Origin of the sequence: Paenibacillus sp. UNC496MF (assembly GCF_900113915.1) — a bacterium.
GTDB classification, from domain to species: Bacteria; Bacillota; Bacilli; order Paenibacillales; family Paenibacillaceae; genus Paenibacillus_Z; species Paenibacillus_Z artemisiicola.
In genome coordinates, this window is record NZ_FORE01000017.1 from 114,788 (window position 1) to 172,458 (window position 57,671).

A 57,671-nucleotide genomic window follows, 5' to 3' on the forward strand; every position below is an offset into this window, starting at 1 on the left:
CGTTCAGATAGCCCGCGCCGTCGCCGCTGAACAGCGTGAGCCAGATGACCGTCATCGCCACGCCGGCCGTCATGGACGGCGAATACAACACGAGCGCCAGCACGGTCCGCGGCTTCCGCGAGACCTGCGACAGCAGCCACGCCAGCCAGAAGGACAGCAGGTAGCCGCCGGGGCCGACGAGCAGGGCAAACTTGATCGTATTCGGCAGGACGTACATCATGAATTCGCTGTCCTGGGTCAAGAGATTCACGTAGTTTTGCAGGCCGATGAACGAAGGCCGCTGCACCGTGTTGAAGTACGTGAAGGAGAGCACGATCGCCGCCCCGACCGGAACGATGATGAAGAGCGTGAACAGAATCAGGAACGGGCCGAGGAACAGATAGGCCGACAGCTCCTCCCGCGCCGAGCGCTTCATCGTTTTCTTCGCGGCCGGCCGGGCGCCGGCGTCGGCGCTTGCCCGGGCAAGGGTGGATTGGCTCACTGGTCATCCCGCCTTTCCGCGCCGGGGAGCTCCGGAACCTGAAGCTTCTTCACCCAGGCGCCGTTCTTCATGTACCCGAATTCCTCGAGCTTTTTCGCGAGCTCGCGATTGGTCAAGATCGTCGCGTCCTCGATGGCGCGCCGCGGATTGACGCCATTGAACACGATTTTGTTCCAGGCGTCGCTGAGCTGCCGCTCGAGCATGTAATCGCCCGGAATATGCGGCGTATCCTTCAGCCACTTCCACTGTTCCCGCACGACCTTGATATCGTCGGCCGGCCAGGCCATCTCCCGGAAGGCGTCCAGGTTTGCCGTGTTCCACATGAAGGTCGGCCCGTAGACCGTCTGCATCCGGTTGCCGAACTGCTCCTGCGTCGCGGCGGAGGTCCACCATTTCAGCAGTTCCCACGCTTGCTGCTGCTTCGGGCTGTTCTTGAAGATCATCGACGTCTGCGCCGTTCCCGCCGCCCATCGCTCCACCGTGCCGTCTTCGTTCTTCACGCCGGGCATCGGCGCGATTTTCCACAAGCCGCTGATTTCCGGGGCCGCCGACGTCAGCTGGATGTACGTCGTGAAATTCGAGATGCCGATCGGCAAGCTGCCGTCGCGGAAGTGGTTATAAAAGTTCGGCACGTTGAGCGGCAGATTGTAGACGGTGAACAGGTCGGTCATTTCCTTGATGCCCGCGATCGCCTGCTCGCCGTCTATGGCCGTCTTGCCGCCGTCCTCCGAGAACAGTTCGCCGCCGTGCTGGAAGATGAACGGCGACGTCAGCCAGATCTGCTTGTTGCCGCCGGTCTGCGCGAGCGGATCGTAGAAGTTCAAGCCGTACCGCTGCAGCTCCGGGAGCAGCTTCTTCACGTCGTCCATCGTGTCCGGCACCGGCAAATGAAGGGCGTCCATGATGTCCTTGCGATAGAACAGCACCCAGAAATCCTGGGTTTCCGGCAGCGCGTACGTCCCGCCGTCGAACTGGTACGGCGGCATCGTCCCCGGGGAGAACCGCTTCATGACGTCCTCGAAGTCCGGGAACCGCCGCAGATCGGTCAGCGTCCCGCGCACCGCGAGGTTGAACGGGGTCGTCGTGTTGATCGAGAGCGCGGCATCCGGCGAATTGCCCGCGGCGTTCGCGAGGATGAGCTTGGTCTCGTCGGGCATGAGCGAAAACGACACCTTGATGCCCGTCCGCTTCGTGAAGTCTTCGTTCGCCAGCTGCTGCATCGCCATCACGTATTGGCGCGGACGGTTGACCCAGACTTGCAGCGCGTCGTTTCCGTTGTCGTTGATTTTGCCGTAATCCTTCGTGAAAGAGCCGAAGAACACGGAGAGGTACGATTTCGCCCGGTCGAAGAAGCTTGCCTTCGCGGACGGAAGCGCCTTGCCGGAGTAGACGTAGAACCGGTCGAGCGTCAGCGGCTGGTTCGGCAGCTTCGCCAGCGTCTTGCCGAGCAGCTGCATGATGGAATTGGAGCCTCCGGACAGCTGGTCGGTCTTGTACGGAATTTCGTTCGGATCCTTGGCGAGCGCGCGCAGAACGCGCGCGGAGATGACGAGCGATTTCGACGCGTCCGTCGTCTTGCCGACGAGCGCCATCAGCTCGGCGTTGCGCTTCTCGAGCAGGTCGGCGTACCGCGACAGCCGCTCGGACGCGTCCGGGATTTGGTCCGTCAGGTCCCAGTCCCGGTTCGCGTCCTGCCCGTTGCCCGTCGCCATCTTCAGCTCGATGACGAAGTCGTTGACGCCCTGCATCGCATCCTGAATCGCGCGGATCGTCTCGCGGAACGGCGCATCATCGGCGGTCAGCGTCAGCGTGTGCTCGCCCTTCGTCAGACGGAACCGGTACGGCTCGCCGTCCTTGCCCGACGCCGCCCGGTTGGTCCAGCCGTCCGCGTACGGAAACGCGACCTCGAGCGCTTCCCGGAACGGCACGGCGCCATCGAGGCGGAGCGAACGGTACACGGGCATGTCGGTGCCCGAGTCGCTCGTGATCGGGTCCTGCTTATACTTGAACGCGAGACGGTAATCGCCGTCCTCCGGCACCCGGAACGTCCACGTCACGCTTTGCCCGCCGACCTGCCAGGAGTCGCCGCCGAGCGCGTTCAGGCGCAGCCGCTTGCTGCTGAACGGCACCGCGGACGGGTTGCCGTCCGCCTGGGCGCGAATGAACGGCTCGTTCTTCATCGCGATGTCCTCCGCTTCCACCGCGCCCAGGTACGCGGGCGCCTCGTTCCCGGACGCGCCGCGGTAATCGGCGTAGGCCGGAAGCGGCGGCGCGCTTTCGACGGCGATATTTCCGAGCAGCGCCGGCTCGCTGACGAACGGCAGCGCCACGACGTTGTCGCCCGCGCGAAACCGGAACAGCAGCGGCAGGTCGTCCGCCGACGCCGGCGCTTGCACGTCCCGCGAGCGCCAGCCCGGCAGCATGACCTGATCCGGCAGCACGTCGTTGCCGAGCAAATCCTGCGCGAACGGATAGGCGCCGTTTTTCCAAAACTTCGGCAGCTCGAACTGCCGCGCCTGAAAGTAAGGGTAAGCTCCGTTGATCCGAATGCCGCGCTGGATGTCGATCACCTTGTCCGACAGCGGATAATAATCCAATCTCACCTGATAAAGCCCTTCCTGCGGCACCCGGACATGAAACGCGACCTCGGACGTCCCCTCGTCCCACCGAAAGACCGGCTCGCCGTAGCCTTTGCTGTCCGCCGCGGACGTCAGCGGCGCCTTGCTTCCGCCGACGGTGAACGCCTCCGGCGCCACCTCCGCGCGGAATCCGGCGACTTCGCGCACGCCGTCCGCGCGCCACCGCTTCAGAACGTCCGCGTAATCGTCGCCGACGATCGGCCTGGCGCCTTCCTCCTGCCGCCGCGCCCCGTCCTGCCCGCCAGGCTGCGCGGTCTGGGGGCCGCTCTTCGAGGGACCGCCGAACAGGGCATCGAGCACGTCCGAGTTGTCGGTGTCCGCTTGTCCGCCCGCGCCGTTCCCGTTTCCATCGTCCGCGTAAGCCTTGGACGGGAACGCCGGCGCGCCGGGCGAGGCGGCGACGCCGGACAGCGTCGCCGCGATCAACATGACGGCTGCAAGCCTTCTTTTCATGTGCGTGCTCCTTTACTGCCAAATGATAGGCTCCTTCCTCGCGCGTCGCGCGAAAGAAAGGAGCCGGCCCCGCGGTTACTTCGTCGCCGCGTCGATTTGCGTTTTGTTCTTGTCGAAGATCGCCGTCGCTTTTTGCTGAATGTCCTTCGCGACGTCTTCCGGCTTCACTTTGAGCGTCACGAGGTCCTTCTTCGTATCGTACGGGTTCAGCACTTTATCGATGATCTCCGCGTCGCCCGGCAGCCACTTGTAGCCGTCGACGAAGCCGTCGCCGATCATGGAGATGACGTCCTTGATGCCCGGCGCCGTGAACGTCGTCTTCAGGTACGCGTCCCAAACGTCGCGGTCGTTGACCAGCGGCATCGTCTGGATCGGCTTCTCGATTTCGTTGATGCGCTGCATCCAGCCGTCCTTCGAGAACGTCAGCCATTTGATGAATTCGTAGGCTTCCTTCGGATGCTTCGTGTTCGCCGCCATGCCGACGTAGTCCGTCACGATCGGCACGCGCTGGCCCTTGTCGGCCGGCAGCGGCAGGAAGTCCCACTTGAATTTCGCGTTCTTCGCGAGATCGGCGAACGCCCAGTTGGCGTCGATCTTCATGCCGACCTTGCCGGCCACGAAGCCGCTCTTGTCCTTGCCGTACCACTTGTCCTGCTCCGCGCGCTCGTACAGGTCCACCGACGTTTTGTCGTTGTACACGATGTTGTTGATCCAATGGATCGCGTCGGAGAACGCCGGATTGTCGAAGTTGAACTTCGTGCCGTCGTAGGTCAGCCAGCCGAGCGACGGGTCGAACTGCGGCACGAACGCTTCGCGGGCGCCGACGATGTTCTCCACGCCGAACTGGTGGTCGCTTACCTTCGTCAGCTTCTTCGCGATGTCTTCGAACTCTTTCGTCGTCCAGTTTTTCTTCGGCAGCGGCACGTTTTCTTTGTTGAACAGGTCCTCGTTGACGAGCACGCCCGTCATGAACATTTGATGCGGCAGCATGTACTGTTTGCCGTTGTACTGCCCCGTCTCGCTCAAGTTGCTGAAAATCTTGTCCGGGCTGTAGTCCGGATCCGCGTCCAGGTACGGCTTCATGTCCGCGAGCCAGCCGTTCGCCACGTCCGCCGGCCCGTTGAACACGAAGAACACGTCCGGAAGCTTGCCCGCCGCGGCCGCCGCGCCCAGCTTCTCGTCCCACGGCCAGGTGACGGATTTGTCGATTTCGATTTTGATGTTCGGATGGGATTTCATGAAGGCGTCGATCTTCTTCTGCTCGACGACGGGATCGCTCCACGTCGCGAACTTCAGCGTGACGGGCTCGCCCGAAGCGCCGCCGCCCGCTTCCGCGTTCGTACCGGCATTGCCCGCCGCGCCGGCGTTCGCATTGCCGGCGTCGTCGCCTGCGCCTGCGGCATTGGCGCCGTTCGCGGCGTTCCCGCCCGCATTCGCGGCGTTCCCGCTCGAATTCGCCCCGTTCCCTCCCGTATTCGCGGCATCGCCGCCGTTCGCGTTGCCGCCGCAGCCGGCCAACAAGCCTGCCAGCAGAACGGTCGTGAGTACCGTGCCAACCGATTTTTTCATCGCCGTTTCCCCCTGTTATCGCGGGCATTCGCTGCCCGGTAATGGTTAATTCGCCTGCCGGCATGCCGGCAGCCAAAATGTAAGCGTAATCATTCTTGGCAATAACGGGCCCTCGCCGATCGCGCCGGCGCCCGTTCGTCCCTCACGGACCGCGATTTAATTCGAAACCGTCTTCGTCAGCCGTACGCCGCACGACTCCCGAACGACAAGCTCGGTGTCGAGCATGATTTTCTTGGGCTCGTCCAGACCGTCGTGCAGCGCTTGGAAAATCGTGTGCGTCACGATGGAGCCCCATTCGCGCATCGGATGCTTGATCGTCGTCAACGCGGGACGGACGTACGACGACAGCCGAAGATCGTCGAAGCCTACGATCGCGACGTCTTCCGGCACCTTGTAGCCGGCCTCCGTCAGCGCTTGCATGCAGCCGATCGCCATCTCGTCGTTGGCGGAGAAAATCGCTTCCGGCACCTTGCCGCTCATGATCAACGACCGGGTCGCTTGATACCCGCCTTGCTCGGTGAAATGCCCTTGGGCCGTGTACGCGATCCGGAACGGCAGCCCCGCGTCCTCGAGCGCGCTCTTATAGCCTTCGAACCGCTTCTGGTTGTTGTAGGAGTTGACGCCTCCGCTCAGGTAGCCGATCGTCCGGTAGCCGAGCCCGGCCAGATGCTTGGTCGCGTTATACGCGCCTTGCACGTTGTTAATCAAGACCTGGTGCACGTGATCCGCCTTCAATTCCCGGTCCATCACCGCGATCGGAAAGGAGCTGGAGGCCATCTGCACGAGCAGCTCGTCCGGAATCGTCGGACCGAAAATGACGGCGGCGTCGAACAGCTTCTCCTGAAGGAAGCGGCTCGACGAATCGTTGCCGGTGCTGCAAGCGATAAGATCGTAGCCGTTCGATTCGACGACCTCCTGGAGCCCTTCGATGACCGAGCTGAAGAACGGACCGCCGAAGCCCGTCACGAACAGCGCGATCGTCTCGGTCTTCCGGCGCTTGAGGTTCCGTGCCGTCGCGTTCGGGCGGTAATTGAGCGCGTCGACGACGGACAGCACCTTCTGTCTCGTTTGCTCGCTGACCCGCGGGTCGTTGTTCAGCACGTACGATACCGTCGAGACGGAGACGCCGGCTTGTTTCGCGACATCTTTGATCGTAGCCATGGATGCCCCCTCTCGAGCCTCTTGATTCTCTATCTTGTTTTTGAAACGTTTCAAATTACAATATTTACTATAGCCCAACGATAAAGCGATTACAATACCGAATTTGGGTAAATTTTCTTTAATTTCCGGAGGAATTCAGGAAGGATTGGTGACGAAAGATAGTCCTTATCGAAACGATTCAAAAATGTAAGCAGCCTCATTTTGCCCGTCATGCGACCTCCTCGGATGTCACATCGGGGGGCTGAACGATTAGGGGAAGATGACGATTGCCCTTGTTACGAACTAGGCGATCTGCTGAGGACTTCTTGCGGAGCTCGAGCTAGCGAGAAACCCGGGGTAAACTGCGGAGGCGGTCCGTCTTTGCGCGAGTCCGGCCGTTAGGCGAGAAGCATTCGGCCCGTCCCACCTCCCAACGAGCCTTCCGTTTCGCCGTCGTGCGAGCCGTACGTCGCGATTCATGCCGTTTCGAGGCAAGCGATGCGACTTCGCGGCGCGCTGCTCCTGATTTTCTGCCGCTTGTCATATGGCCGCGCGCCCGCAGACGATCGGTCTCGGCCGCAACGCCGTCTCCCTGCGCCGGCGAAAGCGTCCCGAAACACGGCAAAGCCGCCGAAGAAGCTTCGGCAGCTTTGGCTGAATTATATAACGGCGCATGTCGCCGGACTGCGGCAGACAAGAAGCCGTGCGCGTCTTAGTAAGGCAGCTCGACCGACACTTCGCGGCGGGCTTCCGCCGAGCGGAGCACCCCGTCGATGATCGCCTGCTGGATGAGGATCTGGTCGCCCGGGATCGGTGCCGGACGGCCGTCGCGCAGCGCTTCGGCGAAATCGTGCACCTTTTGGTCGAACAGGTTCATTTTATGCTCGATGATCGGAATCGGCGTCGACGTGTGGGCGCCGAACTCGTCGTGGTACAGCGTGATGGAGCCGACCGAGCCGTCCCATACGCCCGACCACGGGCCGATGCCCGCCGGCGTCACCTTCAGGCCGGCGTCCGTGCCGAGGAACATCGTCGCGCCGAGCGTGTCCATGTGCATCGCCCAGGAGATTTTGAACTGCAGCACGAGGTCGTTCTCGAAGCGGACCATTGCCACGCCGAAGTCTTCGACCTCGAACTTGCTCGCTTCCGGATGGTACAGCGCGTTGGAGCCGAAGTGGTTCGACGTGAACGCCGAGACCGTCAGCGGGCGCGGGTAGCCCAGCGTGTTCAGCGCCATGTCGAGCGAGTAGCAGCCGATGTCGGCCATCGCGCCGGCGCCGGCGAGCGTCTTGCTGATGAACGTTCCGCCCGGCATGCCGCGGCGGCGTCCGCCGCCCGTCTCGACGTAGTACACGTTGCCGAGGCGTCCGGATTGCACGATTTTTTGCAGCAGCTTCATGTTCGGGTCGTAGCGCGGCTGGAAGCCCAGCGTCAGCATTTTGCCGCTTTCCTTCGCCGCTTGCGTCATCTCGATGCCTTCCTGAAGCGTGACGGACATCGGCTTCTCGAGCAGCACGTTCTTGCCCGCGCGCAGCGAGTCGACCGTCGTAATATGGTGGGAGACGTTCGGCGTGCAGATGCTGACGCCGTCCAGCTCCATGCGGAGCAGCTCGGTGTGGGTGTCGAACGCCGCCGCTTCCGTCAGCTCGTTCGCTTGGGCGAAGGCCGACGCCTTGCCCGGAATGACGTCCGCGACGCCGACGATGTCGACGTAAGGCAGCTTTTTGTACGCGGAGACGTGGGCTCTCGCGATGCCCCCGGTTCCGATGATCCCGATACGCAGGTTTTTGCTCATGATCCGATCCTTCTTTCTAGGAATGAGTAGTATGATCACTAACAGGCCATTTTCGCGATACACCTTGACCATAGCATATCGACGAAGCGAAGTTTACTTCAAATTGATGTCAACGGCGTGCGAATTTGCGACAGGCGCCGGCGAGCGCCGGCGGGCCGGCGGCGTTACGGCCGGACCGAGGTGCCGTCCGGCGTGCGGGCGAGCGTCCAGGCCGGCAGACGGTTGTCGCACGGATAGTCGGCCGCCTTCTTCTCGTCGATGTCGACGCCGAGGCCGGGTGCTTCGTTCACGTACGCGTAGCCGTTCCGCAGCACGGGACAGCCCGGGAACACGTCCCGGATCCGGTCGGAGAAGCCGTACCATTCCTGGACGCCGAAATTGATCGAGCTGACGTCGAGATGCAGGTTGGCCGCATGGCCGACCGGCGAGACGTCGCCCGGGCCGTGCCAAGCGGTGCGCACGCTGAACGCCTCGCACAGGGACGCGAGCTTCTTCGCGGGCGTCAAGCCGCCGATCGCGCTGATATGGCAGCGGATGAAGTCGATGAGCCGGTTCGCGATCAGCGGCGTCCATTCGCGCGGATGCGTGAACAGCTCGCCCATGGCGATCGACGTCGCCGTCTGGGCGCGCAGCGTCTCGAACCAGTCAAGCTGCTCCGGCGCGAGCGGGTCTTCCAGGAAGAACAGCCGGTACGGCTCCAGCTCCCGGGCCAGCCGGACCGCTTCGATCGGCACGAGCCGCTCGTGGATGTCGTGCAGCAGCTCGACTTCCTCGCCGACCGCGCCGCGGATGTGCGCGAACAGGCGCGGAACGCTCCGCATATACGCCTTCGGGTCGAAATACGCGCCCGGCAGCGGCTGCTCCGGCTGGTGCAGCTTATGGTCCCGTCCGCCGTAGCCGCCCATCTGGCAGCGGATGTAACGGATGCCCTGCTCCATGTACTTGCGCACGTTCTCTTCCACTTCGCGCTCGTCCCGGCCGTCGGCGTGGCGGTAGATTGCCGCGCCTTCGCGGCATTTGCCCCCGAGCAGCTGGTACACCGGCAGTCCGGCGAGCTTTCCTTTGATGTCCCACAAGGCCATGTCGACCCCGGACAGCGCGTTGTTCAGGACCGGGCCGTTGCGCCAGTACGAGCTGACCATCGCGGTCTGCCAAATGTCCTCGATGCGCTGCGGATCCTTGCCGATCAGGAACGGCTTCAGGTATTCCTCGATCGCCGTCGCGACCGCCAAGTACCGCTGCGTAAACGTCGCGCAGCCCAGCCCGTACAGCCCGGGCTCGGACGTTTCGATCTTCACCACGACGAGATTGATGCCCTCCGGCGCCGTCAAAATGGTCTTGACGTCGCGAATCGTCACGTTCGCCATCGTCTATCCCTCTCCTTCATGCGCTAAATGGTGCTGCCTCACGCGTTCCATCCCGGACTGCCGCCGCGTTCCGGCATGCCGGGCAAAATCAGTCCGCCGTCGACGCGGATCGCGGCGCCGGTGACGTAGCCCGCTTCCTCCGAAGCGAGCCAGGCGACGGCTTCGGCGACGTCCGCCGGCCGTCCCATGCGGCCGAGCGGGATCTTGCCGCCGAGCTCGGCGTAGCCCGGTTCCCAGCGCGGATCGTCGCGCACCGCGGTCGCGCCCGGCGCGACGCAGTTGACGCGGATGCCGCGGGGGGCGAGATCGAGCGCGACCGACTGCGAGGCGCGCGTCAGCGCCGCCTTCAGGCCGCCGTAGACCGCGTCGCCCGGGTAGGCGCGTTCGGCCCGCGACGACGTGACGTTGACGATCGCGCCCCGGGCGCCGCGCGCCGTCATCCCCTTCGCGACCGCGTGCATCAGCACCATCGGCGCGCGGAAATTGATCGCGTAGACCCGGTCCATCTCCGCGGGGTCGAGCTCGGTTATCGGCTTGAACCGCACCAAGCCCGCGTTGTTCACCAGCACGTCGATGCCGGCGAGCATCTCCTCCGCAAACGCGGCGAGCCGGGCCGGCATGTCCGGCTCCGCCAAGTCGCCCTGAAACACATGGCAGGCCCGGCCGTATTCCCGCCGGATGCGCTCGGCCGTCTCCTCCGCCTCCGCCGGCTCCGCGTAATGGCCGATGGCGAGATCGTAGCCGCGGGAAGCCAGCAGCAGCGCGACGCCTCTGCCGATGCCCATGCTCGCCCCCGTGACCAGCGCCGTCCGTTTTCGTTCCGATTGCCCCATGCCCATCCTCCTGTTCGACGTCGAACGCGCCGGGCTTGTCCCGCCCGGCCGCTGAAAGCCCTTACAGTTTTGGATTGCCGCCCTCGACTTCCCGTCGTCCGAGCCGCCCTCTTGCCGTTATCGCACGCTGCCGCCTTCGGACGACATTCCTCGCCTCCCTGTTATTCATTCGCATTCCGTCATGCATTTCCTGCACGCCAGGGAGAAAAGAACCGCCGGCAGCGCCAAGCTTCGTCCCGCTCCATGAACAAACGTCCCTTTGCGCATGGCAAAGGGACGTTGCGATGGGCGACGACGCAGCCGCCGGCGCCGCGATGAGAAATGAACGCCGCGCGATAAGCCGCCTTCCGGCTAGCCCCAACCGGGGATGCCGCTGTTTTGCAAGCCGGCGTTCGGGAAACCGCCGCCGAACGCGCCTGTTCCCGCTCCCGGCATGCCGCTTCCGAACGCGCCTCCCGGGGCGCCGGGGAAGCCGCCTCCGCCGAACCCTTGACCCGGGAACCCGCCGCCGAACGAACCGCCCGGAACCCCCGTCCCCGGAAAGCCGCCTCCGAAGCCGGCGCCCGGGGCGCCGGGGAAGCCCCCTCCGCCGAAGCCTTGACCCGGGAACCCGCCGCCGAACGCGCCGCCCGGGGCTCCCATTCCCGGAAACCCGCCTCCGAAGCCGGCGCCCGGGGCGCCGTGGAAGCCCCCTCCGCCGAAGCCTTGACCCGGCATGCCGCCGAACGGGCCGCCCGGAACTCCGGCTCCCGGGACCCCGCCGCCGAACGCGCCGAAGCCCTGGCCCGGAAACCCGCCGAAGCCGCCTCCTTGGCCCCCGCCTGGGAATCCCCCTCCCGGAAAGCCGACGCCGAGCATGCCGCCGCCCTGCCCTTGGAAGCCGCCGCCCGGGCCGCCGCCGGGAAATCCCCCGCCGAAGCCGCCGGGAAATCCCCCGCCGAACGCGCCGAAGCCCTGCCCTTGGCCCCCGCCGAAGCCGCCTCCTTGGCCCCCGCCCGGAAATCCGCCGCCGGGGAAGCCGCCCCCCGGCATGCCGCCGAACATGCCGCCCTTCGGAAAGCCGCCCAGCATGGACCCGAACATCCCGCCCTTCGGATAGCCGCTTAGCATGCTGCCCAGAAGTCCGCCTTTGGAGCCGCCGCCGAGCATGCTGCCGAGCAGTCCGCCTTTGCCGCCCCCTCCCAGCATGCCGCCCAACAAACCGCCGCCCCCCAGCATGCTTCCGAGCGCGCCTCCGCCCGGAAACCCGCCTCCGAGCAAGCCGCGTTGAATCGCGCGCACATGAGGCGGCAACGTATCGAATGTCATATGCTTGTTCCTCCGATAGCAAAATGTCTACTCCGATATCCTATGCCCGACCCCCGCGAACCGCGACACTCGCCCAGTGCGCAAACGACGCCGGCCGTCCGGCCGGGATGACCGGGAGCGCCGCCGAAAAGGTTGTTCTGCCCGGCCAAGCTTATTCAACCCAACCGCCATTTAATCCCGGTTTGGACGCGGCCGGAACTCCGGCGCCCGTCCGGTTCGTTCTTTCAATGAAACGCCCGCGCCGGAAGGACCTCCCGGGTCTTCGGCACTTTAGAGCCGCCCCGCTTGCATCCGCCATGGCCGCGCGAAGGATATTACAACTTATTTACAACTTGGAGACGGATTGCTGTACATTTTCCTCTATCATCGAGAGAACAAAGAATAGCGGCGAGGTATCCGAATGAAAAAACTCATCATCATCGAAGACGACCCGGCGATTTCCGATCTGATCCGGCTGAATCTGGAATTCGCCGGTTACGAGTGCCGGCAGGCGTACAGCGGGCAAGAGGCGCAGCGCGCGCTCGCGGAGTTTGCGCCCGATCTGGCGCTGCTGGATATCGCGCTCCCCGACATGGAGGGGTACGAGCTGCTCGACCGGTTCAAGCGCGGCGAAGTGCCGGTCATTTTCCTGACGGCCCGGAATGCCTTGGCCGATCGGGTGAAAGGCCTGAGAATGGGAGCCGACGACTACATCGTCAAGCCGTTCGAAGCGATGGAGCTGCTCGCCAGAATCGAGGCGGTGCTTCGCCGGTACGGCAGGACAAGCGACCGGACGGACATCGGGGGACTCGAAATCCACCTGGCGGAGCGCACGGTCAAGCGGGACGGCGTCCCCGTCGAATTGACGATGAAGGAATACGAGCTGTTCCGGCTCCTTCTCAACAACCGCAACAAAGCCCTGTCCCGGGACAAGATCCTGGAGCTCGTCTGGGGCTACGAGTATCTCGGCGAGACGAGGACCGTCGACATTCATATCCAGAAGATCCGCAAGAAGCTGGGCTGGGAAGACCGGATCAAAACCGTCTACAAATTCGGTTACCGGCTCGAGGTTGCCCCATGAAGCTCTGGCAAAAAGCGTTCTGGTGCACCTTCCTCCTGTTCGAGCTGCTGTACAACGCCTCTTCCTTCTACTTGATCCGGCATAATTTCAACCGGAACCTGGTCAGGGAAGTCGACCGCGGGCTGGCGGACCAGCAGCTGATCGCCGCGCAGATCGAGACGGACTGGTCGTATATCGCCAATTTGAATCGGCTTCTGCATGGCGCCGAAGAGGACCCCGGCGGCTTTCTGAACCGCAACGCGCCGAAGTACCTGAAGTCCTTCGATCCCGGCAGCGTATCCATCGAGGTCAAGGACGACCGGGGTCGAACGGTTTTTACCGATTTCCCCGACGCGATCGCCGGCCCGAGACCCGAGCTGGCCATCGGGCATCCCGCCGACCGCAACTACATCATCCGGAACATCGGCCCGAAGAGCGTCTTGTTCGTCTCCGTGGCCCTCGACTTGGGCGCCCGCGGCTTCAAGCTCACGTACCGGCTGGATTTAACGAGCCTTTACGCGGATAAGCACGCGCAGATCCGCAATTTCATCCGGCTCAACCTCGTCATCGCCGTCGTGCTGGCCGCCGGCCTGTACGGCCTCATCTGGTTCCTCACCCGCTCCGTCCGCCTGCTCGGCGAATCCGCGCGGACGATCGCTTCGGGCAGGTACGCGCATCGCGTCACCGTGCTGTCCAAGGACGAGATCGGCCTGCTCGCGGAACAGTTCAACACCATGGCCGCGGCGGTCGAGGAGAACGTCCGCGCGCTGGAGACGGCCGCCGAGAACAAGCAGCGGTTCATCCACTACTTGACGCATGAATTGAAGACGCCGCTCACGTCGATCATCGGCTACGCCGACCTGCTCCGGACGACGACGTTCAACGAGGACGTGTTTTACCGGTCCTTGAACTATATTTATGGCGAGGGCAAACGGCTGGAGAGCCTCGCCTTCAAGCTCATGGACCTGATCCTCGTCGAAAATCGACGGCCCGGCCTGAACGTCGGGGAGATCCGGCCGCTGTTCGAAGAGACGGCGCAATTGATGAAGCCGCAATTGGACAAGGCCCGGGTGAACCTGTCCCTGTCCGCGGAAGCCGCGAGCCTGCCGATGGAACGCGATTTGCTCCATATCCTGTGCACGAACCTGATCGACAACGCCGTGAAAGCCTCGCGGGCCGGAAGCGGCATCGGGTTGCGCGGGTACCGGGCGGAAGGCGGCCGCTACGTCATCGAAGTGCGAGACGAGGGAGTCGGGATCCCCGAACCGGATATCGATAACGTCTTCGAGCCGTTTTATACGGCGGACCGGGCCCGTTCGCGGACGAGCCGCGGCGCCGGATTGGGCCTGGCGATCTGTTCCGAAATCGTCCGGCTGCACGAAGGCGGGCTGACCATCCGGAGCCGCCCGGGCGAGGGCACCGTCGTCCGCGTCAGCTTGCCCGGAGCATACAACTAATTTACAACTTGCCGATCCTGCTGAAATATCGCGCATCTATACTGAGGGTGCGAGTCGGAACTGCGCAGTCCGCTACGCAAATCCCCTATCCGGAGGTAATCCTATGAAACTTCTCGAAGCAGTCAGAAGCAACCGAATCGCCGGCACGCTCCTGGCGTCGGCGCTGGTCATCGGCAGCTTGGGCGCCATTACCGCCTTCGCGGCAAGCGGCGGCGACGCGATTCCGAAGAACACGGTCATGACGGCGTCCGCGCCGGCCGACGCGCCGGCAGCGGCGGACGCCGCCCAAGGTACGATCCAATACGGGAAGACCGTGTATTCGACGACCAACGGCAGCCAGAACTTTACCATGGAGCACTGGTACGATCCGCAAACGAAGGATTACCGGTCGGACGTGCAGGAGTATTCGGCCGATCATCGGCTTCTCAGCTATCGCAGCACCTACTTCCTGAACGGCCGCAGCGAGCTGGTCGCGATTCAGCGGAACCAAAACGGCGATCCCGTCGGCGGCAAGCTGCTCAAGCGGGCCGACGATGCGAAGCCGTTCGAGCCGCTCGATCAAAAGAGCCTGGATTTCAGCGCCGTCAAGCAAACGTACCAAGCTTCCTATTGGACGTCGGTCGGCACCGAAACGAAAGACGGGAAAACGCTGAACAAGCTCATGAACAGCTATCAATCCACGCTCGACGACGGCACGCAGGCCAATATGCAATACATCGCGTACCTCGATCCGCAATCCGGCTTCCCGGTCAAGGAAGAGCTGTACGAGGACTCCACCGGAACGTACAAGCTCTTCAGCATCGATACGGAAGAATACCGGTACGTCCCGGCCGACGATTCCATCTTCAATACCGGCGGCGTAACGCTCGCTCCGGTCAAGACGTCCGACGAGATGTACGCCAAGTAATCGTTCTTCGCGCTCGGCGCCGCGCGCAAGTTCCGCATGATTTAGGTTCCTGAAGCGGACAAAAGCGAATCGCCCCCACCGTTCGGTGGGGGCGATTCGCCGTTCGCGGCCGGCTCTTCCTCCGGGCGCTTCCATCGCGGTCAATCGCGCGCGATTTTCCGGTACAGCTTGTTCTCCCAGCCCGCCTCGTCGGCCGGATGGCCGTGCCCGAGCCAGACGTCCATCGTGCCGCGGGAACGGTTATTCCAGTACGGATACGGAATGGCCGTCAGCGGGCGGCCGTTCTCGTCCGCCGTCCGGACGAGGACGGCGCCGCCCAAGAACGCGGGATCATGCTCCGTTTCGAAGACGGGGACGTCCGGCAGCCAGCGGTTCAGGCGCGTGTCCTTGTCCAACGCTTCGCGCGCGTAGCGCACCGTTTCGCCCTGGTACCTTTCGTTGTCCGTCGACTCCAGGCAGTACAGCATCGGTCCCCGGCGGATGGCCGCGCGGTTCGCGTGCGTCGTCACCTTCGGGTGCGCCTCGATCAAGTCCACGGACAGCTCGAGGTCGAAGCGGACGACGTCGTCCGCGCCCCACGTCCGATCGAGGACGGCATAGCCGTTCGCCAGCTCATGGGCGGCCGCCTGGCCGTTGACGGTAAGCGCGTACCGCCCGCACCATTCGGGAATCCGGATGCGCACGGCAAAGCGCGCCTCCCGTTCCGGCATGACCGCGATGCCGACGGATCCCGTCCACGGGTAGCCGGTCTGCTGCTTCAGCCGGACCGGCACGTCCCCGATCGCGAATTCGCCCTCGCTCGCGACGAACAGATTGACGTACGCGCCCTTGCCGTCGTACGCGTAGATGTACGAAGCGATTTCCGGCAGCAGCTTCAGGATCATCGGCGGGCAGCACGGGCATGGATGCCACTCCCACCGGTTGTGCCCGCCGTCGCTGACGAGCGGATTCTCGTAGAAATATTTGTGCCCGTCCAAGGACCGCCCGGCCAGCACGATATTGTAGAGAATCGTCTCCAGCTTGTCGATGTAACGGCTCTCCCCCGTCGCGAGGAACAGGTTCCAGCTGAAGAAGCCCATGCCGGCGGCCGCGCACGTCTCCAGGTAGCCGTTGTCGGGCAGCTCGTACGCGCCGCCGAATTTCTCGTCGTGATGAATCGCGCCGACGCCGCCGGTAATATGCGACTTGCGATAGGCGATGTCGTCCCACAGCGTCTTGGCCGTCCCGAGATACGCCGCTTCGCCTGTCGACAGGTACAGTGCGGTGAGCCCCGCATACAGCAGCGTCGCGCGCACCGCGTGCCCGACCGCTTCGTCCTGCTCCAACACCGGCTTGTGGTCCTGGGCATATTCGCCGTCGTGGGAGACCCTGCCTTCATGGTTGCCCCGGTTATGAATCCAGAACGAAGCCAGCGCCAAGTAATCGGCCGCCTCGAACGGCAGCTTCAGCTTCGCCGCGAGCCCGGGCTCGTCGAGCGCCAACTGGTGCAGCTTCAGCACCGCTTCCTCCGGCAGCGAATGCGCCGGCACGATATTGCGCTTCGGCGGAGGTCCCATCAGGCCGCTCATGTGGTTGGCGAACTTCACGGCGACGGCGAGCAGCGACGTCTTGCCCGTCGCGCGGTAATGATGGACGCCGGCTTCGATCAGGCACCCCGCGTTGTACACGTCGTGCTGCCAGCGCAGGTTGCCGCCGTTGTCGGCCCAGCGTTGGTCCGGACGGTCGAGCAGCGTATACGTGTTCAGATAGCCGTCGCCGACGGCGTCCTGCGCGCGGGCGATCTTGGCGATGATCCCGTCGAGGCGCAGGTCGAGCGCTTCGTCCCCCCGCGCGGCGAGCAGATCCGAGATCCCGCGGATCGTCTCGTAGACGAGGCCGTCGAACCACGGCTCGCCGCTGTGGTAGCCGCCGCTCCCTTCGGCCGCGAAATCGAAATTGCGCAGCGCGCCGTCGTGCTCGAACTTGTTCAGCACGTCGTGCGCGGTGACGCGCTGCAGAACCTCCAGCTTCGGAGCCCAGAACGCATCGTCGATGCGGACGGAGGCGACCGGGAGATTCAAGACCGCCTGATGCTTGTATGTCGTCGGGCGCATATGCGCCCGCGTCGTATGGCTGAACAACGGAAACACTCCTTTACAGTCGTTAATCGGCTTGCCGGCGTTACGCGCCGGCAAGCCAGTCCCGCAGCGCGTCGGCGACCGAATCGGCCGCATGCGTCGCGGCGTCCCGCACCGGCTCGGGCGCGTGGGACATCGCCACGCTGCGGGCGCATGCCCGGAACATGGCCAAATCGTTGAACGAGTCGCCGATGCACGCGGCATCCGCCCGGCCGATGCCGAGCCGCGCCATGAGCGCCTCCGCGGCCGTGCCCTTGTCGACGCGGCCGGGCATGACGTCGATCCCGTCCGGGTCGGAAAACGACGCCGTGATCCGGTCGCCGAATCGCGCCCGGAGCTGCTCGAGCAGCTCCCGCAGCGCCGGGACCTTGCCGTAGATGGAGAACTTCGTGATCGGCAGCCCGTCCGCGATCTCCTCCGCAAGCCGCGCGCGTTCGCGCAGCGGGGTCAGGAACCGCTTCCCGACCTGCTCCGCCCGCGGCGTCAAATCCGTCACGTAATTGCCGTCGGCGCCGCAGACGACGGGGACGAATGCCTCCCGGTCCGTGAAGGCCCGGACGGCCGAGGCGAGCTCGGCGTCGTACCGGTTCGAACGCAGCGTCTCGCCGTCCGGGCCGACGAGGTCGGCGCCGTTCTGGCAGATCGCGTAGCAGGGCACTTCGAGCAGCTCCATGACCTGCCGGATCTCCGCGTGCATGCGGCCGGAAGCGAGACCGACGGCGACGCCGCTTCGGTGGGCCTCCCGGATCGCCTCGATATCCTCGGCATGGATTTCCTTCCGGCTGTTCATCAACGTCCCGTCGATGTCCGATAGAAACAGTTTCTTCATCGCGCGTACCGCTCTCCTCTCGCTCGTTCGCGTCCGCTATCCCTCGGCGGCGCAGCAAACCTGCCTATCGCTCGCCGACGGCGACCCTCCGGCCGCTCTCGAACGAACGGACCGCGGCGTCGGCGACGAGCAGCGCCCGGTAGCCGGCCATGGCGCCGACCGGCGGCGCTTCGCCGGCGCGCAGCGCCGCGAGCACCGCGTCGGCGTGCTTGTCGAACGTCCGGTGGAATTCCCGGTCGGCGTCGTTGAAGTAACCGGCTTCCCAGCTTTCGCCGATTTCGCTGCCCGCGGCGTGATACGTGTATTTCTTCACCGTGTCGTGAATGACGGAGCGCCCGCGCGTCCCGTCGATCTCGACGCGGTGCGTGTCCGGGTACGCGTAGGACGAATCGTACGTGCCGATGAGGCTGCCGACCGCCCCGCTCCGGAACCGCAGCGCGAGCGACATCGTGCGGTAGCCGCCGCCCGTCATGTCCGTCATCTCCGCCATGACCGATTCGATCGGGCCGCACAAATATTCCAGCATGTCGATGCCGTGGCACTGCGTCTCGATCAGGTTGGCGTGCGGGTGGCCGGGCCCGCCCTCGCCGCCGAACCGCCAGGAGGCGAAGGTGACGTCGCCCAGCCGCCCGCCCAGGATCGCGGCTTTGGCCAGCTCCGCCGGCTTGGCGTAGCGGTGGTTGAAGTTGATCGCGAAGAAGACGCCCCGCTTGGCGGCTTCGTTCATCAGTTCGTCGGCTTCGCGAAGGTCGAAGACCAGCGGCTTCTCGACGAGCAGCGGGAATCCGGCCCGGATCACCTGCAGCGTCGCGTCGAAGTGCCCTTGGTTCGGCAGGCAAAGACTGACCAGATCCGGCGTTTCCCGTTCGAGCATGTCCGCGATCGACGTATAGGCCCGCGTGCCGAACAGATCGGCCTTCGCCCGCGTCCGCGCCTCGTCCCGCCCGACGATCGCGCAGAAATCCACGTCCGGCCGCGACGACCAGATCCGCGCGTGCTGCATCCCCCAGCTGCCCGCCGACCGGAAGCCCGCGGGCGATCCGATCGCCTCGGCGGATCCGCCGGCGCCGATCAGCGCGACCTTCAGCTTGTTCGCGGCGCTCACTGCTCGATCAGCACCTTTCCGGTGTCGCCTTGGAAGAACAGCTCGTAGGCTTCCTGAATCCGGTCGAGGCCGAACCGGTGCGTGATGATTTGGGACAGGTAGGGCAGGTTCGCGAGAATCAAGCGGTGATTCTCTTCCAGCTCGCCGTATTGGAAATATTCGCTGCCGAGCACGGTGCGTTCGGTTGCGATCAGGTCGCCCGAGACGTTCAGGTTCAGCTCCTGGCCGTGGCCGACGCAGACGAGCACGCCCCGCTGGTTCAGCGCGTGCAGCGCCGTGTGCCGGCCGGCCGTCTTGCCGCTCGTGTCGACCGCGGCGTCGATGCCGCCGAAGCCCGCCGCGCGGATGGCTTCGATCGCCTGCTCCTCGGCCAGGTTGATCGGAATGGCGCCCATGCGCTGCGCCAGCTCGAGGCGGTACGGGACGAAGTCCATGACGAACACCGGCGTTTCGGCGCCGAGCAGCAGCTTCGCCATCGCGAGCACGCCGAGGCCGATCGGGCCGGCGCCGCCGATCAGCACGGATTGAATATCCGGATGCACGAGCTTGGCGCGCTTGATCGCATGGCCGCCCGTGCCCATGATGTCGAGCAGCATCGTCGCTTCGCCGAACGGGATGGACGGATCGAACGGGAAGAACACGTTCTCGTTCACGACCATGTACGGGCCGTAGCCGCCGTCGTGGGAGAAGCCGTAATCCGCCCGCTTGTTCAGGCATTGGTTCGTGAAACCGAGCTTGCAGCTGCGGCATTCCCCGCAGAAATCCATCAGGAACACGACGCCGTGCGTGCCGGGCGCCGTGCTGGCGCCTTCGCCGGCCGCGACGACGATGCCGGCGGCTTCATGGCCGGGCGTCGTCGCGCTGCCGTCGTAAAATTGCCCGCGGTCCGAGCCGCACAGCGCGTTGGCCTTCACCTGCAGGAGCAGCTGGCCCGGGCCCGGAGCCGGAACCGGCTTCTCTCCGTATGCGATTTTCCCTTGCCCGACGAACAGCGGGATCGCCATCGTCCGCGGCGTATTGACTGCTTGACTCATGTTCATCATCCTCCGTTAGCGGCGAATTGCGGGTCCGGGATGTCGCGGCGGAAGAACCGCATTCCCGGCGAGCCGAGTATTGAACGTTAACATTAACGATAATGTAAACGTAACATTCCTCTTTTTCCCTGTCAATAGTTTTTGAGATTCATAGGGTCGCAGGACAGAAACCGCTTTCAAAAGCGCGGGTAAAAGGGACGCGCCCGCGAGAATTCGAAAAGCTGCCGCTCCTCGCCGCTTCGAGCCAATCGCCGCCGGCTTCATGGCGCCGGATTCGGCCGTTTTCGTCCGCTCATGCCGGCCGACGCCTTTAGCGTTCAATCGCGATTTCCCCGGTCGCTCGGCTTCCGACGGACGCCTCGTCCAGCCGATTTCGTTCCCGTCCGCCGGGCGCAAAGCCGCCGGGCGCAAAGCCGCCGTCCCGCAGCCGCCGCGCCGCCTTATTTCGTGCTCTCCCGCAGGATCAGCGTCGTGTCGATGACCTCGCGGAACCGTTCGCGAGAATCGGGATGGTTGATTTTGTGCAGCACGATATCCACGGCCCGCTTGGACATTTTCCCCTTGGAGTTGCTGACCGACGAGAGTTGGAACGGAATGAACAGGCGCGACTGGATGTTGTCGAAGCCGACGACGGCGAAGTCTTCGGGCACGCGGAATCCGTACTTCTGCAGCACGTACGCCGCCTCCCAGGCGATGACGTCGTTGAACGCGAACAGGCCCGTGAAGTCGGCCTTCCGCTCGATCAGCCCTTTGACGATCTGCCGCGTATCGCCCGCGGACGCCCCGACCTCGATGATCAGCTCCCCGGAGACCGGCACGCCGGCTTCGCGATGCGCGCGCCGGTAGCCGTCCAGCCGCTCCCGCGCGCTCGAGATGCGGTCCGGCCCGTTCAGGAACAGCACCCGCTTATGGCCGTTATCGAGCAGATGCTTGGTCGCCAAATAGCCGCCCTTCTCGTCGTCGCAGATGACGTAGTCGAAATCCGGCTCCTCCTCGAACCGCCTTCCGATGAGGACGAACGGCACGCCGTTCTTCTTCAGGATGCGGATCGTCTCGGCGCTGCGCTGGGAAGGGCAGATGATGATGCCGTCGACGTTCTTGCCGATGGCCGTATAGATCGCCCGTTCCTCCATCTCGTGCTCGTCCTCCGTATTGATGACGAAGATGGTGTAGTTGTGCTTCCGGGCGGATTTCTCGATATCCTTGACCATGATGCCGAAATGCGGATTCGCCACGTCGCTGACGATGACCGCGATCGTCTTCGTCAGCCCGGACCGGAGGGAGCCGGCGAGGGCGTTCCCGACATAGCCCATTTCCTTGGCCAGGTCCTTGATCGTCTTCCGGGTGGAGAGCGCGATGTCTTCTTTGTCCTTCAGCGCCCGGGAGATCGTGTTGACCGAAAGCCCCGCTTTCTGCGCAAGATCCCGGAGCGTAACCTTCTTGCCTTCCATGCTCTCTCCCCTTCTGCCGCGAATGCCCGCACGTCGTTTCCAGATTAATCAAAAGCATAGCATCCCGCTATTTTGACGTCAATCGAACGAAACCGGCGGTGACGCGCGAGCGAACCTCCAGACGCAACGCATGATGGCCGGCGGGAATATCCCCCGGGATAAGGCGATCGCGTCGCCGACGCCGTCCGGCTGGGCAATCGTGCCCGTAAGCGAAATGAGTCGATTGGATCAAGAAGTCCGTGTTTCTCTCCTCTTTTCGGAGTTTGAACGTTATGTAGAGATGGCAAAAAGAGGATATTCGGATGATTGTATCATTCTTTCGGGCTTATGATAATAGATTCAAGGCTGTTATACCGGAATGCGGATGAAGAAAACGAAACAGGAAGGGGTAATCCGATGAAGCGTCGATTCATACCGTTCGTTTTGGCATTCATGTTGCCACTGTTAGTCATGCTCCCTTTCAAGACGGCCGCCGATGCAAACGACAAAGCAACCAAATCGCTCCTGAACGCGTTTAACGGAACCATCCTCGATTTTGATGCAAGCCGCATCGCATGGAAAGAAAAAGATAAAGTCCTCTGGTTGTTTAACCGCAAGGACGGCACGCAAGTAAAAGTATTCGATGGCACCGGTTCGACGAATATCATCCGTCAAGCGAAGCTGTCGGCGCAAGGCGTGGTGTACAACCTGAGTACCGATCCCAGAAGCGGCGTATGGCCTAGGGTGAGTCCGGTCTACTATTGGACATCCGGGCAGGCTTCGCGGATCGCAACCGACGAAAATCTGCTCGATATCCGGGGAAACGGGAATTTTGCGCTGCTCAGCCGGCATAACGTGGATCTAACGACGGGACAGACCCGCGAGCTCGGCTATGACAGAGTCGAGTTCTCGGCCGATGGTACCATGCTGTACACGTCTCCGATTGCGCCCGTTAACGCGTTTGCGCTCTTTCGGTCTCTTCCCGACGGTACGGTGACGCAGCTGGCGACGCCCTCCAACAAGGTCGTGTCGTTCGACTCGAATTTCGGCTTTTACGGGCCGTTAACGGACGGAAAAAACATCGTCTACCGGGAACTCGTCGAGAGCAACAATTATGCCAAGCAAGTATGGGCGCTTCGTTTGCGCAGCGCGGATAATACGGTGACGACCTTGTCGGTAAACCCTCGTTTGGCTTATACGGCCAATACTTATTACCGGATCAACAACGGATGGATTGCTTATATCGAATACGATAAAGCAATAAGCCGCCAAGTCGTGAATGTCCGGTCGCCGGAAGGCATCGTTAAACGGGTCTTCGAAAGTCCTTATTGGTGGTCGTGGACGCGCGCTCCCCTCGCCATCGACGAGCTGGGACCCGATGGTACGGTCGCGTTCACGTTCAACGACAAAACGTACCTTTATTACATGAAAGAAGAGAAGACGGTAAGCATTCAAAGAAGCCCGTCGAAGTTCCAATACCGCGAGCACGTCTTCGACGGGCCCGGAGATTCGCCATACCGGGCCGGCGTTTGGTATTTGCAGTCTGCCGATTCGTTGTACGCGGTGCGAATCTAACTGCCGGCGAACCGCGATCCAAGCAAACAAAAAGGCCGGAGCAGATACATGACTCCGGCCTTCGCGCGTTAATCTGCCGGTAATTTCCCTCAAGTCATGAAGCATATAGATCCGGCTGCGCGAAGCTCCGCCGCGCCGCTCTTCCGGGCGCTCGCCGCTCGTCCGCGTGGCGGCCTCCCGCACGCATTTCGCCAAGGCGGCTTACTCGCCCGTAAACCGCGGCGGACGTTTCGCCCGGAAGGCCTCCAGCGCCTCGAGCCGGTCCTTCGTGCCGATCAGCGCCGCGTACGCTTCGTCCTCGATCGCCATCGCCGCCCCCGGATTCGCCTCCAAGCCCCGGTCGATCGCGGCTTTCGCCCGCATCACCGCCAGCGGCGCGCTGGCGAGCAGCTCGGCCGCCAGCTCGAGGCACCGCTCCCGGAGCTCCTTCCCGTCCTCCGCCACTCCGTTCACGATTCCCCACGCCAACGCTTGCTCGGCGGAGATCTTCCGCGCCGTCAGGATGAGCTCCTTCGCCCGCGCCGGTCCGATCAGCCGCGCCAGCCGGTGCGTGCCGCCGGCCCCGGGAATGATGCCGAGGCTCGTCTCGGTCAGCCCCAGCAGGACGTCCCGGACGGCGATGCGAAAATCGCAGCTGAGCGCCAGCTCCAGCCCCCCGCCGAACGCGAGCCCGCCCATGGCGGCGATCGTCGGCTGCGGCAGCCGGGCCAGCGCGCCGAAGACGGACTTGATCCGGGCGACGCCGCGGAGGATCGCCTCCCGCTCCGTCAGCGCGAGCCGCTCCTTCAAGTCCGCGCCGGCGCAGAACGCCCGCCCCGCGCCTTCGACGATGACGACGCGAATCTCGCGCGGACGCCGGCCGGCCGCGCCGACGATCGCGTCCAGCTCCTCCAGCATGGCCGCGTTCAGCGCGTTCAATCGTTCCGGACGGTTCAGGACGATCCGCCCGACATGGCCCTGCTCCTCCCACAGCACCGGTTTCGCCGTCATCGGCCCCGCTCCCCGCTCATACCGGATACACCGGATGCTTCCGGTCCGCGAACGCGACGCGCTTCGACGCGTACGCCGCGAACCGCTTGATCAGTTCCTTGCGCAAGCCGTGCGGCGGGACGATGCCGTCGATCACCATGTCCGACGCCAGCTGGTACAGGTCGATGTCGCGGCCGTATTCCTCGCGCTTGCGTTCGACGAAGGCCGCCCGCTCCGCTTCCGGCAGCTCGGCGATTTTGCCCGCGTATACCGCGTTCACCGCCGCCTCCGGCCCCATCACCGCGATTTGCGCCGACGGCAGCGCGAGGCAGCAGTCGGGCTCGAACGCCGGGCCCGCCATCGCGTACAGCCCCGCGCCGTAGGCTTTGCGGACGATGACGGATATCTTCGGCACCGTCGCCTCCGAGACGGCGGCGATCATTTTCGCGCCGTGGCGGATGATGCCCGCCTGCTCCACCGCCGTGCCGACCATGAACCCGGGCACGTCCGCGAGGAACAGCAGCGGGATCGAGAACGCATCGCACAGGCTGACGAATTTGGCGGCCTTGTCGGCGGAGTCTCGGAACAGGATGCCGCCCTTCGTCCGCGGCTGGTTCGCGACGATGCCGACCGGCTTGCCCCCGAGCCGCGCCAGCCCGGTAACGAGCTCGCGGGCGAACAGCCGCTTGATCTCGAAGAACGAACCCTCGTCGATCAAGCCGTCGAGGAATTCGTACATGTCGAACGGCGTATACTGGTCGCCGGGAATCAGCTCGCCGAGCGATCGTTCGCTGTCGGCCGGCGGCCGCGGTTCGCGCTCCGGCGGCTTCTCCTCGTAATTCGCGGGGAAGTACGCCATGTACGCCCGCGCCAGGGCGATCGCCTCCTCCTCGCTCTTGGCGAGCACGTCGCCGCAGCCGGAGACGGCGCAGTGCATGCGCGCGCCGCCGAGCGCTTCGAGCGTCGCCTTCTCGCCCGTCACCATCTCCACGATGCGCGGGGAGCCGAGGTACATCGACGCGTTGCCCTCCACCATGATGACGACGTCGCAGAACGCCGGAATGTACGCGCCGCCCGCGGCGGACGGCCCGAACAGCAGGCAGACCTGCGGGATTTTGCCCGACAGCTTCGCTTCGTTGTAGAAGATCCGCCCCGCCCCGCGCCGGCCGGGATACATGAGCGCCTGGTCGGTGATGCGCGCGCCGGCCGAATCGACGAGATAGAGCAGGGGCACCCGCAGCTTGTCGGCGGTCTCCTGCATGCGGATGATTTTCTCGACGGTCCGCGCGCCCCACGACCCCGCCTTGACGGTGGAATCGTTGGCGACGACGCAGGCCGTCCGCCCGTGAATCCGGCCGATGGCCGTCACGACGCCGTCCGCGGGCAGACCGTCTTCCGCGCCGCTCGCGAAGAGCGCGTCTTCGAGCTCGACGTCGTCGTCGAACAGCAGGCGCAGCCGGTCCCGGACGAACAGCTTGCCCTGCTCCGCGTTCTTCGCGTGGTATTTTCCGGCGCCGCCCCGCTTGATCGCGGCGGTCTCCTCCCGCAGCCGGCCGAGGCCGTTATCGCGTTCGCGCTCCATCCGCCGCCCTCCTCCCGTCAGTCTTTGCAGCCGAGCTGCGCCGCGATGACCAGCCGCTGGATCTCCGAGGTGCCTTCCCCGATCTCGAGCAGCTTCGCGTCGCGCATGTAGCGTTCGACCTCGAATTCCTTCATGTAGCCGTAGCCGCCGTGGATTTGCACCGCTTGATCGCATGCCTTCATGCACGTCTCCGTGGCGAACAGCTTGGCGATCGCGGCTTCCTTCTTGAAGCTCTTGCCCCGGTCCTTCAGCCAGGCGGCCTTATACACCATGGTGCGGGCCACCTCCGCGTGCATCGCCATGTCCGCGAGCTTGAACTGGATCGCCTGAAACGAAGACAGGACGCGCCCGAACTGCTTGCGCTGCTTGGCGTACCGCAGCGACCGGTCGAGCGCCGCCCGGGCGATGCCGACCGCCATGGCCGCGATTCCGATCCGGCCGCCGTCGAGCACGGCGAGAAACTGCTTGTAGCCGCGGCCTTCCGCGCCGAGCAGGCGGTCCTCCGGCACGGCCACCCGGTCGAGGATCAGCTCGGTCGTGTTCGACGCGTGCAGCCCCATTTTCTCGTAGCCCGCCCGCACGGCGAAGCCGGGCGCGTCCGTCGGGACGATGAACGCGCTGATTCCGCCCGTGCCCTTCGAGCGGTCGGTGACCGCCGTCAGCGCGAGATTGCGCGCGTAGGACGCGTTCGTGATGAAGCACTTCGAGCCGCTGATGCGCCACCCGCCGTCCTCGCGCGCGGCCGTCGTCCGCGTGCCGCCGGCATCCGAGCCGGCGTCGGGCTCGGTCAGCCCGAACGCCCCGAGGTAGTCGCCCGCGCAGAGCGGGGCCAGGAAGCGCTCCTTCTGCGCCTCGGTGCCGAACATCGCGATCGGCGCGCCGCCGAGCGAGACGTGCGCGGAATACGTAATGCCGGTCGAAGCGCAGGCCCGGCTCAGCTCCTCGACCGCGATCGCGAAGCTGACCGTGTCCGCGCCCGCGCCGCCGTAGCGCTCGGGGAACGGCAGCCCCATCATGCCAAGCGCGGCGAGCTTCGCGAAGACGTCCGCCGGAAACGTCCCCGTCCGGTCCCGCTCGATTGCCCCCGGCGCCACCTCGCCGTCCGCGAAATCGCGCATCAACGCTTGGATCATCGCCTGCTCGGCCGTCAATTCGAAATTCATCCGCGTGCCTCCTTCCTTCCGATCGAAGCCCCAAGCCGCGGCCCAAACGCCGGAGAACCCCCGCCGAAGCGCCGGCCGCGCGGCTTTGCGAACGCGGCAGGCCGCTCGAAGAACCGTCCTATCGCGCACGGTCCGCGCGCGTCAGGGCTCGTTGACGGACGGCGCAGGCTCGCCTCCGGGCGACGCGGGCTCGCCGTCGTACTCGATCTCCAACCGCATGAGATTGGACGCGTAGCATTTGCCCAAATTGTCCAAGCGCAGCGTCGCGGAGCCTCCCCCGTCCAGCGCTTCCCGGCAGACGAAATTCATCGCTCTCAGATTCGGGAGCACGTACCGGACGACTTCCCCGCGCACGAGGCCGTCGAAGTGCGCCTTCACGCGCTCCGCGGTCACCTGGGCGGCCAACGCGTCGAACACGTCGTCGTTCGGCGCGAACAGCGCGATGTTGACGCTGTTGCCCTTGTCGCCGGACCGGGCCTGCGCGAGATGGCGCAGCTGGACGCGGGTCATGGCCGCACCTCCTTCACCGTGACGCTGACCTTGCGTTCGACGAGCTCGCGCGGCACGAGACAGGACCACATGCCGAGCAGCTCGCGCGGCTTCAGCATGCCGAGGAAGGCGCCCATGGCCGGCGGGCCGCTCAGCATGAGCGGCGGCACGAGCCGTCCGAGCTTGGCGGCTTCGTCCCGGCTCTTCGTCCGCACGGCCAGCCGGACGTAGACTTCGTTCGGTTCCTCGGCGGGCGGCGCCGCGAGCGGCCCGTGCAGGGAATCGAGGCCGAGGAAGTCCGTGCGGATCTCGTCGGCCCGCAGTCCGCTGCGCTCGATCTGCTTGCGCACGATCCGGTCGGCCGCGCGCGCCTTCGCCGGCGCGTCCGGCCACGAATACCCCCAGATCGCCTGCCCCAGCCAGCCGTCCGCGTAGCCCATGACGACTTTCAGCGTCTCGGGCCGCTTCGCGCCGCGGGCGCCGGTCACCCGGACCCGGTTCGGCCCCGCGTCCTCGAGGGCGACCTCGCTGACGTTCAGCACGACGTCCGGCGTCGCGTACGCGAACGGGTCGTGAATCTCGTACAGCAGCTGCTCCTTCACGGTATCGACGGATACGAGGCCGCCGGTCCCCTCCGGCTTCGTCAGGACGAACGTCCCGTCCTCCGCGATCTCCGCGATGGGGAATCCGATGTCCTCCAGCGCCTCGACGGCCTGCCAATCGCCGCTGAAATTGCCGCCCGACGCCTGGCCCGAGCATTCCAGCAGATGGCCCATCAGCACGCCTTGGGCGAGCCGGTTCCAGTCCTTCGGCCCGACGCCGAACTCGTGGACGTACGGCGCGAGGAACAGCGCCGAGTCGGCCGCGCGTCCCGTGATGACGACGTCCGCCCCCTGCCGAAGCGCCTCGGCGATCGGCTTCGCCCCCAAGTAAGCGTTGGCAAACACGATCCGGTCGCGGACGTCCGCGATGTCCCGGCCGTCCTCGAGATGCTCGAGCAGCGCGCCCTGCTCCCGGTAAGCGTCGAGCTCTTCCAGCACGTCGTCGCCGGTGACGACGGCGAGCTTGAGGCCCTTCAGCCCCAGCTCCTTCGCGACCCGCTCCGCTTCCCGCAGCGCCCCGGCCGGATTCATGCCGCCGGCGTTCGTAATGATCCGGATGCCGTTCGCCCTCGCGACCGGAAGCAGCGCCCGGAGCTGCGCGCCCAGGTCGGCCGCGAACCCTTTGGCCGGATCCCGCTGCCGGTCCTTCTGCAGAATCGCCAGCGTCAGCTCCGCCAGACTGTCCATGCAGAGGTAGTGGATGCCGCCGCGCTTGGCCGTCTCGACGGCCGGCGCGGCCGAATCGCCGTAGAAGCCTTGCCCCGCGCCGATGCGTATCGTTTTCATCCGTTCCTCCTTCCCCCCGCGGCTTTCGCGGGGTGTGCGGAACTGCAACGGCACATGCCGTGTCATAGTACATTGTATGGCGGGGCGATAGGGGGTATTCGAGCGCGTTCGCGCAGGCCGTCCACCCGGTAGGACGCCAAACGCGAAAAAAACCTCCCCTTCGACACGAAGGGGAGGGAGCGTCATGGCCCGCTAATGCCCGCTAACCGGGCCTGCCGCATCGCGACCGACCGAGCCGGACGGCCGGCCGGGCCAAGCGGCCGGAGCCCTCGGTTCAGCCGTCGATCAGGCCCGCCCGCCGCAGCAGCCGCTGCGCGATCGCGGCCGTCTCGGCGCGCGTCATGGCGGCGTCCGGCCGGAGCTTGCCGGCCGAGCCCTGCACGAGGCCGACGCGGATCAAGGCCGCCGCGGAAGGCGCGGCCCAGCCGGCGAGCGCGGCGCGGTCCTTGAAGCCCGCGAGCGCCGCGGCCGTCTCGGCGCCGCCGGCCGGGGCCGGGAGCCCGGCCAGCTTCGCCGCTCTCGCGAGCATGACCATCGCTTCCTCGCGGGTCACCGCGCGGTCCGGGCGGAAATAGCCGTCCTCGTAGCCGGCGTACCAGGCGGACGGGTCCGCGTCGCCGAATTCGGCCGTGCCGCCGTCCCGCAAGCCGAGCGCGCGGAGCAGGATCGCCGCGAATTCGGCGCGCGTGACGCGGTCGTCCGGACGGAAGCGGCCGTCCGCGCCGCCGGTCAGCACGAGACGCGACGCCAGATCGTCTATCGCGTCCTGGCCCCAATGGCGCCCGGTGTCCGCGAACGGCGCTTCATGATGAATCAGCGCGATAACGCCGTTCGTCAGGCTGCTAACGGCCGCGGCAGGCACGCCTTCGCGCGTCTCGCGCGAGGTCGGCACGGCATGTACGCCGCCGTCTTCGTCCAGCATGACCGCCGTCGTCAACCGGGATGAATCCATGCCGTTCGGCAGCCGTATGCCGCGCTTCGCGAACGAACCGAGCGCTTCGATCGGAACCGTCTTGCCCCCGGCCTCGATCGCAGCCGCGAATTCGACCGGCGGCGCCAGCACCTCGAAGCCGCCCTTCGCCGCCGCGGCCTGCAGCCGGCTCGCCGCGCCGCCGCCGACATTGGCGATCGTAACGCGGATCTTGGCGTCCGCCGGGGAGGCACCCGATGCGGTCAGTGTCTTCATCAACGCCGCCGCGATCTCCCCCGCCGGCAGCGCGTAGCTGCCGATAGCGGTTCGCAGAAGCAGCGTCCCCGAACGGCCGGCGAGCGCCTGGAGCCCGCCCGCCGTCAGCAGCGCGTCGACGCGGTCGAAGCCGCCGCCGACCGGCAGGACGACGACCGGCTTGCCGCCCGCCCGCGCCAGCAGCTCGGCCAGCTTCGCGTCGTCGATGGCCGCGGTCATCGTCGCGCGGCCGTCCAGCTCGCCGGCCGTGCCCGTCGCGAGCTGCACCGCGGCGCCGCCGGCCGTGCCCTGCAGGCCGGTCGTCCCGGACGGCGCCGACGGGCCGGTCGGGCCGCTCGGGCCCGACGGGTCCGTGACCGGCGGCTCCTTCGTCACCGGGAAGCCCGTCACCGCTTCAGAGGCGATGCCGCGGGCTTCGCCGCGCACCGCGTCTTCCCGCAGCGAGACCTCGAGCTCGCCGTCCCCGGCGGCCGCGTCCGACAACGTCGCGACGACCTGCCGGTACGCCCCCGCTTCGCCGGCGTAGCCGGCGCTCTCCACCGCCGCCGCGGTCCCTTCCAGCGACAGATAGCGCACCGGCGAGACCGCCGGATCGAGCGGCTGGTCGAACGTGAGCGTCAGCTTCGTTCCCGCGGCGTCCAGCTTGGCGTCCGTCAACGCCCCGCCTCGCCGCAGCGAGGATGAAGGCCGTAGCAGAGCGCCAGCCCCGCCGCGAGCTTCGGTTCGTTCCAGGCGTACAGCAGCCCGCCGTACTCCGAATCGCCGGCATCCTGGATGCCCGCGAGCGCCTTGCCGCCGGCATCGAAGTCCGGATCGTCGCTCGCCGTCGCTAGATACTGGACGCGGACGTCGCCCGTTTTCTCGTATAGGACGGTTTGGAACGACAGCGGGGCATTGCTCTCGTCATCCAGCGAGTAGACGCGGTCCCACTGCACGATGAACCGGCGGTCGCCCGGTTCCCCGACCGTCTTCGCATAGACGCGCGAATCGGCTTCCGGTCCGCCTTCGTACCGCGATTCCGGGCCGGCCTCGGGCCCGCCGCCCGGCGCCCGGCGAAGCACGAGATCCGACAGGAACGGATACACCGCCGCCGGCGCGTCAGGGCATCCGGGAACCGGTCCATGCCGTAAGCGGGATAATCGCCGTCGCCGAAATAGAGCGCCCCGTTCGTGCCGACGCCGACTTTGTCGTACGTCCGGCCGTAGAAGCCGAAACGGAACCCTTCCGGCAGATCGACCGCGGTCGTCGCGTCGTCAAGGTTGTCGAAGGCGATCTCCGTGCCGTCTCGGGAGCGTCCAGACCGGCGAGCGGCACGCGGTCGTTCACGACGTACGGATAGAGCACGCCGGCCTGGACGTCGAAATACGAATGCACCGCGTTGCCGGGCTCGGCCTTCGTCTCGCGGATGCTCCGGTTGCGATCGTCGGGCTTGACGACGGCCGCCGCGTACGGCCTGCCGTCCGCGTTCGCCTGGATCGCGTACGGCCCGGGATCCGCCAAGTCCGCCGCGAAGGTCAGCCGCCCGCCGGCCGCGTCGTACGCGACGCCGGCATCGCCGGGCTTCAAGACGACCGAAGCGCCGCTCTTGGCCGTAACCGTCACGGAAAACCCGGGCAGCAGCGATTCCGGCACGTTCACGGCGACGCGGACGGTCGACATCATGCTCCACGTATACGTCGCCTCGTCGACCGGATCCCCGCCGGCCACGGGTACCGTCTTGACCTCGAACGTGACGGGATGCGGGTCGTCGAGATCGAAGTTCGGCACCCACGTGTACGGATCGACCGCGATCGTGAACGGCTCCGCGGGATCGGTCTCGCTCGTTGCCCGGTACAGCAGTTCATGCCGTTCGTCGTAAGAAGCGACGTCCAGCGCGTAGCCTTCCCCGTAGTCGGGGTCCGTCACGTTGAACGCGTACGGGCTGCCGGTCCCCTCCAGTTTGATCTCCGCCGACGCCAGCACGGGCGCCAGCAGCTGCGCGCCGAGCGACAGCGCCAGAACGGCGCTCAGTTTGTTGCGTTTCCCCATCTTCATGCATGCTCCTCCGCCAATTAATCAAGCTGCTTCTAAATGTAGCGGAGACGCAACGGCCAAACAATTAACGAAAGTTAACTTTTCGCCGCGGTTCGACAGGAAATGCGGCAAGCCCCCGGCCGAAGTCTCGGTCCGGGGGCTCGTTTGCCGCCGCGCATTCGCGGCGTCGGAAGCGGATCGGATGATTCCGTGCGCCGGACGCAGGCGGCCTCGACGCCGCTTGCGCGGCCTGCGCGGTACAGGCCGGCCGGCCTGCGGCCAGATTATTCGCTCCGCCGCGACAGCAGCTCGCTGACCGTGACCAGCTCGTACCCTTGCTCCGTCAGCTCGCCGATCAGGATGCGGATCGCCTCCATCGTCTGGGAGCGGTCGCCCGCCCCGTCGTGAAACAGCAGGATCGCCCCGTCGCGGACCGTATCCCGCGTATGCGCGAGGATGTACTCGACGCCCGGCGTCTCCCAGTCGCGGGTATCCAGGTTGACCGCGCCGATGGAGCGGTAGCCGAAGCGGTCCGCGATCGCGGCCGTCTCTTCGTTCGCGTCCAAGTACGGCGCGCGGAACACGGCCGGGCGGCTGCCCGTCGCCTGCTCGATCCGCTTGTCCGTCCGCTCCAGCTCGGCCCGTACTTCGTCGCCGGAGATTTTCGTCAGAAACGGATGCGAGTACGAATGGTTGCCGATTTCATGGCCTTCCTCGTGAATCCGCCGTACGAAATCGGGCATCTCCCCGATTTTCTCGCCGAGCATGAAGAACGTGGCTTTCCCGCCCGCGGCGTTGAACAGGTCCGCGGTCTGGCGCGTGTACAAGGCGTTCGGTCCGTCGTCGAACGTAATGGCGACGGCTTTGCCCGCCGTCGGGACGGCATGAATCGTTTCGGACATGGGGATGCTCCCTTCGCGGCCGGCGCCGGCGAACCGCCGCGCGCCATGGCCCGTTATGGATGTAAGCGTTACCCCATTATACCAAACCGCGACCGCCCGGCGATGGATAATTTTAGACGGGTTGGGTAATCTTAATCGTATTTCCGCGTGAACGGACCGGCTGATCCGTACAGCCGCGAAAGGAGTCAGCTACTTATGAAACGCTCGGAAGACAGGCTCTCGATCGTCGCCCTGGGCGGCGTGAACGAAATCGGCAAAAACATGTACGTCGTGCAATACAACGACGACATCATCGTGATCGACTGCGGCTCCAAATTTCCCGACGAGAGCTTGCTCGGCATCGACGTCATCATTCCCGACATCGCCTATCTGCTCGAAAATCGCGACCGGGTGCGCGGCTTGATCGTCACGCACGGCCACGAGGACCATATCGGAGGCATTCCGTTCGTGCTGAAGCAGCTCAACATCCCGATCTACGCGACCCGGCTCACCTTGGGGCTGATCCAAGGCAAGCTGCGGGAATACGGCCTGCTCGGCACGGCGAAGCTGCAGCAGATCGACGCGGGCACGGAGCTGACGCTCGGGGCGATTCCGATCCGGTTCTTCCGCACGAACCACAGCATCCCGGACTGCCTCGGCATCGCCTTCCACACGCCGCAGGGCACGGTCGTCCATACGGGCGACTTCAAATTCGACCTGACCCCGGTCGGCGGCCAGTACGCCGACATCCACAAGATGGCCGAAATCGGCCGCAACGGCGTGCTCGCGCTCCTGTCCGAAAGCACGAACGCCGAACGGCCGGGCTTCACTCCGTCGGAGCGGCTCGTCGGCGCGCATATCGAGGAGGAGTTCGCCAAGGCCGAGGGGAAAATCTTTCTCGCCACCTTCGCCTCCAACGTGCACCGCGTCCAGCAGGTCATCGACGCGGCGGAGAAGGCGAACCGGCGCGTCTGCCTGCTCGGCCGCAGCATGGTCAACGTGGTGGACGTGGCGTCCTCGCTCGGCTATTTGCGGGTACCGGACGGGATGCTCGTAGAGCCGGCGGAAGCGAACCGGTATTCGCCGCGCGAGCTCGTCGTCCTCTGCACGGGGAGCCAGGGCGAGCCGCTCGCGGCGCTCGCCCGCATCGCGAACGGCAGCCACCGGCAAATCGGCGTGTCGCCGGGCGATACCGTCATCCTCGCCGCCACGCCGATTCCCGGCAACGAACGGAACGTCGCCCGCATCGTCGACAATCTGTTCGAGCGGCGCGCCAAGGTCATCTACGGCTCGGGGACCGTGACGGGCATGCACGTGTCGGGGCACGCGAGCCAGGAAGAGCTGAAGCTCATGCTTACGCTGATGCGGCCCAAATATTTCATCCCGATCCACGGCGAATACCGCATGCTCTACCAGCACCGTATCATGGCGGAAGCGGTGGGCGTGGAAAGCGGCCATACGTTTATTTTGAACAACGGGGACGTCGTCGATATCGCCGGCGGCGTCGCCCGCCAGGACCGCAAAATCCCGAACGGCAACACGCTCGTCGACGGGCTCGGCATCGGGGACGTGGGCAACATCGTGCTGCGGGACCGAAAGGTGCTGTCGGAGGACGGCATCCTCATCCTCGTCATGTCCGTCGCCAAGTCGGGCGGCAAGGTCGTCACCGGACCGGACGTCATTTCGCGCGGCTTCGTCTACGTGCGGGAATCGGAGGGGCTGCTCGAAGAGGTGCAGCGGATCGCGCTGAACGCCGTCTCGCAGCTGGACGGCTCGAAGCCGAACCAGTGGGCGTCCTACAAGCAGGCGGTCAAGGACGAGGTCGCCAAATTCCTGTACATGCATACGAAGCGCAGGCCGATGATCCTGCCGATTATCATTCAGGTGTAGCGTCCTGCGACGCTTCGGTTGCGGGCGGCGGTGACGCCGGTCGCGGCCGAAGCGGCAAACGCCGGTGCCCGTTCGCGGGTACCGGCGTTTTGTTTGCGTCCGACGCGCGAAACGGCAAAAAACCCCGGCGACTGGCCGCGCCGGGGTTTCCTGACCTTGATGGCAATGCCGATCGCTGCTCGCCGGACCGTTCTAAATCACCGGATTACGGTCCCAATGTCCGCATCCGCTTGAGCGCCTTCCGGGCAGGCATCAGGAGCGGGGATGCCACGCCTGCTTCTCGGCGGTCACCGTCGCGCCTTCCGCGATCGCCCGCTGGACGAGCAGATTCAGGTAATGGTCCTGCGAGGCTTCGGCCAGGCTGTAGAACGACGGCCCGCCCCGCGCGTAGTCGCCCATCTTGGCGAGCGACGTCGCGACGGCGACCTCGTCGTCGGTCAGCCGTCCCGGCACGAACGGATTGACGTACAGCCATTCCGCGCCGAGCAAGATGCCGCCGTAGTTGAAGCCGAGCACGTTCCCGTCGAAGCCGTTGTCGATGCGCCGGAGCTTCAAGACGACCGGCGTCCGGAAATCCTGCAGCCACGCGGCTTCGTCGCCGATGATTTCCCCGCGCGGCCCTCTGACGAGCACTCGCTCCCGCCGAATCCACGAGAAATACTGGTCGCCCGTAAAATCGAGCACGCCGAGCTTGTCCCCGAAGCGCAGGAAGACGATGTCCTGGCTGGAATCCTTGACGATCTCCTCCCGCGGCGGCCCTTGCCTTCCCGGTCCCTCCACGATCGGCGAGACGAACCGCTGGCCGGAAACGACGGCCTCCTCGAAGCGCACGCCGAGGAACTGGCGAATCAGGCTGATGCCGTGATAGCCGTGCGCGACGGACACCTGCGCCTGCGATACGTCGCCGAGCTTGCCGGAGCGCGCCAGCGCTATCCGCGCCGCGTGCATCGGCTGGAACAGGAGCTGCTCCGCCACCTGCACCTTCGCCTCGCCGCCGACCGCTTCGTACAGCGCGGTCAAGCCCGCGAGATCCGGCGCCGGCGGCGTCTCCGCGAGCACCGGCACGCCGCGCGCGGCCAGCTCGCGGATGTAGACCGGGCAGACGTCCCACGGCACGGATACGACGACGAAGTCCAGGTCCGCGTCCGCGAGGAACGCGTCCAGGTCGCGGTAGACGGCCACGCCCCACGCCGCGCGCAGGGCGGCGGCCGTCTCTTCCCGGCGGACCAGCATCCGCGCGGCTTCGAACCGTTCCGGCAGCTCCCGCGCGATGCGCAGGTAGAAATCCGCCCGCCAGCCGTGTCCGATGATGCCGAACTTGATTTTCTCCATTCCTCTTCTCCCCTCTCGATTGCGCATGCCGAACTAGCCTCACTATACCATAATTCGGCAGGCGCGATGACGGGCAGGATATGCGCGACCGATCGAATCGAATGCGAGCATGCGGGATGACGAACATGCGAGCATGCGGAATGACGCGCGCATAAGCAGAAAGAAGCCGCGTTTTGCGCGGCTTCTTTCTCCTAATCAAGATCGCGAACAGCTGATAGAGACGCAAAATCGCGAGATGACGAGAATGCGTGCCGCGAGCCGCTCGAACGGCCCGCCGGCAGGTCGAGAATCGCTTGCGGGCAACCGAATCAACCGGCCGTCTCCTGTCCTTGCGGGACGGCGCCGCCGAGCAGCAGCCCTTTGTCCTTCAGCAGCTTCATGAAGATGCCGCCGACGACGCTGCGGTGCTGGAAGTTCAGCTGGCGCGCCGTCAACGTGTCCGTCCAGTCCGAGAACGGCACGCGGTCCGGCGATTCGTTCAGCATCGTCCATACCGGCTCGACGAGCGCGATGAAATCCTCGCGGTCCTCCGCGAACGACGCCGACCAGACGACCCAGTCGGACTTGGTGTACGACGCCCGGCTGTCGAGCGGCGTGCCGTACCGGTTCCGGCGCGACAGATACCAGGCCGTCTCCTTGCGGAAGGTGTCCGCCCCGAACAGGTCCGTTCCGAACAGGACGTCCCAGATGAGATTGTACTTCAGGCTCCACGTGCCGTCCTGGCCGAACGCGAGCTTCGTATGGTCTCCGTCGTCCGCGAGGGCGCGCCATTGATCGGCCATGGCTTTCGCCGTCCGCAGGTAGCTCGCCTTCGCTTCCGCGTCGCCCTCGATGCCCTTGAGCAGCGCGAAGCTCGCCACGCCCATGACGGCTTTGACGGACAGGTTCGCGTTGCGCGCGAGATGCCCGGCAAAATCGTCCGTGCACAGCTGGTTGGCCGGGTCCAGCCCGTGCTCGATCAGATAGCCCGCCCACTGCGTCCAGAGCGGCATATGGCCGAGGATGTACTCCGGGCTGCCGCCGGCGAGGCAATAAGCCGCCGCCATGGTCAGCATGTTGCCGCATTCCTCGACCGGCATTTGGCCCTCGAGCGCGTTGTCGCTGTATACCTGGCCGTTGCCGAGCGGATATTGGCCGATATCGTGCGGCGCGAAGTCGAACGGCCACGCGTCGCTCTGCGCGTAGCACAGGATCGGCCGGATCATCGCCTCGACGAGCGACGAATTGTATAGCAGGAACAGCGGCACGGACGGATAGCTGACGTCCACCGTCGCCATGCAGCCGTTGCTGTAGCATTCCTTGGACAGGAACAGCAGGCCGCCGTCGTTATCCGTGACCAGCTTGTGGGCCGCGATGGCCTGGCGGTACGACAGCGCCAGCAGGTCGGCGTACTTCTCGCCGCCGGCCGCCTCGGCGTCGGCCAGCAGCCGCGCGTCGAAGGCGTCGCAGCGCGCCGAAAGCGCGCCGTGCTCCGCGAACGCCGAGGCGAGCAGCGCCGGAACGGTCAAGCCGCCGCGCTTCCAGTACGCTTCCAGCCGGGCGCCGAAGTATTCGATCGCGTACACGTCGTCGTACGCGAGCACGAACTTCGTGCCGGCGGGGACGTCGGCGACCTCGCCGAACTCGTGCACGAAAGCCATCGCCGGCTGCGCCTCTCCGACGCTGCGCGGCGTCTCGGGATCGCCGTACGGCCGCAGGCTCTCGCCGCGGACGAACGCCTTGCGCATCTCCGCGGAGCCGATGAACGCGGTCAACCGCTCGGACGTTTCCGCCGCCAGATAGAAATGCCCCCAATCGATCCGGTGGTCGTCCCCGGAGCGGTTCAGGTATTCTTGCCGCTCGTGCGACAGCCGCAGCACCTCAAGCCCGCCTTCCGCCGTCTGTTTGCCGGTCACGGCCTGCGTCGGATGATCGACGCACCACTCGCCGGTCACGTCGAAATAAAGCGCGGTCTCGTGACCGCGGCCGTCCGTCGACTTCGCCTCGAACGAGACGTAGGATGCCGGACGGGACAGAATGTCCAGGTCTTCGAGCAGCAGCGGCGTCGTAAAGCGGACCGTCAGGGCCACGCCGCCGGCTTCGAACGTATAGACGGTGCTGAGCGGAGATACGGTCAGGCCGGTCTGCTCCATGGCCGGCGGCTCCGTGTAATACCGGTTGGCGTTGGCCTGGACCTTGCCGGCGAAGCGCCAGACGGTGCCGTCGATCCGCAGCAGGCCGGTCATGGCCTGGCGCTGGCCCGTCCAGTGGCGGGTGAAATCGTCGGTCAGACGGTCGGCGTTCGACCAAACGCTGAAATAAGGATCCACGGTAACTAGCGGCACTGCAGGAGGGCGAAGAGTAGAAATGATGGGCACCTGCTTTCGATATAGGTTTTTTATAATATATATATAATATTATCTATATACAAAGGGTGTCAATAACCGTTCTCCGCTCCTCGCCCCGGTCCGGTATCCTGCCGAATTGCCGCGCACGCAAACACCCCCGCTTCGCAGCGGCGCGAAGCGGGGGTGTCCCGTCGATCTATAATTCCATTATACCGCCTGAATGGCGGGAAGCTTAAACATGCGCCGCGAGGCTCGCCCGCGCCCGCTCCGTCGCCTCCACCATGTTGCGCAGCGAAGCGACCGTCTCCGGCAGGCCGCGCGTCTTGAGGCCGCAGTCCGGGTTGATCCAGAAGAGGTTCGGGTCCAGCACGCGGAGCGCGCGGCCGATCATCGCCGTCATCTCCTCCGCGGACGGCACCCGCGGGCTGTGGATGTCGTACACGCCGAGCCCGATGCCGAGCGGGTACGTGTGGTGCTCGAAGCTCTCGATCAGCTCGCCGTGGCTGCGCGACGTTTCGATCGAGATGACGTCGGCGTCCATCGCTTCGATCGACGGAATCATGTCGTGGAACTCGCAGTAGCACATATGGGTATGGATTTGCGTCGTGTCCGCGACCGTGCACGTCGTCGCCCGGAACGCCTTGACCGCCCAGGCGAGGTAGTCCGCCTGCTGGGCCGGTTTGAGCGGCAGCCCTTCCCGGACCGCCGGCTCGTCGACTTGAATCATGCCGATGCCGGCCGCCTCCAGCGCCTCCACTTCCCGGCGCAGCGCGTACGCGATCTGGTACGCGATCGCCTCGCGCGTCAGATCCTCCCGCGCGAACGACCAGTTCAGGATCGTGATCGGCCCCGTCAGCATGCCCTTCACGGGCTTGGCCGTCTTCGACTGCGCGTAACGGGTCTCGCGGACCGTCATCGGCGCGACGAAGGCGACGTCGCCGAAAATGACCGGGGGCTTGACGCAGCGGGAGCCGTAGGACTGCACCCAGCCGTTCGCCGTGAACGCGAAGCCCGCCAGCTTCTCGCCGAAAAACTCGACCATGTCCGTCCGTTCGAATTCGCCGTGGACGAGGACGTCCAGGCCGATCTCCTCCTGCAGCCCGATCCACCGATCGATCTGCGCGTCGATGAACGACTCGTACCGCGCGCCGTCCCATTCGCCGCGCCGCCACGCTTGGCGCGCCTTGCGCACCTCGGCCGACTGCGGGAAGCTGCCGATCGTCGTCGTCGGCAGGACCGGCAGGCGCCAGTGGTCCTGCTGCCGCAAACGGCGCTCGGCGAACGGCGCCTTGCGAGCCGCCGGCTCCTCGGCGATGCGCGCCGCGGCCCGCTGCACGTCCGTCCGGTTACGGTCGGCCGACGCGCGCAGCGCCTCCACGGCGCGGTCGCTCGCGGCGAAAGCGCCGGCGAACGCTTCCGTGCGGCCGCTCAAGCCGTAGACGAGCTGCACGACCTCGGCCAGCTTCTCGTCCGCGAAGGCGAGCGCGTCCTTCAGCACCGGCGCGAGCTTCGTCTCGCGCGCCGCCGTCACGGGCACGTGCAGCAGGCTGCAGGACGTCTGCACGATGAGCCGGTCCTGCGGCACGAACGCTTCCAGCTCCTCCAGCAGCGCGAGTTTATCGCTCAAGGCGGCCCGCCATATGCCGCGACCGTCGATGACGCCGGCGCCGAGCGTCTTGTCCCGCGGGAAGCCGTGCTCGCGGATGGCCCGCAGGTTGCCTTCGCGGCCGTGGACGAAGTCGAGGCCGAGTCCGTGCACGGGCAGCGCGGCGAGCAGCTCGTAATGCTCGGCGGACTCGAAATACGTCTGGAGCATCAGCTTCAGCTTCGGCGCGGCGGAAGCGAGCGCGTCGCAGCTGCGCTTCAGCCGCTGCCGGTCGTCCGCGTCCAGCCCGGTCACGACGATCGGCTCGTCCACCTGCACCCACTCGGCGCCTTCGGCTTCCAGCTCCTGCAGCGCCTGCGCGTACAGCGGCAGCAGCCGGTCCAGCCAGGCATCCGTTTCGCTTGGCGCGTAGCCCTTGGACAGCTTCAGGAACGTCAGCGGCCCGACGAGCACCGGCTTGCCTTCGATGCCGAGCGCTTCCTTCGCCTCGCGGTACGCGGCCAGCGGCTTATTGTCCACGAGCGCCGGTTCCGTCCCGCCGAGCTCCGGCACGATGTAGTGGTAGTTGGTGTTGAACCACTTCGTCATTTCGCAGGCGGTCGCGTCCGCCGTGCCCCGGGCCATCCCGTAGTAGACCGCGAGCGGCACCGGGCCGCCCGCATGGCCGAACCGCGCCGGCACGATGCCGAACATCGCGGCCGTATCCAGCACCTGGTCGTAATAGCTGAAATCGTTCACGGGAATCAGGTCGATGCCCGCCTCCCGCTGCTTCCGCAAATGCTCCAGCCGGATGCCGCGCAGCTCCTCGTGCAGCTCCGCCTCTCCGAGCTTGCCGGCCCAATACGCCTCCAGCGCCTTCTTCCATTCCCGGTCGGCTCCGATCCGTGGATACCCCAACACGCTGCTTCTCGCCATCCTGACCTCTCCCTTTCGCGCGCCCGGCGGTCCTGTCGGCCGCCGCCGCTTTTCGTTACAAGAAAGATAGCATGCCGGAATGGCTATAGCGTAACGCCTAATATCTATTGCCAGCCATAGTCAAAAGCTATACCGAACCGCTCAGACGGCTCCGATCGCGGCCTTGAGCGCCTCGACGTAGTCCGCCCCGAGCTTCGACAGCGTCATGCTGCGGTGGCTGATCCAGCCGACGTTGATCGTCTCCTCGCAGTCGAGCGGCACGGGAATGATTTCGTTCCCGTTCAGGTCGGAGCTCAGCACGCCCGTCGAAATCGTGTAGCCGTTCAGGCCGATCAGCAGGTTGAAGAGCGTCGCGCGGTCGTGGACGCGGATGCTTTTCTTATGCTCCAGCGTGCTGAGAATTTCCTCCGCGAAGTGGAACGAGTTGAATTCGCCTTGGTCGAACGACAGGTACGGGTACTGCTGCAGCTCCTCGATCGTGACGATCGGCTGCTTCGCGAGCGGGTTGTGCACGCTGATGAAAATATGCGGCCGCGCCGTGAACAGGCTCGTGAACTGCAGCCCCGCTTCGTGGAGCAGCTTCCGGATCACTTTGCCGTTGAATTCGTTCACGTACAGGATCCCGATCTCCGAGCGCATCGTCTTGACGTCCTCGATGATCTCGTGCGTCCTCGTCTCGCGCAGCGCCAGCTCGTACTCCTCCTGCCCGTGCTCCCGGACGAGGCTGACGAAGGCGTTCACCGCGAACGCGTAATGCTGCGTGGACACCGAGAAATGCTGCGGCGACGGCTTGGCGTTCCGGTAGCGGCTCTCCAGCAGCTCCGCCTGCTCGACCACCTGGCGGGCGTAGCCGAGAAACTCCGCGCCTTCCTTGGACAGCGAGATGCCCTTGTTCGAACGCTCGAAGACGGAGATGCCCATCTCCTCCTCCAATTCGCGGATCGCGTTCGACAGGCTGGGCTGCGAGATGAACAGCCGCTTGGCCGCCTCGTTGATGGAGCCGCGCGCCGCCACCTCGATCACGTATTTCAATTGCTGCAGCGTCAAGGCTGCCACCTCCCGGACCGGTTTATTCGCGCAACCATCGTACCACATCCCGGGGGATCCCCGCCCGTCCCCGAATGCGGCGGCATGCAAAAACCGCGCGGAGCGGTCGCTCGCGCGCGGCGAAATGAATAGCTGAAGGCGATTGAATGGGCGAGGAAACGCCCTGATCTAACCCAAGAAGGGCTAATCCCAGCTCCAACTTGAACTGGAAACGCTCCTTTCTAGCACAAGAGAGGGCTCCCATCACCTACATGAGCGGGGAACACCCCGTTCCGGCCCCGGACCCGGTCCAGAACCGAGCTTACCCGCGGTCTTCGCCTTAAGGCGCGTGTCAATCGTCTTCCCCGCGATGTCCTTTGCCTTTGTCGTGGTCCCGGCCGTGCTTCGGGCCGTCCGGCTTGTCGCGGTCGTCCTTCTTGGGCGGTTTCGGTTTGTCGTCCTCGGGCCCTTTCCCATGCCCTTTTCCCGGCTTATCGTCGTCCTCGTTCTTGCCCGGCTCGTCATGCTTCTTCCCCGGTTCGGACGAAGCCGGCGGCGCCGGAAAGTCCATGACCGGCGCGCCATCCAGCGCCGCGCCCATCAGCTTCTGAAACACCGCGGCGGCCGCCTTCGACGTCGTCGTCAAATAATGGCTCGCGTCCGTATGATCGTACCCGAGCCAAACCGCTCCGACGAGCTGCGGCGTGTAGCCGACGAACCAATTGTCCTTGATCCCGTTCCCGCCGGTGCCCGGCATCTCCGTCGTCCCCGTCTTGCCCGCGACCGGCCGGTCGCCGAGCGAGGCCAGCTCGCCGGTGCCTTCCCGGACGACGCCCTGCAGCACGGACGTCATCGTCCGGGCGACCTCGGGTTCCGTCACGCGGATGCCGGCGTCCGCGGGCGCGGGCGCTTCGGCCACGACCGCGCCGTCGGCGGAATCGATGCGGGCGATCGCGTGGGCCGGCATCCGCGTCCCGTCGTTCGCGAAGACGCCGAACGCCTCGGCCATCTGCAGCGGCGACACGCCCTCCTGCAGGCCGCCGAGCGCCAGGCCGAGCGTGCGGTCGGCGTCCGTCAGCGGGATGCCGAACCGCTTCGCCGCGTCCATGCCGGCATCGATGCCCATCTCGTTCAGCAGCTCGACGGCGGGGATGTTGTAGGAATTGACGATCGCGTCGTAGATGGACACCTCGCCGTGATAGCCGCCTCCGGCGTTCTTGGGCCGATAGCCGCCGAAATCGACCGGTTCGTCCATCAGCCGGTCCTCCGGCGTATAGCCTTGCTCGAACGCCGGCGTATAAACCGCGATCGGCTTCATCGCGGACCCGGGCTGGCGCTTCAGCTGCACCGCGCGGTTAAAGCCGCGGAACGGCTGCTTGCCCCGGCCGCCCACGAGCGCCTTGATGCCCCCGTCGCGCGGATCGACGAGCGCCGCCCCGCTTTGGATCATTCGATCCGCCGAACTCGCGGGGAAGGCCGAATCGTCGGCGTACACCCGCTCGGCCGCTTCCTGCATCTTCGTGTCCAGCGTCGTGTAGATCCGCAGGCCGCCGTGCAGCACGTCGTTTTCCGACAAGCCGTACTGCGAGGACGCCTCGCGAATCAGCGCGTCGACGTAATACGGGTACTTCATCGCCTCGTCGGTGCGGGACTCGGACGTCCGGAGCTTGATCGGCGCCCGGATCGCCGCGGCATATGCCGGCGCATCGATCTTGCCTTGGTCCTTCATCAGCCGCAGCGCCGTGTCGCGGCGCTCTTTGGCCGCCTCGGGATGCTTGAACGGCGTCAGCGCGGAAGGCGCGCGGATGATGCCCGCGAGCAGGGCCGACTCGGACAGCGTCAGCTCCTTGACCGGCTTGCCGAAATAAACGTCCGCCGCCCGCTTGATGCCCCAAGCCCCTTCGCCGAAATAAATTTGATTCAAGTACATGTCCATAATCTGCTGCTTGTCGTAATGCTCCTCGATCTTTTGCGCCAGCAGCACTTCCTTCCATTTGCGCGTCCACGTCCGTTCCTGCGACAGGAAGACGTTTTTGGCCAGCTGCTGGGTGATCGTGCTGCCGCCCTGCACGGTCTTGCCACTCGTCAGATTGACCGCGAGCGCGCGGCCGATGCCCCAGACGTCCGTGCCGCCGTGATCGAAAAACCGCTTGTCTTCCACCGCGACCACCGCGTCGATCAGCTGCTTCGGCAGATCGGCGTAATCCACGGGCTCGATCGTACCAAGCGCGATGCGGGTCGCCTCCTTCCCGCTATCGTCGTAAATGATCGTCGGCGCCGGCAGCGGCTTCTCCAGCAGGGCGATATCCTGCCCGGCCACCAGCACGCGAAACGCCGTCCATCCGCCCGCGGCAAGCAGCACCCCGCCGCCGATGACCGCGATCAAGGCCGCGCGCCACGGAAATCTCCGTTTTCGATGCGAAGTCTTCTTCTTCGATCGTTTATCCAAGCTCGGCTGTTGCTTCGACGGTTGCTGCGCTCCTACATTCGGTTCATGATCCGATTCCATGCCTCTTCCCCCAAATTCATGCTGCTTTCTCTACCTTCGTCATACACAAACCTTCGCAAGACGAAACGTTTTTCGGTACGTTGGTCCTAGGCAGCTTGGAATCGCGCCGGCGGAAGGACCCGCGCGGCGGGGCCCGCGAAAGGGTACGCAGCCAAAAAAACCGGCCGCGGGCGAGCCCGGGCCGGTCGTTCGGCTGCCGTCACGCCGACGGCACCCGCTGCAGTTTTCGATACGCCTTCACGTACACCCAGACGGCATTCGCGAGCAGCAGCGCGCTCGTGAGGAAGAACACGTACCGGATGCCGAACCATGCCGCGGCCTGCCCGCCGAGCACCGCGCCGCCGAACGCGCCGAGGTACATCGCGGACATGTTGAAGCCGAACACGCGGCCCGTCAGCGACGGCGGCGTGATTTTCTTGACGAGGACGTTCACCGACGGCGCCAGACCGGCGGACGCCAGACCGAACAAGAACCGGAGCGCCATGAGCTGCCACGGGCTCGTCGCGAACGCCTGCGGGATGAAGAGGAGGCCGGCCGCCGCCAAGGCGAACAAAATGACTTTATGCGCGCCGACCTTGTCGGACAGCTTGCCGAGCCGCGGCGCGGCGATGATGTTGGCCAGTCCCGAAGCCGAGAACGTGACGCCGGCGATCAAGGCGACGTGGCTGCCCCCGCCGGACAGATGGTTCACGTACACGGTCAGGATCGGCTCCACGGAATAGAGCGCCACGGTCAGGACGAAGAACGTCGCGAACAGCGTAAGCGTCAAGCTCTTCTCCGGGACGGCGCGCCACGCCTCGCGAATGCTCTGCGCCTTCTTGCTTGTGCGAACGAAGGTTTCCTTCACGAACAGCAGCGTCGTGACGAACGCGACCATCATGAAGCCGCCGGTAATGTAGAATACGTTCTCCAGCCCGAAATTTTCCCCGATGAAGCCGCCGATCGTCGGCCCGAGCAGCGAGCCCGAGACGTTGGCCGTGGACAGCGTCCCGAGCGCCCAGCCGGAATGCTCCTTGTCCGTCTGCGTCGCGATCAGGGTGGTGCAGGCCGTGCCGTAGCCGGTAATGACGCCCTGCAGCAGCCGCAGCCCGACGAGCTCGTAGACGTTGTGCGCGAACCCCATGCAGAACACGACGATCGCCATGCCGAGGCTCGCCCGCAGCAGCATCGGCTTTCGTCCGTATTTGTCCGCGGCGAGTCCCCAGATCGGCGAGAAGACCGCGGAAATCACGAACGTGACGCCGAACGCGAGGCCGGAATATTGCGCGATCGCGTCCGGATCGTCGACGCCGAGATGCTTGATGTAGAGCGGCAGCACCGGCGCGAGCTGACTCATGCCCACGCCCGTGACGAACATGCCGAACCAGCACACGAACAGATTTCTTTTCCAAATCGGCATTGCCATGCGCCTTCTTTGCTAGTCAGGATGATAGCGAACGCGAACGATCAACCCAGCGCGTCGATCCAGGCGCCGACGGTCATCACGTCCGCCTGGCGCGGGAATACTTTCTCGGTCAGCACGCCATGCACCTCGGGATCCTGGTCGAGGCAAGCGTCCGCCAGCACCTTGACGGCGAAGTCCTTGTCCGCCGCTTCCCGCAGCGTCGACAGCACGACGCCGCTCGTCGAGATGCCGGTCAGCACGAGCGTGTCGATGCCGCGCGCGCGGAGCAGGACGTCGAGATCGCTGCCCGCGAACGCGCTGACGCGCCGCTTCGTCACGACCGGCTCGTGCGGCAGCGGCTTGACGAAGGCATGAATCTGCGTCGCCTCGTCCGTCTCGCTCATGCCGCCGTAACCTGCCAGCGCCGAGAAGCTCTTGTTCCGCGGGCTGATCTCGGCATACCCTTCGCGGAACGCGACCCGGACGTAGATGACCGGAATTTCCTTCGCCCGCGCGGCTTCGACGGCCTGCCGGAACGGATGGAGCAGCTCCTCCTTGTCCGCGAATCGCGATACGATGCCGTTCTGCAAATCCATCACGAGCAAAGCGGTTGTCGATAACGGTAGTGTCATGCGTTGTGCACGCTCCTTCTTTCATGGTATGATCGTCCTAAACGGAGACCTCTCCACTTAATAGTAAACGGAGACCTCTCCGTTTGTCAACGAGAGACGATGCTCCTCCCAACCAAAGGACGTGAAGCCGCATGAACGACGCGCAGGACAACCCGAGCCCGAATCCGAACCCGGCCCGGGCCGAACGCCGCGACGCCGCCGAGAACCGCCAGCGGATCCTGAACGCGGCGCAGAAGCTCTTCGAGCTGCAGGGCGTCGGGCAGGTCAGCATGAACCAGATCGCCCAGGAGGCGCAGATCGGCCCCGGCACGCTCTATCGCCGCTACCGCAACAAGAGCGAGCTGTGCCTCGATCTCATCAAGGACCAGCTGGTCCTCTTGTTCGACGATATCGACGCCTACTTGGAGGCGAACCGGCAGGAGGCGCCCGGCCGCCGTTTGCGAAAGGTGATCGCCCTGTTCCTCCGGTTCCGCGAGAAGAAGGCGCAGCTGCTGACCGGCGTCGAGGACGGCGGCGCGCCCGGCCGGACGAGACCGCGCTCGCAAAGCCCCGTCTACGAGGAGCTGCACCGCCAATTCGCCGGCTTGTTCGACGAGCTGGCCGCGGCCGACGACCGTCCGGGTCCCCGGCCCGACAGCGTCTTCAAGGCCGATATTCTGCTGACCGCCCTGACCCGCGACGCCTATCTGTTCCAGCGGGACGAGCGCGGTTACGCGCCGGAAGACATTCTGAATCAGCTCTGCCTGATCTTCCTTCCCGCCGAATGACGCCGCCGCTTACGCAAAATAAAAGCTGCCCGGACCGGCAACGGATTGCCGCGGGCAGCTTTTTGGTTTCGGTTTCGGTTCGGATTACGGTCGGACCGGGGCGATCGCGCGATCCTGCGATACGAACCGCAGGAGCCGTGTTCGCCGGCTCCGGTCAATCGAACAGGTCGCCGAACACGTCCAGGACGGATTTTTTCTTCTTCTTGCGAGGGGAGCCGTAGCCGCCGTGCTTGTCGTAGCCTTGGCCGTAATTCGGATTGCCGTAGCCTTGCTGCTGGCCGGAAGCCGGCGGCGGATAGCCGCCGGGCGCCCGGCGGCGGTCGTCGTCGTCATCGTCGTCGTCGTCGCGGTAATGCCATTGGTTGTAGGCGTCCCGCGCTTCGCGGACGTCGCCCATCAGCTTGTCCAGCTCTCCGCGATCCAGCCATACGCCCTTGCAGCTCGGGCACACGTCGATCAGAATGCCGTTCTTTTCCACTTCCCGCATCCGGGAGTCGTTGCAAACCGGGCAATTCATCCGTAATCGCCTCCTTCGCGTATTCCCCGTTCCATACGTTCGGGAGCGCGTTTGGTTTCGGATCGGCTGTAAGCGATTCCGGAAAAGGGCCGGCGCCGCGCCGGAGACGAACCGCGGCCGGAGGGGGGATTCGTCTTCCGGGGCGCCCCGGCCCGCCGCGCGGGTCAGACCCGCGGATCCGGAAGCGAACGGACGGCCAAGCCCGCCAGGAAGCTCAGCATGAATTGAACCGCGAGCCGCGACGTGACGTTGCGGACGTCGACCGTCGGATCCATGCAGACGAAATCGATGCCGGCCACCTGCGGGCTGGCCCCCAGCCGGTGCAGCGCGTCCATCGCGTCCCACGGGTCCAGACCGCCCGTCCCGACGGCCGGGCAGCCTGGCGCGTACGCCTGATCGATGACGTCGACGTCGAAGCTGACGTAGACGGCCTCCGTCCCGTCGCAAGCGATCGCGAGCGCTTGATCCAGCGCCGGCCCGATGCCCGCGCGCCGCACGTCCCGCGCGGAGAAGACGGCGACGCCCTTCTCCAGCACGTAATCGTGGTAGGGCTTCGCGTTCATGAACCCGCGGATGCCGATCTGCGCGACGTTGCGGCCTTCGGCGAGCCCCGACTCCAGGATGCCGCGGAACGGCGTGCCGTTCGTGACGCCGCCGTCCTCGAAATTGCGCACGTCGTGATGCGCGTCGAAGTGGACGATCCCGATCCGCTTGCCCGGGTACCGGCCGGCGAACGCGGCGACCGACGGGAGACTAATGGAATGGTCGCCGCCGATCACGACGGGCACGATGCCCGGCTGCGCGGCATAGAGCGCGCGCAGGCTCGCCTCGATGCGCCGGCGGCATTCCGCCATGTCCGTCGCGTGCATCCGGATGTCGCCGAGATCGCGGACGGCCATGTCCTGCAGATCCACGCCGTAGTCCAGGGAATACGTCGTGAACGACTTGAAGGCCGCCCGGACCGCCGCCGGCGCGGCCGACGCGCCGGAGACCGACAGCGACGGCTTCGAGAGCGGCACGCCGACGATCCCCGCCCGCAGCGGCTCCCTGCCGTCCCATCGGCGGATCCAGTGCGCGACCTTCGTCTCCATTCGGTCCTTGAACGCCGCCAGCTCGGGCGCGGCCAAATACGGGATTTCCTCCGTCATCCGTTCGTCTCCTCCTTGTCGGCGCGCGGCCCGGCGAGCCGGCCGTCCCAGACGGCGGCGCGGCCGTTCTTGATGACGCCGGACGCGTGATTGATCCCGAAGCGGTACGGCAGGTAGGCGAGATTCGGCGCGTCGAACAGCGTCAGGTCCGCGCGCTTGCCGACTTCGATCGAGCCGATGTCCGCCCCGCGGCCGATCGCGTTCGCCGCGTTGAGCGTGCACGCCGTCAGAATCTCCTCCGGCGTCATGCGCAGGTTCAGCGAAGCCAGCGTCATGATCAGCTGGATCGAATCGGTCGGGCACGAGCCGGGATTGAAGTCCGTCGCCAGCGCGACCGGCAGCGCGTAATCGTCGATCATCGCCCGCGCGCGGGCATGCCGGTTCAGCCCGAGGTTGAACGACGTGCCGGGCAGCAGCACGGGGACGACGCCCGCGGCGGCGAGCGCGCGCAGCCCTTCGTCCGAAGCCGCCAGCAGGTGGTCCGCGGAGACCGCGCCGACTTCCGCGGCCAATTCGGCGCCGCCCAGCGATTCGATTTCGTCGGCGTGGATCTTGGGCGTCAAGCCGTGCTTCCGGCCCTCCAGCAGGATGCGCCGGGACTGTCCGACGGTGAAGACGCCCTGCTCGCAGAACACGTCGCAGAATTCCGCGAGCCCTTCCTTCGCGGCTTCGGCGATCATGGCGCAGACCAGCTCGACGTACGCGTCCGGCCGGTCCCGATGCTCGGGCGGAACGGCGTGCGCGCCCATGAACGTGGACGCGACGTCGACGGGATGGGCGTCGTTCAGCCGTTTCGCCGCGCGCAGCTGCTTCAGCTCTTCCTCCTGCGACAGGCCGTAGCCGCTCTTCGCTTCCGCCGTCGTGACGCCCTGCAGCAGCATGTTGTCGAGGCTGCGGTACGCCCGCCGGAACAACTCCTCCTCGCTCGCCGCCCGCGTCGCCCGCACCGTGCTCAGAATGCCGCCGCCCTGCGCCAGAATGGTCAAATACGGCACGCCGGCGCGCTTCAGCGCAAGCTCGTGCTCCCGCGAGCCGCCGTGCACGAGATGCGTGTGCGGATCGACGAGGCCGGGCGCGACCAGGCGTCCTCCGGCGTCCAGCGTATCCGCGACTTCGGCGCCCCGCAGGCGGCCCAGCACCTCCGATTCGCCGCCGAACAGCGCGATCCGTCCGTTCCGGACGGCGATCGCGGCGTCCGGAATCTCGCGCAGCGCCCGCATCTCGCTCCCGCGGCGCGGCGCGCTGCCGGGCGGGGTAACCAGCAGGCCGATCCCCTTCAACAGCAGGTCGATCCGTTCCATGCGCGTAACCTCCGATTCTCGATTGTTCGCTTGCGTCGCCGGCTTCCCGTTCGCTTAGTCCCGCATCGGAATCCGGACGCCGTGCTCCCCCGCGCTCTCGATGGCTTCGTCGTAGCCCGCGTCGGCGTGGCGGATGATGCCCATGCCCGGGTCCGTCGTCAGCACGCGGCGCAGCCGGTCGGCCGCATCGTCGGTCCCGTCCGCGACGACGACCATGCCCGCGTGCAGCGAATAGCCCATGCCGACGCCGCCGCCATGGTGGACGGATACCCACGAGGCGCCGGCCGAGGCGTTGACGAGCGCGTTCAGGATCGCCCAGTCGCCGACCGCGTCGGAGCCGTCCTTCATCGCTTCCGTCTCCCGGTTCGGCGAGGCCACGGAGCCGCAGTCCAGGTGGTCGCGGCCGATGACGACGGGCGCGCGCAGCTCGCCGCGCTTCACCAGGTCGTTCAGCGCGAGGCCGAAGCGCTCTCGCTCGCCGTAGCCCAGCCAGCAAATGCGCGCCGGCAGCCCCTGGAACGCGACGCGCTCGCGCGCCATCTCGATCCAGCGGCGAAGCCGGCCGTTCTCCGGAAGAGCGAGACGACGAGCTCGTCGGTCTTGCGGATGTCGTCCGGGTCGCCGGACAGCGCCGCCCAGCGGAACGGCCCCTTTCCTTCGCAGAAGAGCGGCCGGATGTACGCCGGCACGAAGCCAGGGATGTCGAACGCGTCCGTTACGCCCTCGTCGAAGGCCGCTTGGCGGATGTTGTTGCCGTAGTCGAACACGACGCTGCCGGCCTTCCGGAAATCGAGTATCGCCCGCACCTGGGCCGCCATGCCGGCTTTCGCGAGGCGGACGTACCGGTCCGGGTCGCTCGCCCGCAGCTCGGCCGCTTCGTCCGGCGCGAAGCCGGCCGGGATGTACCCGTTCAGCGGATCGTGCGCGGACGTTTGGTCCGTCACGAAGTCCGGCTTCGCGCCGCGCCGCGCCAGCTCCGGATAGATCTCCGCCGCGTTCCCGAGCAGGCCGACGGCGAGCGGCCGGCCCGCCGCGGCCGCTTCGCCCGCCAGCGCCAGCGCCTCGTCCAGCGACTCCGCCAGCGCGTCGCAATACCGCGTCTGGATGCGGCGCTCGATGCGGGCGCGGTCGGCCTCGACGGCGATGACGACGCCGTCGTTCATCGTGACCGCGAGCGGCTGCGCGCCGCCCATGCCCCCGAGGCCCGCCGTCAGCGTCAGCGTGCCCCGCAGCGTGCCGCCGTTATGCCGGCGGGCGGCTTCCGCGAACGTTTCGTACGTGCCCTGCAAAATCCCTTGCGTCCCGATGTAGATCCAGCTGCCGGCGGTCATTTGGCCGTACATCGTCAATCCCTTGCGTTCCAGCTCGCGGAAATGCTCCCACGTCGCCCATTTCGGCACGAGCACGGAATTCGCCAGCAGCACGCGCGGCGCGCGCTCGTGCGTCCGGAAGACGCCGACCGGCTTGCCGGATTGGATCAGCAGCGTCTCGTCGTTCTCGAGCCGCCGCAGCTCGCGCACGATGGCGTCGAACGCGGGCCAGCTGCGCGCGGCTTTGCCGGTGCCGCCGTAGACGACCAGCTCCTCCGGCCGCTCGGCGACCTCGGGGTCGAGGTTGTTCATCAGCATGCGGAGGGCGGCTTCCTGCCCCCACCCCTTGCAGGACCTATCCGTTCCGCGCGGGGCGCGGACGAGGCGATGCGAACCGTTGCCGTGAAGCTCCGTCATAGCGGTATCCTCCCTGAACGTAATCGGTGAAGCGTTAATAGAGCGGCCCGGCGACGGCCTCCACCGCGCCCAGCCATTCGCCGGCCAGCAGCGCGGCCGAGACGCGTTCGATCTCGCCGGTGAGCGAGCGGTCTTCCGTCACCGGCTTCACGGCACCGCGCAGCCGGTCGTAGAGCGCGCGGGTCGCGGGCGCCAATCCGTCCGCGCCGCGCAGCTCGGCGGCTTCGGCCGCGCAGATCAGCTCCACCGCCAGCACCTTCGCCGCGTTGGCGACGACCTGCGCCGCGTGCCGGGCGGAGGTGGTGCCCATGGAGACGTGGTCCTCCTGATTCGCCGACGACGGAATCGAGTCGACGCTCGCGGGATGCGCGAGCACCTTGTTCTCCGAGACGAGCGAGGCGCTGACGTACTGGGTGATCATGAGCCCCGATCCAAGGCCGGGATCGCGGCTCAGGAAGGCGGGCAGCCCGCCGGACAACGCCGGGTTGACAAGCCGCTCGGTGCGGCGCTCGGCGATGTTCGCGAGCTCGCTCATCCCGATCTTGAGCAGGTCCATGGCAAAGGCGATCGGCTGCCCGTGGAAATTGCCCCCGGAGACGACCTTCCCCTCCGCGAGGAACAGGAGCGGATTGTCCGTCGCGGCGTTGATCTCGATGCTCAGCTTGTCGCGCGCGTAATCGAGCGCTTGGCGGGTCGCGCCGTGCACCTGCGGCAGGCAGCGGAGCGAGTAGGCGTCCTGGACGCGAAGCTCGCCCTGCCGCGTGGTCAAGGCGCTGCCCCGCAGCAGCGCGCGAAGATTGCGCGCCACGCCGATCTGCTCGGGATACGGCCGCGCGAGCTGCACTTCCTCCGCGAACGCGTCCGGGATCCCGCGCAAGCCTTCCAACGTCAGCGCCGCGATGGCATCCGCGATCCGCGCGAGGCGCAGCGCCTTGACGTAGGTCAGCGTGCCGACGGCCGTCATGATCTGCGTGCCGTTGATGAGCGCCAGCCCCTCCTTCGCCTGCAGGGCGATCGGCCGCAGCCCCGCCTTCGCCAGCGCCGCCGCGCCCGGCAGCCGTTCGCCCCGGCAGAAGGCTTCGCCTTCGCCCATGAGCACGAGCGCGACATGCGACAGCGGCGCCAGATCGCCGCTCGCGCCGAGCGAGCCCTGCTCGGGCACGACCGGCAGCACGTCATGGTTGAGGCAGTCGATCAGCAGCCGCAGCGTCTCCGGGCGGATGCCGGAGAAGCCCTTCGCCAGCGCGTTCGCGCGCAGCAGCATGACCGCCCGCACGGTATCCGCCGGCAGCGGATTCCCGACGGCGCACGCATGGCTGCGGATCAGATTGATTTGCAGCCGCGCCGTATCTTGACTAGATATATGCACGTCGCTGAATTTGCCGAACCCCGTGCTTACGCCGTACGCGATTTCGCCTGCGGCGACCAGCTCCTCCACCATTTGCCTGCTCTCGCGCACGCGCGCATCCGCTTCGCGGCCGAGCGCGGCCTTCCCGCTGCCGGCGGCGACCGCCGCGACCGCTTCCGGGGTCAATCCTTGACCGTCCACGCTAATCGTCCTCATGCCGGCACCCCTCTCCTGATGTTCGATCGTCCGCATGTCCCGGAAATCCCCTTTCTTGCTTTAACATAAGAAAGGGACCGCGCGGAAGCTTTTCGCTTCCGCGCGGTCCCTTTTTGCAAGGGCTATGCGATTGTCCCGGATCAAGCTTTCGCTTCATGTTCATCGCGCCCCACCCGTTTCGAGTATGGATGTTGAATCCTGGTTCAATTGTCACACGCCGCCCGGAGCGCTGTCAATGGGGAGACGCGGAGGGCCGGCCGCGCGCAATCGCATTCGGATTCGACGCTCCGCCGGGCCGTTCGTTAGGAGGACGTCACGCGCGCGCATTCACCAACGGGGAACCCGATCATACATTGTAGGGTCAATGCCTATCAAGCCGTGAGAGAAGGAGCGTGCCACCGGTGAAACTGACGCTGGAAGTGGCGAAACGGATGCTGAACGAAGCGGAGCGCAAGGCGAAGGAGCTCGGCATTCTCGAAAATATCGCGATCGTGGACGACGGCGGCAATCTGCTCGCGTTCCATCGCATGGACGGGGCGCGGATCGGCGGCATACAGATCGCCGTCGACAAGGCGTGGACGGCGCTGGCCATGCAGACGCCGACGGCCGCGCTAAGCGAGACGGCCGTGCCGAACGGTCCGCAATTCGGCATCAACACGACCAACCAAGGCCGCATCGTCATCCTGAAGGGCGGCGTGCCGCTCGTCAAGAACGGCGAGCTGCTGGGCGCGATCGGCGTCAGCGGCAGCTCGGGCGACAACGACGTGCTGGTCGCGCAGGCCGCCGCCGCGCTGCTGCAAACGATGCCGCTTGCGCGGATCGGACAGTCCGCGCTGTCCGCGCCTTTATAAGCGCGCGCCCGATCGGCCGGGCGCGGCCGGGCCGGCGCGGTGCCGTACCGGTTTGGCGCGCCGCCTACGCCCCGGTACGCCCGGCCGCGTCCGCTTGCCGGCACCGACCGGCTGCGCGCCGTTCGCTTCGCGCTACTTGCCGCGCGCCGCGAGCCAGGCGTCCAGCTGCTTCTGCTTCTCCGCGACGATGGCGTCCATGCCGACCGACTTCAGCTCGGCGACGAACTGCGGCAAGTATTGGCCGGGATCGAGCACGCCGTTCTCCAGCCCGTTGACGTAGCGGGCTTTGACGGCTTCGACGGCCGCGTACGCCGTCCGGACGGGCTCGAGATTGAAATTAAAGCCGAAGGCGGACGACTTCACCGCCGCGTCGTTGAACGCCTTCTGCCGTTCCCAGATGTCCGCGGCGTCCGGCTCGAACGCTTTCGTCAAGAATTGGTTGCCCCACATCCAGCTCCACGTCGGGTTGTACGCGGCGTTCGCCGCCGTCACCCCGGCCGGGAAGCCGACGACGTTCCCCGCCTTCTCCGCGTAATGGACGCCCTGGATGCCGTACGACAGCAGGTTCAGCACGTCGGCGTCGGTGTACAGCAGCTCGAGAAGCATGGCGGCCCGCTCGGGATTGCGGGCGACGACCGGAATGCTCCACATGATGTTCGCCACCGTGGAAGTCGTCGCGATCGCCGGCGACAGATGCGCCGCGACCATCGCTTGTCCGACGGCGCGACCCTCCTTGTCCTCGTAGCCCGGCTTCATGCGCGCCATTTGGCCGGCCGCGACGCCGGTCTTGATCAGCACCTCGGGGCTGCTCTTGTTCGTGGACAGCCGATGCGGAACGGCCCCCAAAAGATACCATTTCCGGATCAGCGCGAGCGACCGCTTGTACGCTTCCGTCTCGTACATATCCACGACCTTGCCGCCTTCGTTGCGCGGCAGCACGCCGTTGTAATCGCCGAGCGAATCGAAATCGACCGGCGCCATCCCGTCGTAGATCGTCGCCCCCGCCTTCTCCGACGCCACGGCGGGCATCCGCTCGCCCTTCACGATCGTTTCGAAGATCGGCGTCAGCGCCGCGAAGCTCTTCGCCTTCGAGAGGTCGATGCGGTACTTGTCCGCGAGATCCTTGCGCATCATGTACCCGTAATCCGCCGCCCAATCGCGGATGCTCGGCACGGCGTACTGCTTGCCGTTTGCCTCCGTCGCCTCGCGGATGTCCGCCGGGACGGCCTTCGGCACGTCCGGGGCATAGCGGGCCAGCAGGTCCTCCAGCGGCAGCAGCTGCCCCCGCGACGCTTGCTCGTAGTAATCGAGCCAATCTCCCGTAATCATGAGATCCAGGCTGTCCCCGCCGGTAATGAGGATGTTCATTTTCTGGGCGTAGTCAGCCGCGTCCACCGGCACGAGCTTGACCGTGGCGTTGATTTTCGTCCGGAGCATCCAGTTCAGCGCTTCCTGCACCTTCCCCAAATCCTTCGTCGTGCCGACGTTCAGGCAGGCGACGGTCAGCTCGACGGGCGGCAGCTTCGCCGCGGCGTTGTCCGCCGCGTTCGCCGGCGCCCGCTTCGCGGCCGGAGCCGTCCCGCCGCAGGCGGTAGCCAGCAAAGCGCCGAGCAGCAGGACGTGGACAAGCGCGCCTCTTCGTAACCCGTTCATGTGCCATGCCTCCGAATCTCTCGTATGTAGATCATGCTTGCGGGTCTTGGCGCCTGAACGCCGGGTCGCTTACCTTCCGGACTTGTCCGAACGGCCGAGCGCGGCAAGGCCGCCGAATGCGGCTTCGACAAGCCGAGCGACTGCCGATTCGTCGAGCGGCTCCCCCGTGACGAGCAGCCGGTAGAAGAGCGGGCCGTAGACGACGTCCACGCCGAGCGCCGGATCCAGCCCCTCCCCCAGCTCTCCCCGGTCCGCGCCGCGCCGGATGATCGCGGCCGCCTCCTCCCGGCGCGGACGGATATACCGCGACCGGATCGCTTCGGCCAACACCGCGTCGACCTGCGCCTCGCCGATCAGCGCGGCGATGATCGCTCCTTCCGGGCTGACCATGAAGCGGCATAAATTCGCCGCGTGAAGACGCACGTCCTCGAGCACGCTGCCGGTATTCGGCACGGGCATTCGCTGCGCGGCCGCATCCAGAAAGCCGTCCATGACCACCGCCGCTTTATTGGGCCACCACTTGTAGATGGTCGCTTTGCTCACGCCGGCCCGCTCCGCGATCTTCTCGACCGTGACGTTCTTGAAGCCTTCCTGCAGCAGGAGCTCGTAGGAGGCGAGCAGGATCGCCTTTTGGGCGGCCCGATTCCGCGGCCGCCCTCGCTTCGTCTCCGTCATTGCGCGTCCCTCCTTTAGCCGAATAATGTCCATCCCTTAGTATAAACATTTTCGACGGCGCGATAAAGAACGCTCGCCTATTTACAAAACGATACGTACAGTATATATTTATCTCATTCAATATCTAAACGCCTCGTTCAGTAATTGAGTCGCGGAAAAGAAAGGATGAGCACGCATGAAGAATACGAAACCCTTGCGCCGCGGACACGAAAACCGGCTATCCGCCGCCTTGACGGTTCTGCTGGCGGCGGCATGCGGCATGGTCGCGGCGAACCTCTATTATTCGCAAACGCTTGTCGGTCCGATCGGCGAAGCGCTCGGCATGCCGCCCGGAGCCGCGGGGCTTATTGTAACCATTACGCAGATCGGTTATGTCGTCGGCCTGCTCTTCGTCGTGCCGCTCAGCGACATGCTCCCGAATCGCCGGCTGATCGTCTCGCTGCTCGGGTTCCTCGTCGTCGCGCTGGCCGCGGCGTCCTTGGCCGCCGGTTCGTTCCTGTTTCTGGCGGCATCGCTCGCGACCGGGCTCGGAGCCGTCGTCGCGCAAATTCTGGTGCCCTTCGCCGCTTATCTGTCCGCGGAGGAGCAGCGGGGCCGCGCGGTCGGCAACGTCATGAGCGGCCTGCTGCTCGGCATCATGCTGGCCCGGCCCGCCGCGAGCCTGATCGCCGGCCTCTGGGGCTGGCAGGCAATCTTCGCCCTGTCGGCCGGGCTGATGGCGCTGCTCGCCGTCGTGCTGGCGCGTCTGCTGCCCGAACGGCGGCCGGCGAAAAGCCTGCGCTACGGGCAGCTGACGGCTTCGCTCCTCGCGCTGTTCCGCGGCACGCCGCCGCTGCGGCGCCGCGCGTTCTACCAGGCCAGCCTGTTCGGGGCGTTCAGCCTGTTCTGGACGACGGTGCCCCTGCGGCTCGCGGACGAATACGGCCTGTCCCAGCAAGGCATCGCGCTCTTCGCGCTCGTCGGCGTGGCGGGCGCCGCGGCGGCCCCGATCGCGGGACGATTGGCGGATCGCGGCCGTTCCCGGGCGCTGACGCTCGGCGCGATCGCGACCGCCGTCCTGTCTTTCGCGGCGGCCGCCCTCGTTCACGGCCGGTCGCA

At 65.8% G+C, this 57,671-nt stretch carries 43 protein-coding genes and 2 pseudogenes (2 of these 45 running past the window's edge); 8 read left to right on the plus strand and 37 right to left on the minus strand.

Annotated features, from left to right (window positions below; translation table 11 throughout):
• From BMZ79_RS27750 to BMZ79_RS34530, 8 genes are all read right to left on the minus strand, one after another.
• On the minus strand, nucleotides 1-415 hold the beginning of the coding sequence (locus tag BMZ79_RS27750) for a carbohydrate ABC transporter permease (RefSeq protein ID WP_090647028.1). 479 nt of this gene lie to the left of the window's left edge; only the first 415 of its 894 coding nucleotides appear in the window; the start codon lies at nucleotides 413-415; the stop codon falls past the left edge of the window.
• 62 nt (nucleotides 416-477) lie between these two features.
• Nucleotides 478-3,573 (minus strand): extracellular solute-binding protein, encoded by a 3,096-nt coding sequence (locus BMZ79_RS27755; RefSeq protein ID WP_090646825.1) that lies wholly within the window; start codon nucleotides 3,571-3,573, stop codon nucleotides 478-480.
• A 75-nt stretch (nucleotides 3,574-3,648) separates the two neighbouring features.
• Nucleotides 3,649-5,142 (minus strand): extracellular solute-binding protein, encoded by a 1,494-nt coding sequence (locus BMZ79_RS27760; RefSeq protein ID WP_090646828.1) that lies wholly within the window; start codon nucleotides 5,140-5,142, stop codon nucleotides 3,649-3,651.
• Between the two features lie 156 nt (nucleotides 5,143-5,298).
• Complete coding sequence (locus BMZ79_RS27765) at nucleotides 5,299-6,303, minus strand: LacI family DNA-binding transcriptional regulator (RefSeq protein WP_090646830.1); 1,005 nt, start codon at nucleotides 6,301-6,303, stop codon at nucleotides 5,299-5,301.
• A gap of 691 nt (nucleotides 6,304-6,994) precedes the next feature.
• Nucleotides 6,995-8,077: a Gfo/Idh/MocA family protein gene (locus BMZ79_RS27770; protein ID WP_090646833.1), complete on the minus strand. Its 1,083-nt coding sequence runs from the start codon at nucleotides 8,075-8,077 to the stop codon at nucleotides 6,995-6,997.
• 164 nt (nucleotides 8,078-8,241) lie between these two features.
• On the minus strand, nucleotides 8,242-9,444 hold the full coding sequence (locus BMZ79_RS27775; protein WP_090646836.1) for an enolase C-terminal domain-like protein: 1,203 nt from the start codon (nucleotides 9,442-9,444) through the stop codon (nucleotides 8,242-8,244).
• 38 nt (nucleotides 9,445-9,482) lie between these two features.
• Nucleotides 9,483-10,277: an SDR family NAD(P)-dependent oxidoreductase gene (locus BMZ79_RS27780; protein WP_177222378.1), complete on the minus strand. Its 795-nt coding sequence runs from the start codon at nucleotides 10,275-10,277 to the stop codon at nucleotides 9,483-9,485.
• A 351-nt stretch (nucleotides 10,278-10,628) separates the two neighbouring features.
• Entirely contained in the window at nucleotides 10,629-11,585 is a 957-nt protein-coding gene (locus tag BMZ79_RS34530; protein ID WP_177222379.1) for a hypothetical protein, read from the minus strand.
• A 400-nt stretch (nucleotides 11,586-11,985) separates the two neighbouring features.
• Here BMZ79_RS34530 and BMZ79_RS27795 point away from each other — a divergent pair, with 400 nt between their 5' ends.
• The 3 genes from BMZ79_RS27795 to BMZ79_RS27805 all read left to right on the plus strand — a co-directional run bounded on the left by BMZ79_RS27795 (nucleotide 11,986) and on the right by BMZ79_RS27805 (nucleotide 14,988).
• Nucleotides 11,986-12,645 (plus strand): response regulator transcription factor, encoded by a 660-nt coding sequence (locus BMZ79_RS27795; protein ID WP_090646846.1) that lies wholly within the window; start codon nucleotides 11,986-11,988, stop codon nucleotides 12,643-12,645.
• On the plus strand, nucleotides 12,642-14,081 hold the full coding sequence (locus tag BMZ79_RS27800; protein WP_090646848.1) for a sensor histidine kinase: 1,440 nt from the start codon (nucleotides 12,642-12,644) through the stop codon (nucleotides 14,079-14,081). The genes BMZ79_RS27795 and BMZ79_RS27800 overlap by 4 nt, the downstream gene beginning before the upstream one ends.
• Nucleotides 14,082-14,184: 103 nt before the next feature.
• A complete protein-coding gene (locus BMZ79_RS27805; protein WP_090646851.1) occupies nucleotides 14,185-14,988 on the plus strand; it encodes a hypothetical protein in 804 nt (267 codons plus the stop codon).
• Between the two features lie 140 nt (nucleotides 14,989-15,128).
• Here BMZ79_RS27805 and BMZ79_RS27810 read toward each other — a convergent pair whose 3' ends face one another.
• From BMZ79_RS27810 to BMZ79_RS27830, 5 genes are all read right to left on the minus strand, one after another.
• Nucleotides 15,129-17,081, minus strand: a complete 1,953-nt coding sequence (locus BMZ79_RS27810; RefSeq protein ID WP_218154814.1) for a glycoside hydrolase family 127 protein — start codon at nucleotides 17,079-17,081, stop codon at nucleotides 15,129-15,131.
• Nucleotides 17,082-17,148: 67 nt separating this feature from the next.
• Entirely contained in the window at nucleotides 17,149-17,934 is a 786-nt protein-coding gene (locus BMZ79_RS27815) for an HAD family hydrolase (protein WP_090646856.1), read from the minus strand.
• Between the two features lie 64 nt (nucleotides 17,935-17,998).
• Entirely contained in the window at nucleotides 17,999-19,039 is a 1,041-nt protein-coding gene (locus BMZ79_RS27820) for a Gfo/Idh/MocA family protein (protein WP_090646859.1), read from the minus strand.
• A complete protein-coding gene (locus BMZ79_RS27825; RefSeq protein ID WP_090646860.1) occupies nucleotides 19,036-20,073 on the minus strand; it encodes a zinc-dependent alcohol dehydrogenase family protein in 1,038 nt (345 codons plus the stop codon). The genes BMZ79_RS27820 and BMZ79_RS27825 overlap by 4 nt, the downstream gene beginning before the upstream one ends.
• Nucleotides 20,074-20,513: 440 nt before the next feature.
• Entirely contained in the window at nucleotides 20,514-21,524 is a 1,011-nt protein-coding gene (locus tag BMZ79_RS27830; RefSeq protein ID WP_090646861.1) for a LacI family DNA-binding transcriptional regulator, read from the minus strand.
• 306 nt (nucleotides 21,525-21,830) lie between these two features.
• Here BMZ79_RS27830 and BMZ79_RS27835 point away from each other — a divergent pair, with 306 nt between their 5' ends.
• Entirely contained in the window at nucleotides 21,831-23,078 is a 1,248-nt protein-coding gene (locus BMZ79_RS27835) for a hypothetical protein (protein ID WP_143089138.1), read from the plus strand.
• Between the two features lie 201 nt (nucleotides 23,079-23,279).
• Here BMZ79_RS27835 and BMZ79_RS27840 read toward each other — a convergent pair whose 3' ends face one another.
• From BMZ79_RS27840 to BMZ79_RS27880, 9 genes are all read right to left on the minus strand, one after another.
• Nucleotides 23,280-24,068 (minus strand): enoyl-CoA hydratase-related protein, encoded by a 789-nt coding sequence (locus tag BMZ79_RS27840; RefSeq protein ID WP_090646866.1) that lies wholly within the window; start codon nucleotides 24,066-24,068, stop codon nucleotides 23,280-23,282.
• 16 nt (nucleotides 24,069-24,084) lie between these two features.
• Nucleotides 24,085-25,629, minus strand: coding sequence for an acyl-CoA carboxylase subunit beta (locus BMZ79_RS27845; RefSeq protein WP_090646869.1), 1,545 nt, complete (start codon nucleotides 25,627-25,629; stop codon nucleotides 24,085-24,087).
• Between the two features lie 17 nt (nucleotides 25,630-25,646).
• Complete coding sequence (locus BMZ79_RS27850) at nucleotides 25,647-26,792, minus strand: acyl-CoA dehydrogenase family protein (RefSeq protein WP_090646871.1); 1,146 nt, start codon at nucleotides 26,790-26,792, stop codon at nucleotides 25,647-25,649.
• A 141-nt stretch (nucleotides 26,793-26,933) separates the two neighbouring features.
• Nucleotides 26,934-27,302 carry an AtuA-related protein gene (locus BMZ79_RS27855; RefSeq protein WP_090646875.1) on the minus strand — a complete coding sequence of 123 codons (369 nt, stop codon included), beginning with the start codon at nucleotides 27,300-27,302 and terminating at the stop codon, nucleotides 26,934-26,936.
• Nucleotides 27,299-28,669: an acyclic terpene utilization AtuA family protein gene (locus BMZ79_RS27860; protein WP_090646878.1), complete on the minus strand. Its 1,371-nt coding sequence runs from the start codon at nucleotides 28,667-28,669 to the stop codon at nucleotides 27,299-27,301. The genes BMZ79_RS27855 and BMZ79_RS27860 overlap by 4 nt, the downstream gene beginning before the upstream one ends.
• Before the next feature lie 274 nt (nucleotides 28,670-28,943).
• Complete coding sequence (locus BMZ79_RS27865; RefSeq protein ID WP_090646883.1) at nucleotides 28,944-30,512, minus strand: S-layer homology domain-containing protein; 1,569 nt, start codon at nucleotides 30,510-30,512, stop codon at nucleotides 28,944-28,946.
• On the minus strand, nucleotides 30,509-30,940 hold the full coding sequence (locus BMZ79_RS27870) for a hypothetical protein (protein ID WP_090646887.1): 432 nt from the start codon (nucleotides 30,938-30,940) through the stop codon (nucleotides 30,509-30,511). The genes BMZ79_RS27865 and BMZ79_RS27870 overlap by 4 nt, the downstream gene beginning before the upstream one ends.
• A 13-nt stretch (nucleotides 30,941-30,953) precedes the next feature.
• On the minus strand, nucleotides 30,954-31,889 hold the full coding sequence (locus BMZ79_RS27875) for a hypothetical protein (protein WP_143089139.1): 936 nt from the start codon (nucleotides 31,887-31,889) through the stop codon (nucleotides 30,954-30,956).
• 263 nt (nucleotides 31,890-32,152) lie between these two features.
• A complete protein-coding gene (locus BMZ79_RS27880) occupies nucleotides 32,153-32,770 on the minus strand; it encodes a polysaccharide deacetylase family protein (protein ID WP_177222381.1) in 618 nt (205 codons plus the stop codon).
• 195 nt (nucleotides 32,771-32,965) lie between these two features.
• On the opposite strand from BMZ79_RS27880, the gene BMZ79_RS27885 reads away from it, so the two are divergent.
• A complete protein-coding gene (locus BMZ79_RS27885; protein ID WP_090646896.1) occupies nucleotides 32,966-34,639 on the plus strand; it encodes a ribonuclease J in 1,674 nt (557 codons plus the stop codon).
• Between the two features lie 252 nt (nucleotides 34,640-34,891).
• Here BMZ79_RS27885 and BMZ79_RS27890 read toward each other — a convergent pair whose 3' ends face one another.
• The 7 genes from BMZ79_RS27890 to BMZ79_RS27920 all read right to left on the minus strand — a co-directional run bounded on the left by BMZ79_RS27890 (nucleotide 34,892) and on the right by BMZ79_RS27920 (nucleotide 46,370).
• Nucleotides 34,892-35,971, minus strand: a complete 1,080-nt coding sequence (locus BMZ79_RS27890) for a Gfo/Idh/MocA family protein (protein ID WP_090646898.1) — start codon at nucleotides 35,969-35,971, stop codon at nucleotides 34,892-34,894.
• 308 nt (nucleotides 35,972-36,279) lie between these two features.
• A complete protein-coding gene (locus tag BMZ79_RS27895; RefSeq protein WP_177222386.1) occupies nucleotides 36,280-38,322 on the minus strand; it encodes a glutaminase family protein in 2,043 nt (680 codons plus the stop codon).
• A gap of 208 nt (nucleotides 38,323-38,530) precedes the next feature.
• Nucleotides 38,531-40,819 (minus strand): 5-methyltetrahydropteroyltriglutamate--homocysteine S-methyltransferase, encoded by a 2,289-nt coding sequence (gene metE, locus BMZ79_RS27900; protein WP_090646901.1) that lies wholly within the window; start codon nucleotides 40,817-40,819, stop codon nucleotides 38,531-38,533.
• Between the two features lie 141 nt (nucleotides 40,820-40,960).
• Nucleotides 40,961-41,866 (minus strand): LysR family transcriptional regulator, encoded by a 906-nt coding sequence (locus BMZ79_RS27905; RefSeq protein ID WP_090647033.1) that lies wholly within the window; start codon nucleotides 41,864-41,866, stop codon nucleotides 40,961-40,963.
• Nucleotides 41,867-42,197: 331 nt separating this feature from the next.
• Complete coding sequence (locus tag BMZ79_RS27910) at nucleotides 42,198-44,294, minus strand: transglycosylase domain-containing protein (protein WP_256253180.1); 2,097 nt, start codon at nucleotides 44,292-44,294, stop codon at nucleotides 42,198-42,200.
• A 259-nt stretch (nucleotides 44,295-44,553) separates the two neighbouring features.
• A complete protein-coding gene (locus tag BMZ79_RS27915; RefSeq protein WP_090646906.1) occupies nucleotides 44,554-45,753 on the minus strand; it encodes a multidrug efflux MFS transporter in 1,200 nt (399 codons plus the stop codon).
• A gap of 47 nt (nucleotides 45,754-45,800) precedes the next feature.
• Complete coding sequence (locus tag BMZ79_RS27920) at nucleotides 45,801-46,370, minus strand: cysteine hydrolase family protein (RefSeq protein ID WP_090646908.1); 570 nt, start codon at nucleotides 46,368-46,370, stop codon at nucleotides 45,801-45,803.
• A 131-nt stretch (nucleotides 46,371-46,501) separates the two neighbouring features.
• Here BMZ79_RS27920 and BMZ79_RS27925 point away from each other — a divergent pair, with 131 nt between their 5' ends.
• Nucleotides 46,502-47,137: a TetR/AcrR family transcriptional regulator gene (locus BMZ79_RS27925; RefSeq protein ID WP_090646911.1), complete on the plus strand. Its 636-nt coding sequence runs from the start codon at nucleotides 46,502-46,504 to the stop codon at nucleotides 47,135-47,137.
• A gap of 154 nt (nucleotides 47,138-47,291) precedes the next feature.
• On the opposite strand, the gene BMZ79_RS27930 is transcribed toward BMZ79_RS27925, so the two are convergent.
• From BMZ79_RS27930 to hutH, 6 genes and pseudogenes are all read right to left on the minus strand, one after another.
• Nucleotides 47,292-47,654: a TFIIB-type zinc ribbon-containing protein gene (locus BMZ79_RS27930; RefSeq protein WP_090646915.1), complete on the minus strand. Its 363-nt coding sequence runs from the start codon at nucleotides 47,652-47,654 to the stop codon at nucleotides 47,292-47,294.
• Between the two features lie 164 nt (nucleotides 47,655-47,818).
• Nucleotides 47,819-48,802: a formimidoylglutamase gene (gene hutG / locus BMZ79_RS27935; protein ID WP_090646917.1), complete on the minus strand. Its 984-nt coding sequence runs from the start codon at nucleotides 48,800-48,802 to the stop codon at nucleotides 47,819-47,821.
• Nucleotides 48,799-50,103, minus strand: coding sequence for an imidazolonepropionase (gene hutI / locus BMZ79_RS27940; protein WP_090646920.1), 1,305 nt, complete (start codon nucleotides 50,101-50,103; stop codon nucleotides 48,799-48,801). Before hutI ends, hutG begins: the two co-directional genes overlap by 4 nt.
• Before the next feature lie 54 nt (nucleotides 50,104-50,157).
• Nucleotides 50,158-50,732: pseudogene (locus BMZ79_RS35710) on the minus strand (hypothetical protein).
• Nucleotides 50,724-51,830, minus strand: a pseudogene (gene hutU / locus BMZ79_RS27945) (urocanate hydratase); the annotation flags it as partial. The pseudogenes hutU and BMZ79_RS35710, both read right to left, overlap by 9 nt.
• 34 nt (nucleotides 51,831-51,864) lie before the next feature.
• On the minus strand, nucleotides 51,865-53,394 hold the full coding sequence (gene hutH, locus BMZ79_RS27950) for a histidine ammonia-lyase (RefSeq protein WP_090647037.1): 1,530 nt from the start codon (nucleotides 53,392-53,394) through the stop codon (nucleotides 51,865-51,867).
• A 401-nt stretch (nucleotides 53,395-53,795) separates the two neighbouring features.
• Between hutH and BMZ79_RS27955 the strand changes: the two genes are divergently transcribed.
• Nucleotides 53,796-54,245, plus strand: a complete 450-nt coding sequence (locus tag BMZ79_RS27955; protein WP_256253182.1) for a GlcG/HbpS family heme-binding protein — start codon at nucleotides 53,796-53,798, stop codon at nucleotides 54,243-54,245.
• 132 nt (nucleotides 54,246-54,377) lie between these two features.
• On the opposite strand, the gene BMZ79_RS27960 is transcribed toward BMZ79_RS27955, so the two are convergent.
• Nucleotides 54,378-55,898, minus strand: coding sequence for an ABC transporter substrate-binding protein (locus BMZ79_RS27960; RefSeq protein ID WP_090646924.1), 1,521 nt, complete (start codon nucleotides 55,896-55,898; stop codon nucleotides 54,378-54,380).
• 69 nt (nucleotides 55,899-55,967) lie between these two features.
• A complete protein-coding gene (locus BMZ79_RS27965) occupies nucleotides 55,968-56,573 on the minus strand; it encodes a TetR/AcrR family transcriptional regulator (RefSeq protein ID WP_090646926.1) in 606 nt (201 codons plus the stop codon).
• 175 nt (nucleotides 56,574-56,748) lie between these two features.
• Between BMZ79_RS27965 and BMZ79_RS27970 the strand changes: the two genes are divergently transcribed.
• A protein-coding gene (locus tag BMZ79_RS27970; RefSeq protein WP_090646929.1) for an MFS transporter crosses the window boundary here: on the plus strand, nucleotides 56,749-57,671 show its 5' portion. 283 nt of this gene lie beyond the right edge of the window; the window shows 923 of its 1,206 coding nt (coding positions 1-923); its start codon is at nucleotides 56,749-56,751; its stop codon lies beyond the right edge, outside the window.

Excerpts from the sequence above, each read along its gene's own strand:
- BMZ79_RS27755 (WP_090646825.1), bottom strand. The coding sequence starts at position 3,573 with ATGAAAAGAAGGCTTGCAGCCGTCATGTTGATCGCGGCGACGCTGTCC.
- BMZ79_RS27760 (WP_090646828.1), bottom strand. The coding sequence starts at position 5,142 with ATGAAAAAATCGGTTGGCACGGTACTCACGACCGTTCTGCTGGCAGGC.
- BMZ79_RS27765 (WP_090646830.1), bottom strand. The coding sequence starts at position 6,303 with ATGGCTACGATCAAAGATGTCGCGAAACAAGCCGGCGTCTCCGTCTCG.
- BMZ79_RS27770 (WP_090646833.1), bottom strand. The coding sequence starts at position 8,077 with ATGAGCAAAAACCTGCGTATCGGGATCATCGGAACCGGGGGCATCGCG.
- BMZ79_RS27775 (WP_090646836.1), bottom strand. The coding sequence starts at position 9,444 with ATGGCGAACGTGACGATTCGCGACGTCAAGACCATTTTGACGGCGCCG.
- BMZ79_RS27780 (WP_177222378.1), bottom strand. The coding sequence starts at position 10,277 with ATGGGGCAATCGGAACGAAAACGGACGGCGCTGGTCACGGGGGCGAGC.
- BMZ79_RS34530 (WP_177222379.1), bottom strand. The coding sequence starts at position 11,585 with ATGACATTCGATACGTTGCCGCCTCATGTGCGCGCGATTCAACGCGGC.
- BMZ79_RS27795 (WP_090646846.1), top strand. The coding sequence starts at position 11,986 with ATGAAAAAACTCATCATCATCGAAGACGACCCGGCGATTTCCGATCTG.
- BMZ79_RS27800 (WP_090646848.1), top strand. The coding sequence starts at position 12,642 with ATGAAGCTCTGGCAAAAAGCGTTCTGGTGCACCTTCCTCCTGTTCGAG.
- BMZ79_RS27805 (WP_090646851.1), top strand. The coding sequence starts at position 14,185 with ATGAAACTTCTCGAAGCAGTCAGAAGCAACCGAATCGCCGGCACGCTC.
- BMZ79_RS27810 (WP_218154814.1), bottom strand. The coding sequence starts at position 17,081 with ATGCGCCCGACGACATACAAGCATCAGGCGGTCTTGAATCTCCCGGTC.
- BMZ79_RS27815 (WP_090646856.1), bottom strand. The coding sequence starts at position 17,934 with ATGAAGAAACTGTTTCTATCGGACATCGACGGGACGTTGATGAACAGC.
- BMZ79_RS27825 (WP_090646860.1), bottom strand. The coding sequence starts at position 20,073 with ATGAGTCAAGCAGTCAATACGCCGCGGACGATGGCGATCCCGCTGTTC.
- BMZ79_RS27830 (WP_090646861.1), bottom strand. The coding sequence starts at position 21,524 with ATGGAAGGCAAGAAGGTTACGCTCCGGGATCTTGCGCAGAAAGCGGGG.
- BMZ79_RS27840 (WP_090646866.1), bottom strand. The coding sequence starts at position 24,068 with ATGACGGCGAAACCGGTGCTGTGGGAGGAGCAGGGCCATGTCGGGCGG.
- BMZ79_RS27845 (WP_090646869.1), bottom strand. The coding sequence starts at position 25,629 with ATGGAGCGCGAACGCGATAACGGCCTCGGCCGGCTGCGGGAGGAGACC.
- BMZ79_RS27850 (WP_090646871.1), bottom strand. The coding sequence starts at position 26,792 with ATGAATTTCGAATTGACGGCCGAGCAGGCGATGATCCAAGCGTTGATG.
- BMZ79_RS27855 (WP_090646875.1), bottom strand. The coding sequence starts at position 27,302 with ATGACCCGCGTCCAGCTGCGCCATCTCGCGCAGGCCCGGTCCGGCGAC.
- BMZ79_RS27860 (WP_090646878.1), bottom strand. The coding sequence starts at position 28,669 with ATGAAAACGATACGCATCGGCGCGGGGCAAGGCTTCTACGGCGATTCG.
- BMZ79_RS27875 (WP_143089139.1), bottom strand. The coding sequence starts at position 31,889 with ATGAAGATGGGGAAACGCAACAAACTGAGCGCCGTTCTGGCGCTGTCG.
- BMZ79_RS27880 (WP_177222381.1), bottom strand. The coding sequence starts at position 32,770 with ATGTCCGAAACGATTCATGCCGTCCCGACGGCGGGCAAAGCCGTCGCC.
- BMZ79_RS27885 (WP_090646896.1), top strand. The coding sequence starts at position 32,966 with ATGAAACGCTCGGAAGACAGGCTCTCGATCGTCGCCCTGGGCGGCGTG.
- BMZ79_RS27890 (WP_090646898.1), bottom strand. The coding sequence starts at position 35,971 with ATGGAGAAAATCAAGTTCGGCATCATCGGACACGGCTGGCGGGCGGAT.
- metE (WP_090646901.1), bottom strand. The coding sequence starts at position 40,819 with ATGGCGAGAAGCAGCGTGTTGGGGTATCCACGGATCGGAGCCGACCGG.
- BMZ79_RS27915 (WP_090646906.1), bottom strand. The coding sequence starts at position 45,753 with ATGCCGATTTGGAAAAGAAATCTGTTCGTGTGCTGGTTCGGCATGTTC.
- BMZ79_RS27920 (WP_090646908.1), bottom strand. The coding sequence starts at position 46,370 with ATGACACTACCGTTATCGACAACCGCTTTGCTCGTGATGGATTTGCAG.
- BMZ79_RS27925 (WP_090646911.1), top strand. The coding sequence starts at position 46,502 with ATGAACGACGCGCAGGACAACCCGAGCCCGAATCCGAACCCGGCCCGG.
- BMZ79_RS27930 (WP_090646915.1), bottom strand. The coding sequence starts at position 47,654 with ATGAATTGCCCGGTTTGCAACGACTCCCGGATGCGGGAAGTGGAAAAG.
- hutG (WP_090646917.1), bottom strand. The coding sequence starts at position 48,802 with ATGACGGAGGAAATCCCGTATTTGGCCGCGCCCGAGCTGGCGGCGTTC.
- hutI (WP_090646920.1), bottom strand. The coding sequence starts at position 50,103 with ATGGAACGGATCGACCTGCTGTTGAAGGGGATCGGCCTGCTGGTTACC.
- hutH (WP_090647037.1), bottom strand. The coding sequence starts at position 53,394 with ATGAGGACGATTAGCGTGGACGGTCAAGGATTGACCCCGGAAGCGGTC.
- BMZ79_RS27960 (WP_090646924.1), bottom strand. The coding sequence starts at position 55,898 with ATGAACGGGTTACGAAGAGGCGCGCTTGTCCACGTCCTGCTGCTCGGC.
- BMZ79_RS27965 (WP_090646926.1), bottom strand. The coding sequence starts at position 56,573 with ATGACGGAGACGAAGCGAGGGCGGCCGCGGAATCGGGCCGCCCAAAAG.